The sequence below is a fragment of the Vibrio sp. 10N.261.51.F12 genome, from assembly GCF_041471725.1.
GTDB lineage: Bacteria > Pseudomonadota > Gammaproteobacteria > Enterobacterales > Vibrionaceae > Vibrio.
Map to the genome: position 1 here is coordinate 1 of NZ_JBFROV010000039.1, position 57,671 is coordinate 57,671.

General features: G+C 42.5%; 38 protein-coding genes and 4 pseudogenes (1 of these 42 running past the window's edge). 24 read left to right on the top strand and 18 right to left on the bottom strand.

The features are described 5' to 3' along the window. Window positions 1-430: 430 nt before the first annotated feature. Window positions 431-3,028, top strand: coding sequence for a hypothetical protein (locus AB4405_RS20755; protein WP_372062660.1), 2,598 nt, complete (start codon window positions 431-433; stop codon window positions 3,026-3,028). A gap of 473 nt (window positions 3,029-3,501) precedes the next feature. On the opposite strand, the gene AB4405_RS20760 is transcribed toward AB4405_RS20755, so the two are convergent. From AB4405_RS20760 to AB4405_RS20770, 3 genes are all read right to left on the bottom strand, one after another. Then, window positions 3,502-4,434, bottom strand: a complete 933-nt coding sequence (locus tag AB4405_RS20760) for a LysR family transcriptional regulator (protein WP_372062661.1) — start codon at window positions 4,432-4,434, stop codon at window positions 3,502-3,504. A 28-nt stretch (window positions 4,435-4,462) separates the two neighbouring features. Then, on the bottom strand, window positions 4,463-4,945 hold the full coding sequence (locus tag AB4405_RS20765) for a GNAT family N-acetyltransferase (RefSeq protein WP_102469086.1): 483 nt from the start codon (window positions 4,943-4,945) through the stop codon (window positions 4,463-4,465). A 242-nt stretch (window positions 4,946-5,187) separates the two neighbouring features. Beyond that, window positions 5,188-6,099, bottom strand: a complete 912-nt coding sequence (locus tag AB4405_RS20770) for a LysR substrate-binding domain-containing protein (protein WP_372062662.1) — start codon at window positions 6,097-6,099, stop codon at window positions 5,188-5,190. 157 nt (window positions 6,100-6,256) lie between these two features. Between AB4405_RS20770 and AB4405_RS20775 the strand changes: the two genes are divergently transcribed. The 6 genes and pseudogenes from AB4405_RS20775 (at window position 6,257) to AB4405_RS20800 (ending at window position 13,789) form a co-directional block, all read left to right on the top strand. Beyond that, on the top strand, window positions 6,257-6,652 hold the full coding sequence (locus AB4405_RS20775) for a RidA family protein (protein ID WP_102469084.1): 396 nt from the start codon (window positions 6,257-6,259) through the stop codon (window positions 6,650-6,652). Window positions 6,653-6,806: 154 nt separating this feature from the next. Continuing rightward, window positions 6,807-8,267 carry an aldehyde dehydrogenase family protein gene (locus AB4405_RS20780; RefSeq protein ID WP_372062663.1) on the top strand — a complete coding sequence of 487 codons (1,461 nt, stop codon included), beginning with the start codon at window positions 6,807-6,809 and terminating at the stop codon, window positions 8,265-8,267. Between the two features lie 161 nt (window positions 8,268-8,428). Beyond that, window positions 8,429-9,418, top strand: coding sequence for a membrane dipeptidase (locus tag AB4405_RS20785; protein ID WP_372062664.1), 990 nt, complete (start codon window positions 8,429-8,431; stop codon window positions 9,416-9,418). Window positions 9,419-9,667: 249 nt separating this feature from the next. Next, window positions 9,668-11,167, top strand: a pseudogene (locus AB4405_RS20790) (BCCT family transporter); the annotation flags it as partial. A 142-nt stretch (window positions 11,168-11,309) separates the two neighbouring features. Next, complete coding sequence (locus tag AB4405_RS20795) at window positions 11,310-13,061, top strand: hypothetical protein (RefSeq protein ID WP_372062665.1); 1,752 nt, start codon at window positions 11,310-11,312, stop codon at window positions 13,059-13,061. Then, window positions 13,058-13,789, top strand: coding sequence for a DUF3726 domain-containing protein (locus tag AB4405_RS20800; RefSeq protein WP_372062666.1), 732 nt, complete (start codon window positions 13,058-13,060; stop codon window positions 13,787-13,789). The genes AB4405_RS20795 and AB4405_RS20800 overlap by 4 nt, the downstream gene beginning before the upstream one ends. Window positions 13,790-13,933: 144 nt before the next feature. Here AB4405_RS20800 and AB4405_RS20805 read toward each other — a convergent pair whose 3' ends face one another. Continuing rightward, a complete protein-coding gene (locus AB4405_RS20805) occupies window positions 13,934-14,692 on the bottom strand; it encodes an alpha/beta hydrolase (protein WP_372062667.1) in 759 nt (252 codons plus the stop codon). A gap of 434 nt (window positions 14,693-15,126) precedes the next feature. Then, on the bottom strand, window positions 15,127-15,282 hold the full coding sequence (locus AB4405_RS20810; protein WP_372062668.1) for a CCGSCS motif protein: 156 nt from the start codon (window positions 15,280-15,282) through the stop codon (window positions 15,127-15,129). Between the two features lie 557 nt (window positions 15,283-15,839). Between AB4405_RS20810 and AB4405_RS20815 the strand changes: the two genes are divergently transcribed. The 3 genes from AB4405_RS20815 (at window position 15,840) to AB4405_RS20825 (ending at window position 18,712) form a co-directional block, all read left to right on the top strand. Then, window positions 15,840-16,604 carry a hypothetical protein gene (locus AB4405_RS20815; RefSeq protein WP_372062669.1) on the top strand — a complete coding sequence of 255 codons (765 nt, stop codon included), beginning with the start codon at window positions 15,840-15,842 and terminating at the stop codon, window positions 16,602-16,604. Between the two features lie 97 nt (window positions 16,605-16,701). Next, window positions 16,702-17,106: a hypothetical protein gene (locus tag AB4405_RS20820; protein ID WP_102469076.1), complete on the top strand. Its 405-nt coding sequence runs from the start codon at window positions 16,702-16,704 to the stop codon at window positions 17,104-17,106. Window positions 17,107-17,206: 100 nt separating this feature from the next. After that, entirely contained in the window at window positions 17,207-18,712 is a 1,506-nt protein-coding gene (locus AB4405_RS20825; RefSeq protein ID WP_372062670.1) for a CoA transferase, read from the top strand. Window positions 18,713-19,002: 290 nt separating this feature from the next. Here AB4405_RS20825 and AB4405_RS20830 read toward each other — a convergent pair whose 3' ends face one another. The 4 genes from AB4405_RS20830 to AB4405_RS20845 form a co-directional block, all read right to left on the bottom strand. Next, complete coding sequence (locus AB4405_RS20830; RefSeq protein WP_372062671.1) at window positions 19,003-19,470, bottom strand: YhcH/YjgK/YiaL family protein; 468 nt, start codon at window positions 19,468-19,470, stop codon at window positions 19,003-19,005. A 71-nt stretch (window positions 19,471-19,541) separates the two neighbouring features. Continuing rightward, window positions 19,542-19,943, bottom strand: a complete 402-nt coding sequence (locus AB4405_RS20835; RefSeq protein WP_372062672.1) for a hypothetical protein — start codon at window positions 19,941-19,943, stop codon at window positions 19,542-19,544. A 24-nt stretch (window positions 19,944-19,967) separates the two neighbouring features. Then, entirely contained in the window at window positions 19,968-21,233 is a 1,266-nt protein-coding gene (locus tag AB4405_RS20840) for an oligosaccharide MFS transporter (RefSeq protein ID WP_372062673.1), read from the bottom strand. A 551-nt stretch (window positions 21,234-21,784) separates the two neighbouring features. Then, complete coding sequence (locus AB4405_RS20845; RefSeq protein WP_372062674.1) at window positions 21,785-22,792, bottom strand: Ldh family oxidoreductase; 1,008 nt, start codon at window positions 22,790-22,792, stop codon at window positions 21,785-21,787. A 457-nt stretch (window positions 22,793-23,249) separates the two neighbouring features. On the opposite strand from AB4405_RS20845, the gene AB4405_RS20850 reads away from it, so the two are divergent. The 5 genes from AB4405_RS20850 (at window position 23,250) to AB4405_RS20870 (ending at window position 31,191) form a co-directional block, all read left to right on the top strand. Then, a complete protein-coding gene (locus AB4405_RS20850; protein ID WP_372062675.1) occupies window positions 23,250-24,332 on the top strand; it encodes a glycoside hydrolase family 117 protein in 1,083 nt (360 codons plus the stop codon). Between the two features lie 133 nt (window positions 24,333-24,465). Further along, window positions 24,466-26,892: a glycoside hydrolase family 2 TIM barrel-domain containing protein gene (locus AB4405_RS20855; protein ID WP_102469070.1), complete on the top strand. Its 2,427-nt coding sequence runs from the start codon at window positions 24,466-24,468 to the stop codon at window positions 26,890-26,892. Window positions 26,893-27,316: 424 nt separating this feature from the next. Then, window positions 27,317-27,607: a DUF2799 domain-containing protein gene (locus tag AB4405_RS20860; protein WP_102469069.1), complete on the top strand. Its 291-nt coding sequence runs from the start codon at window positions 27,317-27,319 to the stop codon at window positions 27,605-27,607. 353 nt (window positions 27,608-27,960) lie between these two features. Continuing rightward, the gene (locus tag AB4405_RS20865; protein ID WP_102469068.1) at window positions 27,961-30,330 is read left to right on the top strand and encodes a glycoside hydrolase family 2 protein; all 2,370 of its coding nucleotides are present in this window, start codon (window positions 27,961-27,963) and stop codon (window positions 30,328-30,330) included. 102 nt (window positions 30,331-30,432) lie between these two features. Then, window positions 30,433-31,191 (top strand): IclR family transcriptional regulator, encoded by a 759-nt coding sequence (locus AB4405_RS20870; RefSeq protein ID WP_372062676.1) that lies wholly within the window; start codon window positions 30,433-30,435, stop codon window positions 31,189-31,191. A 124-nt stretch (window positions 31,192-31,315) separates the two neighbouring features. Here AB4405_RS20870 and AB4405_RS20875 read toward each other — a convergent pair whose 3' ends face one another. From AB4405_RS20875 to AB4405_RS20885, 3 genes are read right to left on the bottom strand one after another with little or no spacing between them, the layout of a single operon-like run. After that, a complete protein-coding gene (locus AB4405_RS20875; protein ID WP_372062677.1) occupies window positions 31,316-32,323 on the bottom strand; it encodes an Ldh family oxidoreductase in 1,008 nt (335 codons plus the stop codon). An 11-nt stretch (window positions 32,324-32,334) separates the two neighbouring features. Then, window positions 32,335-33,351 (bottom strand): zinc-binding alcohol dehydrogenase family protein, encoded by a 1,017-nt coding sequence (locus AB4405_RS20880; RefSeq protein ID WP_372062678.1) that lies wholly within the window; start codon window positions 33,349-33,351, stop codon window positions 32,335-32,337. Between the two features lie 11 nt (window positions 33,352-33,362). Further along, complete coding sequence (locus AB4405_RS20885) at window positions 33,363-34,829, bottom strand: mannitol dehydrogenase family protein (RefSeq protein WP_372062679.1); 1,467 nt, start codon at window positions 34,827-34,829, stop codon at window positions 33,363-33,365. 368 nt (window positions 34,830-35,197) lie between these two features. Between AB4405_RS20885 and AB4405_RS20890 the strand changes: the two genes are divergently transcribed. The 4 genes from AB4405_RS20890 (at window position 35,198) to AB4405_RS20905 (ending at window position 40,803) form a co-directional block, all read left to right on the top strand. Continuing rightward, on the top strand, window positions 35,198-36,145 hold the full coding sequence (locus AB4405_RS20890; protein WP_372062680.1) for a sugar kinase: 948 nt from the start codon (window positions 35,198-35,200) through the stop codon (window positions 36,143-36,145). 16 nt (window positions 36,146-36,161) lie between these two features. Next, window positions 36,162-36,788 (top strand): bifunctional 4-hydroxy-2-oxoglutarate aldolase/2-dehydro-3-deoxy-phosphogluconate aldolase, encoded by a 627-nt coding sequence (locus AB4405_RS20895; protein WP_102469062.1) that lies wholly within the window; start codon window positions 36,162-36,164, stop codon window positions 36,786-36,788. Window positions 36,789-36,820: 32 nt separating this feature from the next. After that, a complete protein-coding gene (locus AB4405_RS20900; protein ID WP_372062681.1) occupies window positions 36,821-37,909 on the top strand; it encodes a 3,6-anhydro-alpha-L-galactonate cycloisomerase in 1,089 nt (362 codons plus the stop codon). A 701-nt stretch (window positions 37,910-38,610) separates the two neighbouring features. Continuing rightward, the gene (locus AB4405_RS20905; protein WP_198593158.1) at window positions 38,611-40,803 is read left to right on the top strand and encodes a glycoside hydrolase family 3 C-terminal domain-containing protein; all 2,193 of its coding nucleotides are present in this window, start codon (window positions 38,611-38,613) and stop codon (window positions 40,801-40,803) included. 432 nt (window positions 40,804-41,235) lie between these two features. Here the strand turns inward: AB4405_RS20905 and AB4405_RS20910 are convergent, their stop codons facing one another. From AB4405_RS20910 to AB4405_RS20920, 3 genes are all read right to left on the bottom strand, one after another. After that, the gene (locus tag AB4405_RS20910; protein ID WP_372062682.1) at window positions 41,236-41,562 is read right to left on the bottom strand and encodes a transposase; all 327 of its coding nucleotides are present in this window, start codon (window positions 41,560-41,562) and stop codon (window positions 41,236-41,238) included. A gap of 251 nt (window positions 41,563-41,813) precedes the next feature. Beyond that, window positions 41,814-42,074 carry a hypothetical protein gene (locus tag AB4405_RS20915; RefSeq protein ID WP_372062683.1) on the bottom strand — a complete coding sequence of 87 codons (261 nt, stop codon included), beginning with the start codon at window positions 42,072-42,074 and terminating at the stop codon, window positions 41,814-41,816. 29 nt (window positions 42,075-42,103) lie between these two features. Beyond that, window positions 42,104-42,604 (bottom strand): transposase, encoded by a 501-nt coding sequence (locus tag AB4405_RS20920; protein ID WP_372062684.1) that lies wholly within the window; start codon window positions 42,602-42,604, stop codon window positions 42,104-42,106. 298 nt (window positions 42,605-42,902) lie between these two features. Here AB4405_RS20920 and AB4405_RS20925 point away from each other — a divergent pair, with 298 nt between their 5' ends. Next, window positions 42,903-45,278 carry an alkaline phosphatase D family protein gene (locus AB4405_RS20925; RefSeq protein ID WP_372062685.1) on the top strand — a complete coding sequence of 792 codons (2,376 nt, stop codon included), beginning with the start codon at window positions 42,903-42,905 and terminating at the stop codon, window positions 45,276-45,278. A 900-nt stretch (window positions 45,279-46,178) separates the two neighbouring features. Further along, window positions 46,179-47,387, top strand: a pseudogene (locus AB4405_RS20930) (IS256 family transposase). 115 nt (window positions 47,388-47,502) lie between these two features. Here AB4405_RS20930 and AB4405_RS20935 read toward each other — a convergent pair. Then, window positions 47,503-49,437 carry a beta-agarase gene (locus AB4405_RS20935; protein WP_102469057.1) on the bottom strand — a complete coding sequence of 645 codons (1,935 nt, stop codon included), beginning with the start codon at window positions 49,435-49,437 and terminating at the stop codon, window positions 47,503-47,505. 495 nt (window positions 49,438-49,932) lie between these two features. Between AB4405_RS20935 and AB4405_RS20940 the strand changes: the two are divergent. Both AB4405_RS20940 and AB4405_RS20945 read left to right on the top strand, forming a co-directional pair. Further along, window positions 49,933-51,108, top strand: a pseudogene (locus AB4405_RS20940) (IS3 family transposase). Between the two features lie 330 nt (window positions 51,109-51,438). Further along, window positions 51,439-52,296 (top strand): annotated as a pseudogene (locus AB4405_RS20945) (hypothetical protein); the annotation flags it as partial. 470 nt (window positions 52,297-52,766) lie between these two features. Here AB4405_RS20945 and AB4405_RS20950 read toward each other — a convergent pair. Both AB4405_RS20950 and AB4405_RS20955 read right to left on the bottom strand, forming a co-directional pair. Further along, entirely contained in the window at window positions 52,767-54,872 is a 2,106-nt protein-coding gene (locus AB4405_RS20950; RefSeq protein ID WP_102469055.1) for an agarase, read from the bottom strand. A gap of 99 nt (window positions 54,873-54,971) precedes the next feature. After that, window positions 54,972-55,217, bottom strand: a complete 246-nt coding sequence (locus tag AB4405_RS20955; protein WP_133148222.1) for a hypothetical protein — start codon at window positions 55,215-55,217, stop codon at window positions 54,972-54,974. 728 nt (window positions 55,218-55,945) lie between these two features. Here AB4405_RS20955 and AB4405_RS20960 point away from each other — a divergent pair. Beyond that, a protein-coding gene (locus AB4405_RS20960) for an alkaline phosphatase D family protein (RefSeq protein WP_372062686.1) crosses the window boundary here: on the top strand, window positions 55,946-57,671 show its 5' portion. The gene runs 656 nt beyond the window's last position; 1,726 of the gene's 2,382 nt are visible here — the first part of the coding sequence; the start codon lies at window positions 55,946-55,948; the stop codon falls past the right edge of the window.

A 57,671-nucleotide genomic window follows, 5' to 3' on the forward strand; every position in this document is an offset into this window, starting at 1 on the left:
TGATTTAGGAAACAAAGCCCACTCGTCATGGCATATACTTACCTATCTATAAGAAGAATGGAGTTCTTTGATTTTCTCTAATAAAGAGCCAAGGCTATTTTTGATAATATAAGACATTGTGGTTTCTTCTATGTCTCACTTCTCGTAACAACCAACTAACTACCATATAAAAAACCCACATCTATTAATCATAATTAATTAGAAGACTCGGCAACAAAACAAAGGAAACCGTAATAAGCAATATATTATTTTAATTATTTTTCACTCACGAGATATACAACACAAAATCGCACAAAACCGTATAAAATCATGCATATGACATACATCAATCATAGATATTTAATATGTAGTTATTTATAGTTTTGCCGCAAGTCTGGCTTATATAAACACTTGCTTACAATTATAATTAATGAAAAACAGGATGTTAAACATGACCAATATCTGGTTGTCTAAAAAAACATTGCTGGCAACAGCAATTTCTACAGTGGTACTAAGTGGATGTGGTGGGGATTCTTCCGAGACTTCATCATTGCCTAACAGTGGTTCGTTTACCGTCACCGCAATTGACGGTTATTTACAAAATGCGATTGTCAGTGTGGACACTGATAATAATGGTATTTGTGATTTAGTACTGATAAATCAAACTGACTTAAACGGTCAATTAAACATAGACAGCAAATACCAAGAAAATCAAATTTGTGTCAGCGCTGTGATGAACCAGACTATTGATTCATCTCGTGGCCCTGTTGCTAAGGCATTTGATTTAAAGGCTCCGCAAGGTTCGACTGTAATTACGCCTTTAACTGACCTCGTGGTTCAAAAAGTACAAGCGGGTACACCCCTTGACGAGGCGAAACTGCAAGTTGTCGCAAGCCTCACGGATGCAGGCTTGGTTGTTTCAGCTGAAGATGTCTTCGGTGACTATGTGAAACAAAGTAACAAACACCTTGAAGTTATCGGCGAAACTCTCGTTGATCACGCGCAAGGTGATAATGGCTTAGATATAGCGAAAGAAGTCGCTGGTTCCATCAAAGATAAAACATCCGATGAGCTTACTGATTACCAACCGAATATCGATTCTGACGGTCAAGGTACCATTATTGTTACCCCGAACCATCGACCAAATAACCTTAAAGAACTATCGAATGTGGCAATTGAACTCGGTCAAATGACCAATTCAATTGATCTCACGACTTGGTTCAATGATAAAGATGGCGATCAAATTACCTATAGTATTCAATCCAATGATCAGGGTCCTGTATTAAGCATCATCGGAGATGGTAGTAGTATAATATCCACAGAAGCGACGGTTGCCGGTACCTTTACGTACTTTGTATTTGCAACCGATATTCATGGCGCTAAATCGCGCCCAGCTAAACTAATTTTAACCGTGACATCTCCTGATCTTCCACCAACAGTAAACGATGACGCTCAATTAGCATTGCAGAAGATATTCGATACTAATGAATTGATGCAGGGTATTGAGTTTGATACGAGCTTCACCGTTGACACCCTATTTAACGATGATGGCGAGAGTGACGTTACCCTGTCAGCAAGAACCAATGCACCAGGGCTTATTGTCACCGTTCATCCCGGAGAGCAACGAATTACGCTGGCTGGGACACCAAGTAAAGCAGGCGCATACACCGTATCAATATCTGCAAAAGATGCCATAAACGCCGATATAGCAGAAGCCGTGTTCAATATCATCGTCGCCGAATCTAATATTGAAGTCCCCCATATATTAGAAGGACAAGTACTATACAAAATTGAAACTGATGAGTTCTATAAAGAGGTTTACTGTCAATCCATTAAACTGGAAGACGGTAAAATATGGTTTATTGACGACAGTGAAGCCACTCAACCTATCGACCCATTAAGCGCCTGTGCCGAACCTAGCATTGAAATTGGTCAATACACGACCGATGGTGAGACAATTTCCGGCACTTATATTAACGATGACAGCGCCACCTCAACACTAAGCATTAAAGCCGATCTAGTCGATGAGCAATCGGACGATAGTTCGTTATCATCCCGTTATGTTGTCAGTGTCAGCGATACTTCTGCTACCACTACCGAGCGTTCAAATGATATCTGGTATACGTCTAAATCAGACGCAGAGAAATACTTGGACTCAAAAGGCAATAATCAAGATTTCGTTTATTACTACCCAATGAAGAATGGTGGGTACAACATTGGGAAGGTGGGGATAGAGCTACAATCTGATGATGCTGACTTATATTTCGAAAGTGGTACCGTTAATTGGACATGTAATGACGTATTAAGCACCTTTAAAACCTTTGCTTTATACAATGGTAATAAAGAGTTAGTTGCCAAATCAACGGAATGCTACGACATCAACTCAACACCATACCCAACAGAAAAAGCGGGCGATGTAGGTATTGATTTTGATTTTAACACCCCCCTCAACAAGGATGAACGTTACACTATTGCGGCGGTCCGTACAGACAGCACCTCAACGATTAGCTTCGGGGCTTCAATGCTATACACTGACAATTCCCTCAGTGCATGTTCGACAGGCGATAGCGGTTGGAATGACAATTTAGACCAGCCTGAATCCCTCCATACAGAAAACAGTTACATCAATGCTCTCGAAAGCTGTGGGCAGAGCGCTAATAGTTTAAGTATTGCGGATTTGTTCTCGGAGCAAAACCGCACCGTTAAGCTGCGTCGTATCGACCAAAACCCTAAAGAAACGGAATATATGCAGCTGTACCAAGAAGCCTATCAAGGTGACAATATGTACCTAGCGCTAGATGATGGCACCATTCGTACAAGTTGGTCACATAATGCCTCTTACGGTACGCTAGAATACTCGGTAGTCGAAGATACATTTGAGTTTGACGAAAGGTTAGCGATTACTGCCTATGACCCAGTTACAGGACTTGTTGCACTTAAAGGCTTCACTAAAATGACCGACTGGGACGACCTTGGTTTAGGTACGAAAGCTCAAGGTTACGGTAGTGTGTTCTCTGGTGTTTATGAAGTGACATTTAACAACCATTAAACCGGTTATTGGTTAATTGGTTAATTGGTTAATTACGGCAGAAAAGAATATTGTTCTTCTGTTCTGCCGTATTTCCCCGCCAAACATTATCGACGGTAGCTACAACAAAAAATACTCACACAGTCTCTCTTCAATCCCAAAGAAACCAACCACGATGACAAAAAGGATCGCCAGTACCGAGACTAGAGTGTAAAGAACCTTATCATTGGGAACGCTATTAAGGGCTCGATATGTCAACCACGTCATGTTAGTCACTTCATTTGAAATTCATCGTGACCAAATAATACCAGCGGTATATGACAATGTGGTTGATGGTTACTGCTGATGTTTATTTTTGGAAAGCAGCTATCATTACGTGACATTTCGTTCGGCCACCAACTGTGAGGTTGCTCTCATCAAAGTCAAGCAACCTAGATTTCATCCGTCCAATCCAAAGGAATCTAAGCCATGCTCAATCTATTCAGTCATCATTCTTAATCGAGCTTGATTAACTCTTTCCCGAGTTGTTGTGTTTGCTTTAAGTGCTGCTGCAATAACATAAAACATTGGTCTCTGAACCATCGATGCGCAGGGTCGCTTTGATATTTGCTGTGCCAGAGTAAATAGTAGTGATGTTTTGGTTGCGGTAGTGGCAACGTCTTAACAACGATGGAATGTGATTGAGCAAGCGAGCCCGCAATATGAAGTGGCGCAGTAACAAAAGCTTGTGATTGCACCACCAATTCACACGCTGATAAGAGCGATGGTGTTTTGGCGAGCACTCGTCGCTCTTGCTCATGCAGATCAAACTGCTCACTCACGTATTGCCTCATTTCTTTCATCCCATGAACCAATACATGCTTTGCCAAAAAGTAGATGTCTTGCGTGAGATCAGCATGAGCCAACGGATGGTCCTTCGACATGATGACCACATAATCATCCTCAATCAATTTCTTGCCATGCACGTTATCAGGAAATTGATCGAGCGTGGTCGCCAATATATCAACGTCACCTTCATGCAACATTGTCAGATTTTGAGTTTGCCATAACTCACTATGAAAACTCGCTTCAGGGGCACTATCCATAATCGTACTGCAGATAAGGGGGACAATCGATTCAGAGAAAAACCCCGTGTAAGCCAGCGAAAACCTTCGTGAGCAATCACTTGGGACAAACTCAGAAGGATGATAAAGATCATCAATACTTTTAAGCAGCATTGGCAGTTGCTCGAGTAATCGCTCACCTTTGGCACTAATAACAAACTGCTTACCTTCACGAATCAATATCGGGTCGTTAAAAGCCGTACGAATCTGAGATAACGTTCGGCTCATTGCCGATTGTGTCACGTTTAATCGGCTTGCCGCCAACGTGAGGCTTCGCGTTTCCAGTAAGACCAATAAAGGCCGCAACAACTTATAGTTATTCATTATCTCTCCCGCGTGGCAGACTCGCGCCTTACAATGACTTTAACATCCATACATCACAGCCATTGTGGAGCGTGCCTTCTAACGGTTGGGGTAAATGTTCAAAACCCAAATTCTCATACAGTCGAACGGCAGACGTCATGTTTGATAAGGTATCTAAATAGCAGCGCTTAAAGCCCGCCTGTTGTGCATACTCTAAACACGCATTCGCTAAACGTTTTCCTAATCCTAAACCGCGGGTTTCTTTTAACAAGAACAGCTTCTTTAACTCACACGTATTATCATCGACGCCAAATGGAGCAAGGCCACATCCCCCCACCACTTTTCCGTCCAACAATGCGACCAAATAAAGGCTGCGATTGTGCTGAGTGTAATGCTGACTCATACACTCAACCTCAGGATCAGAGGGACCAAACCCTTCCCCTACCGCGCCATATTCCAATCCAACCGATTTAATCACATCACATAACTTCGCATCATATTGCGCTTCGACTTTTACAATACTCATCTTCATCTTGCGTCTCCTTTAAGTGCCTCATCTATCTTACTTATGAAAAATAGCCTAGCGATGAAGGGCAACCTTAACCACAAGCGCGAACGGTCAACGACATCGACGACTCTTGGTTCTTCATTGTGTTTATTTACGTATTCTTCATCGCGTTGGAGACACTATAACGTCCTCAAGCGTTGATTAAAAATCACGTTAAGTGATAGCTTGCATGATTTTTTATCATTTTAGTTTAGATGTTGTCATGTTTAGCCACTGCCATGCTTTGAGTGCTCCTTTTCAGGTTGGTAGTTCAGATATTGTACGCACAAATCATAAAATGCTTGAGCTTGAGGAGAAATCGTCCGGTCAGCCAAACGAAAAATGCCAATTTGACGCTTAAGCGGCGGGTCAACCAATGGAATCCAGATCAATCGAGTTTCGTTGGTAGGAAAGGCCAATTTCGGTAACGTTGTGACCCCAATCCCCAACTCTAAGACAGAAAACAAAGAGGTGATATTTTCAACGGAATACAGCGCTTGTTCACTCAGCGCTCTTGCAGGCGTGGCATCTAACAACGTACACGTCCCATTGCGGATGAAAGGTTGTTCTAGCAATGTCTGCCATTCAATACCCTCTGGGTTAGCGGCGAGAGGATTGTCTTTTAGACAGACGACCCCTATTTGGTCTGAAATCAAAGGGGTAAAATCAATCGACTCTTGCTCTAGATTCGAAGCGTTGGCAAGGGCGAGATCGACTTCACCGGATAATAACCTCGCCTCCACGCCCGCCGCGTTATCATCAATTAAACTGACTTCGACGTGAGGATACTGCTCACAAAATGCCCCCAGCACGCTGGGGATTAACTTAGCAGCCACCGAAGGGACACTGGCAATTCTTACTCTTCCTTGCTGACCAGCGGCGGCGGCGCGGAGATCATTGTCCAACGCACTATAGACATTAAGAAATTTCCGTATCTTAGGTAAGCAGATTTCACCGAATGGCGTTAGGGTCGATTTATTACCGGATTCAAACAAAGGCTGCCCTAAAATTTTCTCCAATTCTTTAACCGATGTCGACAGCCCAGCTTGCGAACGATTCGCTCGATGAGAAGCGGCTCTAAACCCGCCTTCTTCGACCACCATCACAAAATGACTCAATTGTTGGAGCTTAATACGCATGGGATCAGTTCCTAGTCAGCCCTTTATTCACCTTGCTCAGCGCATGGTGATAAGTTTTTATTATCAAATGCACGATATTTACCGTTAGATTTATCATATATCAAAGGGCAGTATTTAACCATCTTGAAACATAGCCGTTACAAAGTAGGATTTATACGTGGACATTCAAACAAAGAAACAGCCTGTAAAAACTGCACTTTTTGCCTCAAAAGCCCCCCTAGAATGGGCAGTAGTCAACAACGGCACTCTCTATACTGCTCAGATCCCAATTGATGCAACAGGCGCGGTTGTCGAAGGTGGTATCGAAGCACAAACTCGCCAAACCTTTGCCAATCTCGCACATACTTTAGAGTGCGCAGGCGAATCCTTAGATTCTGTTTTGCAGGTACTTATTTATGTTACTGACCGCGACTACCTAAAAACGGTTAATGCTGTGTATGCAGAGCAATTTACCGCGCCATACCCGAACCGAGCCGCCATTGTTGTGGCTGGGCTAGCACGAGAAGAAATGCTGGTTGAGTTTGTGGTTTACGCCGCTGTCTCTGAAGGCTAGCACTCGAGCCCTTTATGGTTCGAATGCTTTTAAGACACTATTTATAAGGTAAGTCGCACTCCACTATTGATGTTTATGGCGGCTTTTCTTCATTACTTTCAACATTAACGACTGTTGCCAGACTCATAGGCAACCAACTCGTGATAAGGACTCCATGATGACTCAACATACGCTTCCTACAGAAAACGCACTCTACATTGCTGGAGAATGGCAGTCAGGGATCAGCACCGTCGCCAATATTAACCCATCGGATATTACTGAAAACTTGGGGCAGTTTGCTCAAGCCAGCGAAGCACAGGTTGAGCAAGCCATTTCTGCGGCAAAACAAGCGCAACCAGAATGGGAAAAAACACCTATTGAACGTAAGCAAGCCGTATTGCAAGCGATTGGCGACGAGTTAATTGCTCGTTGCGATGAGCTCGGTACGCTACTTTCAAAAGAAGAAGGTAAGCCCTTCATGGAAGGTCGTGGCGAGATCTATCGTGCGGGCCAATTCTTTCAATATTTTGCAGCCGAAGTGCTCAGACAAATTGGCGACAGCGCCGATTCAGTCCGCCCGGGCGTTTCTGTCGAAGTCACGCGTGAAGCCGTCGGCGTTATCGCAATTATTTCACCTTGGAACTTCCCTACTGCGACGGCGGCTTGGAAGATTGCACCAGCCCTTGCCTTTGGTAACAGTGTCATTTGGAAACCGGCGAACCTCACCCCTGCGAGCGCAGTAGCGTTGACAGAGATCATCCACGGCCAAGGCATCCCTGCGGGCACCTTTAACCTGGTATTGGGTAGTGGCTCTCAAGTCGGTAATACCCTCATAAACTCCCCCCGTATCAATGGCGTAAGCTTTACTGGCTCAGTAGATACCGGTCGTAAAGTAGCGGCAGCCACCGCGCCAAACTTTGTCCGTTGTCAGCTAGAGATGGGCAGTAAGAATGCGCTTGTCATTGCCGATGATGCTGATATTCAAATTGCAGTAGAAGCCACCATCGCAGGGTCATTCTCTGGTGCAGGTCAAAAATGTACGGCCTCATCGCGCTTAGTGGTCATGGATGGTATCCACGACGCCTATGTCGACGCGCTCATTAAACGAATGGGCGAACTCAAAGTCGGCCACGCCCTTGAAGAAGGCGTATTCATGGGACCCGTCGTAGCCGGCAACCAATTAGACGCTAACTTCTCTTGGATTGACAAAGCACGTGACTGCGGCGCTGAACTGGCCTTTGGCGGGGAGCGTTTAAATCTAGAACATGAAGGGCACTACATGTCTCCCACCTTGTTCTTAAACACTAAAAATAGCTGGGAAGTCAACCAAGAAGAAGTCTTCGCACCAATGGCAAGTGTGATAAGAGTAGCCGATCTCGATGAAGCCATTGCGACGACAAATGATACTCGCTTCGGCCTTACTGGCGGCATTATCACACAAAGCCTACGCAGCAGTGCATTGTTCAAGCAACAAGCTCAAACCGGTTGTGTCATGGTGAATTTGCCAACCGCAGGTACCGATTATCACGTCCCATTTGGTGGTCGAAAAGAATCCAGTTTTGGGCCGCGTGAACAAGGCCAATACGCCAAAGAGTTCTATACCGTCGTCAAAACCGCCTATCAACGCCCTTACTAGGGTTCTACGTACAGAGCCTTGTTAGACAAGGCTCTTACCTCTTGGTGCGCCGCATTAACACACCAATAAAAATGAGTGCTAAGAGACTATAAAAAAAACTGGCGCTAAGAAAAAACCACGACAGAAAGTCGACGATGAATCAGTAAGAGTGAGGAATGGCTATGTACCAACAACGGATTGTTATTGATGGATTGCAGTACTGCAATTGGGATCGTGAGTATTTTCAAACGCTGCAAAGCAGTGGTATCACAGCGGTTCACGCCACCATGGTCTATCACGAAAATGCCCGTGAAACATTGACTCGCTTTGCTGAATGGAATTTACGATTTGAGCAAAATGCGGATCTCATCATGCCCGTGCATTCGATGGCCGATATTGAGTTGGCAAAAGCACAAGGAAAAGTGGGCATCTTCTTCGGTGCACAAAATTGCTCCCCAATTGAAGATGAAATCGGCCTAATCGAAGTCATGCGTCAGCAAGGCTTACTTATTATGCAGCTGACTTACAACAACCAAAGCCTATTGGCGACGGGCTGCTATGAGAGTCACGACAGTGGTGTGACACGCTTTGGTAAACAAGCTATCGAAGAAATGAATCGTGTCGGCATGATCGTTGATATGTCGCATAGCGCCGAGCGTTCAACACTAGAAGCCATTGACCTCTCTTCTCGACCAATTTGTATTAGCCATGCTAACCCAACTTTTGCCTTCGATGCGCTTCGCAACAAATCCAACGATGTTATCAAAGCACTCACCGCGCGTGGCGGTTTGATTGGGTTCAGTTTATACCCTTTCCACCTGCCTAATGGCTGCCAATGTTCACTGGATGATTTCTGCCACATGGTGGCCTCTACGGCCGACATGGTTGGTGTCGAACACTTAGGTATTGGCAGTGACCTATGCTTAAACCAGCCACAAGAAGTCTTAGAGTGGATGCGAAACGGTCGTTGGTCCAAAGCCATGGACTATGGCGAAGGGTCGGCGAGTAACTCAGGATGGCCTGACGCCCTGCCTTGGTTCTGTGGTAGCGCAGGTATGGAGAACATTTACAACGGATTAATACGCCATGGATTCAATGAGTCTGAGGCAGGAAAAATACTGGGTGAGAATTGGTTCAACTTCTTACAACAAGGATTAGAGCCTATTTCGTAAAGCCGTAGCCCAAACATGGAACAGCCCGCTCAATACAAAAACAACAGAGCTGGTGTTAAATACAACTCTTGTCGTGAGCCATCTCGGTCATTGCAAAGAAACCTCTGGAGTCAGAGTATGTCAAATCTAACCAACAACGTGAAAGCTTCAACGATCAAAGCTTCAAAGTTGCAGCCCGCAGAAATGTCTTCTGCCAGTGCATCAGGCGGTCCCTCAACGACCGATAGCAGCACAGGAAGCACATACGAAAACCTCGGGTTAAGCAATCCAGCGTTTTGGTACAGCGGTGGATTCATCGGGCTATTTGTCGCACTGGCCTTGTACGATGCAGAGCTATTGTCGACAATGGTTAACACCGGATTCGCATGGGCCGTTAATGTCTTTGGCCCATACTGGCAAATCTTGCTACTTCTGACTTTTCTTATTGGTCTTGCGCTTGCCGCAGGGCGAACAGGCAAAGTCATTCTTGGCGGCGTCACCACACCAGAGATGGATACCTTTCGCTGGGTCGCCATCATATTTTGTACCTTACTCGCCGGTGGTGGCGTATTTTGGGCCGCGGCAGAGCCTATCGCCCACTATGTCAGCCCTCCTCCTTTGTATGGCGCGCAAGAAAGTACTTACCAAGGTGCGGTGAATGCACTATCGCAGTCCTTTATGCACTGGGGATTCTTAGCTTGGGCAATCGTGGGGAGCTTAACCTCAATTGTTGTGATGCATCTTCATTACGATAAAGGTTTGCCTCTTAAACCTCGTATTCTGCTGTATCCAGTTTTAGGTGAGCGCGCGCTAAAGGGCCACACTGGTGCGCTGATTGATGCCTGCTGCATCATCGCAGTCGCGGCAGGAACGATTGGTCCCATCGGTTTCTTAGGCTTGCAGATCAGTTACGCACTCAATGCTCTGTTTGATATTCCCGATGGCTTCACTACCCAGCTTATTATTGTCAGTTTTGCCATTGTTTTATATACCTTGTCCGCGTTAAGTGGTCTGAATCGCGGCATGCAAATGCTCAGTCGCTATAACGTGATTCTAGCCGTTGCCCTGATGATCTACATTCTGATTTTCGGACCTACGGATTTCATCATTAACGGTTACATTCAAGGTGTGGGCAGCATGCTCGACAACTTCTTACCAATGGCGACCTATCGTGGTGATGAAGGGTGGCTAAGTTGGTGGACCGTGTTCTTCTGGGGTTGGTTCCTAGGGTATGGCCCTATGATGGCGATCTTCATTGCACGTATCTCTCGAGGTCGAAGCATTCGCCAACTAGTCTCTATCATCAGTATCGTCGCACCGCTTGTCACCTGTTTTTGGTTCACCATCGTGGGTGGCTCTGGTTTGGCATTTGAGATTGCCGATCCTGGTAGTGTCAGTAAGGCCTTTGAAGGATTCAACTTACCCGGCGCACTCCTTGCCATGACGCAACAGCTGCCGTTTCCAATGCTGACATCTATCTTATTTTTGATTCTCACTACGATCTTTATTGTGACGACTGGTGACTCGATGACCTACACCATCAGCGTGGTGATCAGTGGTGAAACCGAACCTAATGCCGTCATACGAACGTTTTGGGGTGTGATGATGGGGGTAACAGCATTAATTCTGATTTCCCTTGGTTCCGGCGGCATCTCCGCGTTGCAATCATTCATTGTTATCACAGCAGTCCCCGTTTCATTAATTCTGTTGCCGTCCCTATGGAATGCGCCACAGATTGCGATGAAGCTCGCCAAAGAACAAGGCTTATAACACCGGCATGAAAAGAGCCATACCGTCAAACAAATGAGCATACATTTGAGACGCGAAACATGCGCTTGAAACACGCACTTGAAACATAGGTAGGGCGAGGTCACTCGCCCTAACACGAACATCAACCAATACTATAATTAAAATGGTGGTGAGCAAAATGGATGCACATCCTTCAACTTACACGACTACCCTACACACCGCTCGCTCGGCTAACATCGTCATGGCGCCAGAAAGATTGGGTGCAATGCACCAAAATCGAATCAGCTTCGTTCGCACTATGATTCGAAAAATGGCTCAGCAACAATGGAAAGTATCCAAACACGATTGGCAACTTTCGCCTCAAGGCTTTGGTCACGTCATCTATAAACTGACAACGCCTAATCATTGCTATCACTTGGTCGTTTTTTGCGATGAGATTGCCGATGAAGATCGCAACGATCGCGTCATTGCCGAACGCTGGGATGTGACTTTTGCACTTATTTCAGGTGACGTTGACGTTCACTTACTTGAGCAGCTTCGCGCAAATGTCCCTTTACAAGAAGCCGGTCGAAACCCCAACAACGTTCTGGTATTGGCTCGTGCTAACAAAAGTGTTCGCGTGTTCGATCACATCGTGAGTCATTTGGCTCAAGGGAATCAGCCTTGCCCGCAAGAATTGGCGGAAGTGGGTTATATTCTTAGGACTACCGCAGTATATGGCAACGGTAAATTTGGTATTGCCGATTTTAAATTGCTTGAAAAAAACGCGGATTTTAGTCAATCGTTCAGTGCTCAAATGTGTGCGGTGTACCTGCTTCGTGAATTTAGTTTGGACTGGGTTAATTACCTCGCTAACCAACTGGGTGGACCCCGATCTGCTACCTTGCATCGAGAGCTGCAACGCTACCTAGGCGTCGGTAATGCAACAGGTCTCGGGATGGCCCCCTACTTGATAAACCACCCAACCATTGTTGACCGTTGGATGACCACTCGTGAACAGGCCTTGGCTGAGGTTTTACAAAGCCCAACCAGTAAAGAAAAGCTGGCTAGGTTACAACCGCTAATAGCCAAAGCAACATTGCACCTACAGCAAGTAGTGACCATCAATGACACACAGCGCCAATACAATAGTGAAGCTATTGAACACCTCAAACAATTTGATTGTCACCTCAATGCGTGGGTTGACCATCAAACGACATGGGCACAGCTGCTCAAACAGGCACCGCAAATAGCACTAGAGGCGGAAGAAGTGGTTTTGTCATGTTTGATGGAGATATACCCTGATCTTGTCGATGTCTATCAAGATAAAATGAATAGCGACGAAACCTTGTTTCTACCAAGTGGGAAAAAAGTGCAGGACCTATTAGCGACGCTCAATACCTCCTATCAATGGGCCATTAACGTTGATTTCAGTCAGCCAGAAAATCAATACTGGTTTTGGTATCGTTCACAAGACAAAGAAGAGCCAAGGTTAGGCATTCGTGGCGTAGAAAATGGAGAAGAGAAGGAGCTCCCTCTCGATATTGCCCGTCAGGTTAATCGCCTTTATCACGCCTTATGTGACCATCAACCAGACCTGTCCTTAGCGGAGTTTCTGGTGCTTCACCCCCAACACAGAGCCATTGCACGACGCGTTTGGACACTGGGTCATAAACAGATGGGTGATATTCAAATGAATGTCTTACATCGAGATGCACTTCCCATGCACTTGCTGCGCTGCAAGCTTGCCGTGTTTGGCGCGACTAAGTTTGATCCTCGCTCAGACCGTTGGGTGCGCGTCACCTTTTTTCAAGGCGCCCCACTGCTCGACGAAATTCACAATCAAACATATCAAGATGACTGGATATTTCCGTTACTGCCAAGCCATGAGCAACTGCAAGACAACGGATCGATACAAGGAGGAAATGCGCTATGATCGTCTCTCACAATGAACTTGTAGCCGCCGTCAACAAGGCGTTTCTCGGTATGCGCCGCTCATGTGGAGAGGCTGACGTCATCGCTAACATGGTCGCAGATTTACAGATGGTGGGATTACATGGTGTCCGCCACTTCAATAATGCGAGCGCCTATATTGATCATGACCAAGATTGCCCCGCGGATATCACGCAGATCGCACAAGGGCTCATCACCGCAGACTTGCACCGCTGCAGCGTAGCCTGCCACCTTCCCGTCATCATAGACTACGCGATTGAGAAAATGATTGGCTCGAAAACCATGAAAATAGAGCTAACGCACTGCCACAACCGCTGGCTGGCCTACAGCGAACTAGTCAAACTAGCCGCAAAAGGGATCGCGTGTTCGGCCAAATGGACCAATGGCAGCAGTCCTAAACATACCATGTACATCCTCAATCGAGGGTGTGTTGCCCCAGAATTGTTTTTATCCGATGTATTAGCCACCGATCTGCTCGATTGTCACAGCATGACCATCGAATTATCAGTGCAAGATTTTGATGTGCAGGCGTTATCAGACGGCTACAGCATTCATATCGACGCCAGCGAACTGTCTCAAGCGCAACACAATGCCTGGCACAACGGCATAACGGTAGACGATCAGGAGTGGCTGCAGTTAAAACAAACGGCCACGGCTATATTGGTGGAAAACAGTGAGCAATCGATAAAGGGCGCGGGTGAAGTCGCGTGATCTTAATAGTTCACAAGGTTACGCATTTCGAACTTTCTAAACAGAAGCCTTAACCTTATGGCTTAGCTTTAGGCATTCCCCAGTTATATTACTCGTCAAAAACACGTAATTAACTGGGGACATAGCTATATAGACAAAGATTACCTAGTCACTTTCAAAGCCAAACGCATCTAACTCACTTTTTGTTAAGTAATGCATCCCATTTGGCGGTGCTGCCTCTAGTGTAAAAAAGTAAAACCCTGCAGGGTCAGGTAATCCCATCTCTTTGTAATAAGTAATATATGGCGTATGTTCTCGGTCCGTTTTAGATAGCTCACCACCTGACACACCCTCACCATCGGCCCATGAATGCACACCAATTTTAGCACCAACCTCGATGCGTCGCTTAACCCCAGATAAGAATAAATCCGTCCCACCCGATGCGATGTGACCATTGGAGCCAATGGACGTATTTAAACCGAGCTTGCGTATCAAATACGCGAGCTTTAAATTGGTTTCATCATCAATGGAACCTGGTAAATCGACGAAATCTAGAGTGTTAATCTGTTGGTTATATTTAATAAACTGCTCAAAAGCACCTAACGAACCATCACAAATTACGCCATTAAGCTGTGCGACATCACCACGAGCAGAAAAGGTTAACGGTCGGTCGCCCTCTAAGGACTCCGAACAGACTGAGACCACATTGTTATGACGATTCGTTTGATAGGATTGGAACACTTTATTGCAATCACTGTCAGTCATCATTAGTGAGCACTGGACCAAAGCATCATTGTCATCATCACTAATGAATAATGTCTTGTCCTTGTAGACATATTCCACCCCTTCATATTCAAAATGCTTATCAGCGGCACACGCGGTAACAACACTCGAAAGTACTGCAACCAGTAGTATTTTTTTCATTTGAAACCCTTTCTTCCTTTCATCTGCCATGACAAAAAACCCATACACACGATTTTATGACTGTCCCTAGTAAAGCGTTGTATTCATCGCTTCAAGAACCGTTTATATCGAGAAATACATTATCAAGGTAATAGAGCTACATCTGTAAGGGTTTGTCTTTATTATTTATTCTTAAGTACGGATAAGATCATTAGCCAGAATGGCACAGCCCATTATTATGATTCACGCTATATAGGTTATAGGCAATTCAAAGCACTCATTTAGGTATTAAAATTTGTCACAGGATGGCAACCGAAAAACGAGGTGACGACAGGCGTAATAAATATAGGTATTGCTAGGGGATTGTTGGCGCTAACGACCGGTGGTTATTTGCTTGATTCCTTGATTAATGACCAGCCCTAGAAGCTTACCAAGGCTGGTATTCATCGATATTTTTACGAACATGAACCACAACAACCAGTAGGTGTATCATGCTTAATTTTTTTCTCTATACTGTTGTTTTCTTTTGATTCTTTACTCGATGTAACTTGCTTAGATTCAGTCGATTTCGTTTCTTTATTTTGAAAAATTTTTTTAATTGATAGCGTCATGTTTCATTCCAAATTGGTATTGATAATGGGCTCACAATACCAGAGTAAAACAGTCAAGTATTGATCTTGCACATGTTTTCCGTGCTATTTCTTTTCTCTTATGAGCTCCCTACTCACGAACTGTCTACAGATTCCAACGTTTACTTATGTAAGCGTTTGAATCTGATGATGGTTTCAATAAGTCGCTCCTCTTTCATTTCTCTGACCTCCTCCTATTTGCGTTTCCCAATGCTTGTCAGCCGGCAAGCCTTGAATAGAAATCAGCGATGAGTATGCGTCGCTCATCCCCTATTCACTGGGCGTTATTTCTAAGCATTATTGATTAATGGTGGTGCAACGTAATAACGAGGCGAAAAGAATATCGCTTTATATCCTCTCACATACGAACACCCTCATTTTCAGTTTCTTTTTAACGCCATCACTCACCACACGTTTACTCTTGCACACATGCAATTATGAAGTGGAATTCAAGATATTTATCGAAAACAAGGTCATGAATATACTCTCCCTCATCAACACGGCACTGCGCCCGATTTTAATTTAAAAGAGAGAAACACATGAAACTCAATACCACAGCAACCGCCATTCTTATTGCATCACTAGCGTCAACCAGCGCCCTAGCCGCTGACAATACTGACACTTCTTCTGTTTCTGCAGGCATCGGTTTTGATAACTACGGCGCAAGCGTAAAGGTGCAGTTCGATGATCAATCAGAAGCAAGTCAAACTAAGGGCATTGTTGAAATAAAAGGTATTGCAGGAGACAGCCTAGGCTGGGCAGGCTCAAGTGACCGTGATAATTCCATTGATAGCGTACGAGCTCGTTACTTCAATACCGACAACGCTTCACATTTTGGTAGCTACTTTGACACTGAATACGATGTCACGTCTGAAAAGCTAGACTTGTCGGCTAACGTAACATGGCAATACCAATACAAGCGCTTCGAAATTCTACCTTATGCCGGTGTGGGACTCACTGTCCTTAATGGCGAGCTGCCTTTAGAAGAATATGGTTATCCTGTTGACGACCATGTTACTGGATACACACTGCCAGGCACATATGGTCAGGTTGGCGCATACGCAAAAGTCGCTCTATTAGATAATTTAGATTTTATGTACAACCCTGAATGGCGCAGCACGCTTAGTGGCGCGGCCGGATACACAAATCATTACTACAAAGGCAAGGATTCACAATTCACTAACGAATTGCGACTTACCTATCAGATCATCACGAATCTAGACGTTCAATACCATGAGAAATGGGATTCAGAGCAAAACTACTCGGATGCTACTCGCGGGTTTGAATTCAATTACAAATTCTAACCACCACATTCATACCATTAATTTAATTAGCATTAACTCCATTTAATAATCAAATGAAATTAAACAGTTACTTATTAATTTAGATCGAGGAAATATCATGAACACACAAATGACAAAAATAGAAGCACCAACATGGTTACCAAAATTGTTTCAGGCAATTGATGCATTAGATTTTTCTGAAAACTCAGGCTTCGAAGTATTACGCGATGATATTGTGATGCAATTTGGACAAGAAAAAATCGTTGGTCTTGACAATGTGAAAGCGTATTTCAAGAAGATCGATGAACCCTTCATCACTGAGCATTTTATTCACGATGTTTACCAAGTTGGTAACGCCATCATCATGAACGGTGGTGCCAAAATCACAGAAAAACAAAACCTCGATAATGTCATCGCATTTGATTCGTTATTGAACATTCTATGGCTTGATGAGAATAACCACGTTGAACGCTACGTTGTCGATTATCCGCCAGAGCTTGAACAGCATAAACCTCAAAACTAAACGCTTAAGTCAAGCAAAACGCCTCAACAAAAAATTAAACGGACGGTGCTGCCTTTATAACGAGCAGCACTCCATTAAGTCAGAATTAAAGAGAAGTATTATGAATACGAATCAACACAAAGTTTATCAACATATTGCCGATACACTTAACCTATCAACACCTGCATCCGACATAAATATAGTCCAAACGCCTACTTACCTAAAAGAAGACCTTGCCACGGCGGATTACATCACCGGTGTTATTGCCGCGTTTGGCGCAAGCTTGGAAGAGATCGGCGAACTACGAGGTTTACCAAAACAGAGCGTAACGGTTGACCGACGCCATGCCACCATGAGCTTAAATGACCCTGCCTATCATTACCTCAACGGTACGATAATTCTAGGCGGCGAAATAGAAGTACCAGTGAACAGCATTCAACAATCAAAAGACGGCCAATGGTTGTGTATGAATGGCGCTTATCCGCATTTACGCGATGGTATTTTAAACTACTTCGATTCAGCCAATAACTACCAAAGCTTAAGTGACCAAGTTGCTAAGGTTGACCTGGCGACTATTGAAGCCGATTTTGAAGAACAAGGCCTATGTATGGCTCCACTTTACACACCGGAACAATGGCGAGCACACCCACAAGGGCAAGCGATGGCTAAACACCCTTTAGTATTGATTGATCATCAGGGCGATGCAAAATCTAAAAAACTGACTCAAGCAAAACATCGTCCACTTGAAGGGCTTAAAATCATTGATGTCACTCATGTGGTGGCTGGTCCGTGGTCAACTCGCCAGCTCGCCGAGTACGGTGCAGACGTTATCTCGATTCGTAACCCTGAGTTTCCGTTCTTGTACCCAGTAATCTTTGAACAAAGCTACGGCAAAAAACAAATACAGCTCAACTTGAAACAGCAACAACACAAAGAAAAGTTCACTGAATTATTGAAAGATGCCGACGCATTAGTTTGGGGCTATGGCCCTAACTCGCTAGAAAGATTAGGGTTTGATAAAGAAACTCTGATGGAAATTAACCCAAACCTCGTCGTCACTCAGATCTCTGCTTATGGCCCAACAGGCCCTTGGAGCAACCGTAAAGGTTGGGAACAATTAGCTCAAACGTGTACCGGTATGACGCACATCGCATCGCAAGGTCGTGACCAGTACCATCTTGTTGGAGCACTCACCTTAGATTTCAGCACTGGATTCTTAGCGGCAATCGGTACAATTTCAGCCCTTATTCAACGTGAGAAAAAAGGTGGATTCTGGAGTGTCGAAACCATGCTGGCCCGTTCAGCAATGGAACTTTTAAGCTTAGAGGTTGAAAAAGAGGAAGTGGTGCCAATTTCAATGGCTGACATGCACGAGTACCTCATCGACCAAACCAGCGAATCAGGCTCGGTGTTCACTCGAATTACGCCTTATGTACAATTGTCTGAGACACCAGCTTATTGCCAAACCGGTCCATCAGTCATGGGCGCTCATGACCCAATCATGACGACATGGAGCGAAGAGCCTGCAGGAAACGGTGTAATCACTCACCGTCCATCAGAAGTGGTTAACCGAGGCTTGTTTGGTTTCATCCCTGGCTATGGTCACGAAGACATCATGCTACGCTAAGCAAACCGTCTTCAACGCTCAGTAAACCATCTTTACCGCTCAACAAATTACGTTCAGCATTTAGACAGGTGAGTTTCGTTCCTCACAATACAAAACGAAACCATCATGAGTAACCCAAAAGGCGAGATAAAAATAGAAGCTTATTTTTATCTCGCCTCGATACTATTCGACTATTCGGTTATGTATACCGGAAATCGTTAGGCATAAACTCACTGAAATACTCATAAGGCCTGAAATTAACTTCATCTAGTAAACTCTTACTATTCTACACCCTTGACTTAACCGCATCGTCACCAACCTAAAAGATCAATTGGAATTTTCACAATCGCTTTCTTTACTTGCATCGGCTGCTCAGTTGCACATAATGGACGATGGACTTGGTTAGGGTAAAACAAAGCAAAATCCCCATTTTGTAACGATACAAATTGCTCTTGTTCGACCGTATCAAAAAACATCACATCACTTTCCAACTCCATAATACCTTTATATTTAGTCTCTAAATGATTGCTAAACCCAATTATTTCATTGCCTTCCAAAACAATCTGTATATCAGCGTAGCATTTATGAATCTCTGCTTTGCGCGCACTTTTTTCCTGTGTTTCAGCTTCTGCCAAGACAACAAACACGCCTTCTGTTCCTAATTCATACCTGCCTAAAGGATTGTGCTTAGAGACTTCTATCGCGCTTGTTATCAAAGTTTTAATCTCAGGTTTGACATACGGAAGTAGGTCAAGATTGTTTACATTACCAAATAACATATTTTATCTCGAATAAAAATAGGGATTCGAAAGAACCCCTCTATTTGACTGACTCTTATAATTTAATGACTCTAAAAGTTTTGATGGAAAGCAACATTATTCTTCAAGTTAATAATTTGCTTCAACACTACATCTTCTGGTGCATCACGTTTATATTTTGTTGAATCTTTTGTATCCATGAACAGGCTAAACACCTCATAACCATGATTTTTAGCTGCTTGGTAAAAATACTCCAAATCACTATTTTTGGAAAAAGAGTTAGTAACGGCAATATTATCGACATTATCTCTCATCAGCTGTAACACTGATTCTTTACAATATTCATCAGCATGAATTTTTAACTTTTCATCATATTTATTTTTGCCATAGCTCGCATAGTAATCCCAGCACGAAACGACGTTATTACTAATCGTATTGGCAAATTCCGTTTTACCAGTACCGAATGGGCCACGAACAATATATAAAAATTTCATTGATTATTACTCCGGAAAATTATCTTACGCTACTACAGGCTCTTTTTCTTGTTCTGCTACTTTTTTTGGTGAACTAAGAGTAAACATCGCTAATACCGTCGCTGCGGCTGCAAATACTCCAAAATAGATATAACTCATTGGGAAACCATGTGTATCATACATTGTGCCCATGACTGGTGCCGCAATCGCTGTCATTAAGTTATTAATCACTTGAAATCCGAACATGTAAGTGAAAGAGTTGACTTTTTTATCAAACTGTTCAGCAATATAAGCAAAAACAGACACAATAAGTAATGGGTTAACGACGCCAAATAATAGTTTAGCTACCACAGCAAGGTATAGATTCTTTTCGCCAAGACCAGCAAAACCTATCATCAACAAGAACGATGTGATACCAACAGCAGTGAGAAGTAAGCTTCCTTTCGCTCCAATCTTCTTAATAATGAATGGCACGCTAGCACTGACAGCGAACAAGAAAATAGCGGTAATCCCGTCCATATTTGAACTGAACGTAATACCTTCTTCTTGCGTTGGAAAGAAGCTAATAAAATAGCGAGTAAACTGTGTCATCGACGTCCAGAAAACAACCGAAATGGTGCCAGCGTAAGTCATAAACGCCCACATCTTCTTATTTTTCAGTAGTTTAATAACATCTTCTTTTCTGATTTTTTCAGCAGACAATACTTCATTATCCACTTCATCCAAGTGACTGACTCTCAATGAGAAGGCAAAGAACAACATAAGCAATGCGGCAATACTACACGCAACAAAGATAAGATCTGGATTAATGTTATAAAGATAACCAGCAAGAATAGCGGATGCACCCCAAGCTGCAATACCAAAACCATTCACTAAGCCAAAGTCATTATTATGGCAACGGGCAAATCGGTCTGAATAAGAAGCAATGACACCACTACCTGCTTGGAATAACATGCCTAAATAGATTGAACCGACAATGATTCCTGGTACAAACGTGGCTTCATCACTTAATAGTGGCCCGTAAACATAGATATAGAATGGACCAATCAATACACTTAGAAGAGCAATAAAATAAAGTAAGTGTTTCTTAAGACCTAATTTATCCATGATGTAACCCATGGCAGGCTTAAATAAAACCGCAATACCGGTTTGCAACCCAAACAGCACACCAATTTGCGAGCCATCAATGCCAACGCTATCGTTCAGCCACACTGCAAATAGTGAGCCTGAGCTCAGAGACCAAAAAAAGTTATAAAAAAAGTACATAAGGCAGACTTTGCCCATAGCCACTCTATTCGAATCGGTTTTCATATTTACTCCGTTATATACCTAAACAGTCATTACTTTGACATGCCTAAAAATTTCTAATAGTGATATTACAGCGTGATAGATGAGCAGACAGTGACAGGTGTAACACTTTGCATCATTGGATGATATTTAAACCCATCTGGTTAACCAAAGAAGTGGTGTAAGAATGGATCTTACGAAAAAAGACGTGAAATAAAATACGAAGGCTATTTTAACGTAGTGTACGCCAATATGATAAGGCAGAGTAAACAAGTGCAAATATGTAAACAGCCCTTTTTGATAGTATCTAGCTTCTGACATGCCGCATTCTCAACAGACATCGGATACTTTTCTGCCAGCTTCAACTTCCTTCAAGATCTTAACAATCTACGTTTCTGTATAGCGTCATTTGTTCATCAGCGTTCTCCATTTGGTTTAGTTTAAACGGAGGAACTCTAAATCGGAATACTTCTATTTTAGGGAATGGTTACAAAAAGAAATATAGCATTATTTTCAAACAAAAAAAGGCGAGCAGTGATCACCAAAGCTCGCCTTGTCGCAAATAATAACGAATTCTAGCTAATCAGAAACTCGTATACCCCCCCTGCGACAGGAACTCCTTTCTCTAAACAATCTGATTTGTAATCCATTTGAGGATCATTTGGCGCAAGCACTTTTTCCACATCTGGCGCAGGTGTTACTTCTCTTAGTTCACATACCATTGTCGCCATAGAGCGAGCAAACAACGGTGTACCCAACCTTTCAGGGTTTATTACAATTACCAGACTTGCTAACTCGCGCATTTTGTCGTAATCGCTGTACATTCCAATGATGTTGTTACCGTAATTGGCTCCCATCAAAATTCCAGTCAGCGCATCGATCGCCAATGCAATACCGGAACCCTTATGGCCACCAAAAGGCAGTAAATTCTCCACTTTATGTGGATCTCTCGTTTCGTTGCCATCGGCATCGATGGCAACGCCTAGCGGAATTTGATCGCCCGTTTCTTTTGCATGTAGCAACTTACCAAACGCTGTCGCACTGGTCGCCATATCGATAATCATTGGATGGCTTCCCTCGACAGGAAACCCAAACGCGATTGGGTTTGTTCCCAAGAACCGTCCGACTCCACCATGGGGAGCCATGCAAGCATCGGTTTGCGTCATACCTATGCCGATCATCCCAGATTCAGTTGCCATGTTCATAAAATAAGAAAGTGCACCACAGTGAGACGCTTTCTTAATACTGACAAATCCAAGTCCAGTATCACTTGCCATTTCAATAGCATGTTTCGTTGCCGCGACAAGAGCAGGATGCCCCAAACCATCATCAGCATCTAATATTCCAACAGAAGGTGATATGGGCTCGAAACGATGTTCAGTAGCAGCATTCAGGCCACCAGCCAAAACTCGCTGACAGTAATGTTCAACGCGCATAACACCGTGAGAATGAACGCCCGTTAGGTCAGCGTATATCAATACATCAGCCACACACTTCGCATCGAGTACTGAAAACCCTGCTTCTACAAGCTTTTGAGTCGCCATGTTTCTCAGCACTTCTTCCTTCACCCTAACTGTTGTCATATATGCCTCTTAAAACCTTGTATTAAATCGTGTTATTCACTAACAAGCCGTGTTTATCATCATATCAACGGTGCAAATGACACCATGGTTAACCAATGAGCTTTATTTATAATTGATAGTTTGATGAATTTCAGTGATCACAATCACATGGCTCACCAAATCACCCCAACTGGACAACCAATTGAACGATTTTTGTTCGTAACATGCTTGTTATTGTACTTATTTGCGCCCTTATTATTGTAATTGAAGCGGCTTCTAATCATTATGCATGCCGAAAAATTAGGCCAACAACGACCTACATACCAATAAATGCGTACTATAGTCGCGATTACTGTCCGTTAGTGAAAATTACGTGCGCCTTGTCACGCTGCTTGTCTCTCCTGCTTACTACATATTGCACCAAACCTAAAACTGGTTTACCTTTGCCGAAGATTCAATATTATTCTCAGAGGTAGATATGGACAAATCAGGGGAAAAACTCAGCCTCGCTAGTCGTCGTGCGATCGAGTTGGGTTATGATAAAAAAGGCTCGGAGTGGATGGTTGAGTTCGATGTCATCGATCTCAAAGGCGATTTCGAGTTCGAAGACGGTGTCATTAGAAGAGATCCAACAGCGGTCATTCAAGTCGACAATACCTACCATTGTTGGTACACGAAAGGGGAAGGTGAAACACTCGGATTTACCGGCGATATCAACGATAAAGTGTTCCCCTGGGATCTTACAGAGGTATGGCATGCTAGCTCCGAAGATGGCATCACCTGGAAGGAAGAAGGACCCGCGATTCAAGCCGGCTCACCCGGCGAATATGACGATCGTGCCGTCTTTACACCGGAAGTCCTTGCCCATGAAGGCCGGTACTACCTTGTTTACCAAACGGTTAAATCGCCTTATACCAACCGCCAATATGAAGAAATCGCAATGGCATGGGCAGACAGCCCATTTGGACCTTGGACCAAAGCCGAAGCACCTATTTTAAGCCCGTCGAAAGACGGCGAGTGGAGTGGTGAAGAAGACAATCGATTTATCGTGAAATCAAAAGGCAGTTTTGATAGCCATAAGGTCCACGACCCATGCTTAATGTTCTTCGACAATAAGTTCTACCTTTATTACAAGGGTGAAACAATGGGCGAAGAAATGAACATGGGGGGTCGTGAGATCAAGCATGGTGTGGCCATTGCTGACCATATCCTAGGTCCATACATCAAATCTGAGTACAATCCGATATCCAATAGTGGTCATGAAGTGGCGGTGTGGCACTACAACGGAGGCATCGCGTCATTGATCACGACTGACGGCCCTGAAAAGAATACGATTCAGTGGGCAAAAGATGGCATAAACTTCGAAATCATGTCCTACATAAAAGGAGCACCCGAAGCATTGGGTATCTTCCGTTCTGAAGAGTCAGACTCAACGCTCGAACCGGGTTTAGAGTGGGGGCTGTGTCATAAGTATGACCCATCTTGGAACTGGAACTTCATCTGTCGATACCGTATCAAGCGACAAGTACTGGACATCGGCACCTTCCAAAACAGCAACTAATTGGGGCGCTATTTTGAAATCACCACGTATCATCTCTGCTCGTTAGAGATGATACGTCATGAAATAGACTCACCGCAAAGTCTCATCACGTTATCCGATAGCGTGACAGGAATAACGATATGGGGCTTGTATAATGCCAAGGAATAACATTTTATTTAATCTTGATTGGCAATTCCTATTAAAGGACACACCCAATTTCTTTGCCGATGATTGGCAATCCATTAAACTGCCTCACGATTGGAGTATTGCTTTTCCCTTTTCATCCGAATTAGACGGCGCGACCGGTTACCTTCCCGGTGGCATCGGTTGGTACAAAAAACCGTTTGCAAACCCAATAAGTCGTCTGCACAAAAAAGCATTTCTTGTGTTTGATGGTATCTATAATCATTCCCAAATATGGTTAAATGGAACTCATCTCCATACTCAGCATTATGGCTACTCTCCATTTATCATCGATATCACACGACACCTCGAAGAAGAAAATGAATTACTGATTAAAGTCGACAGAACTCGATTCGTTGACAGTCGCTGGTACACAGGATCCGGTATTTACCGCGATGTGAACCTTGTCATGACCGATAAAACTCATATCGGTTTATGGCAGAACAGACTAAGTACACCCAAGATAACCCCCAGCTATGCCGAGATTCATCAAGATATTGAGATCGAGTTTTCTGAGCGACATCAAGATAAAACCATGCGGTTAGTTTCCAAAGTGGTTGAATCAAAAAAAGTAGGCGCCCTTTCTGTCTCGCAACATGAAACTAAGGTCGAGAAAATAAACGACAAATATCACTTAATTTTGCCCATTAAAAACCCAAAACTTTGGGATACAGACACTCCGTTTTTTTATACCGTTGTAACCGAACTCTATATTGACAATGTTTTAGTTGATATTACCGAAGAGCGCTGCGGCGTCAGAAGTATTCACTTTGACACCATGAACGGCTTTTTCCTTAATAATCGACCAATGAAAATCCAAGGTGTCTGTTTACACCACGACGGAGGGATTGTCGGAGCCGCAGTACCGAGAGAAGTCTGGCAAAGAAGATTAACCATTCTAAAATGTGGAGGCGTTAACGCCATTCGAATTGCTCATAATCCAGCCTCTAAAGTCCTTTTGGATCTTTGTGACGAGCTTGGGTTACTAGTCCAGGATGAATTTTTTGACGAATGGGATTACCCAAAAGACAAACGCCACAATATGGGAGAACAACACGCCGATTATTATTCTCGAGGTTCTTACGAGTACTTCCAAGAGGATGCAGAGAAAGACCTTACAAACACATTACTTTGCCATCATAATCACCCATCTATATTTATGTGGAGTATTGGCAACGAAATTGAGTGGACCTATCCAAGAAATGTCCAAGCAACCGGCTTTTTTGACGCAAAATGGGATGGCAATTACTTTTGGAGCCTTCCACCAAACTCGCCGTCAGAAATTGCACAACAACTCAAATCACTCCCAAAACAACGATATGACATTGGAAAAACCGCTCAAAAACTTACTCAATGGGTGAAAAAACTCGACCCACATCGTCCCGTGACGGCCAATTGTATCTTACCCTCAGTTAGTTACCTTTCTGGTTATTCCGACGCACTTGACGTCATTGGGTACAGCTATCGACGCGTCATTTATGACTATGGACACCAACTCTACCCTCACCTTCCCATTATCGGTAATGAAAGCTTACCGCAATGGCACGAATGGAAGGCAGTGATTGAGCGTCCATTTATCGCAGGGCTTTTTCTGTGGACTGGGATTAATTACCTAGGAGAATCACACAATCAATGGCCAACGAAGATCACCAACAGCGGATTGTTAGATACCGCAGGATTTAAAAAACCGAGTTATTTCTTGTTTCAATCTCTGTGGACAGAAACTCCGATCACAAAAATCTACACTCATCCAGCTAGCAGCAGCAATCTAAACATCAATAAAGCGAATTATTTAGCCTTTGAAAAAGACCCGCATGCGTGGGAACAACGACTATGGTCATGGCATGACGTAGAGCAACATTGGAATTATGAAAACGGCGATTGGATCATTGTTGAAGTCATTTCTAATTGTCCTAGCGTTGAATTATGGATCAACGAGATAACTTACGGTGTTCGGCATTTAACAAGTCAAAATGATCACATAATGCGTTGGGCTGTACCGTTCACTGCCGGCTCCATTCAAGCGCGAGGTCTAATAGATGACCGCTCTGAATGCATCGATGTCATTGCCACCACACAGCAAGCATATTTAATAAAAATCACTGAAGAAGCCGTTTCAGACAACGATGAAGTGAAGCAGTTTGTTATCTCAATACTCGACGAAAACAATAATCCTATCACACACCAAGACACAAGTTTTATCCTCGATGACATGTATAATCTCGATTGGATAGGCAGTGACAATGGTAATATCAATACCGCCAACTGCTTTACCCAGAAACAATGTCACACCTATCAAGGCAAAACCTTGCTAATGGTACGTATCAAAAACCAAAACGCAGGTTATTCTTTCTCTATTTTACATCCACACCTTGGACGCTTTACTTACCATTCTTAACACTACAACACACATCCTTCGAAAAATGGAAGGCGGAAAAGTTAAAAGTGCACACGCTAGAGTGAGCGATTTATTTACCAATTTTTCCGGACTTCATCAACACTATGAATTCATGGTTAATTACTTCCACATCCATGAATTCTTTTCCCCGACATGACGGTGTGATTAGTTGTAAATGGTTTTCCTTTTCAATTGATAGTTGAATGAATTGGACTAATTCGTCTGCACCATCACCATTATTGGCGCATCAGTATTAGATTAAAAGTTACCATTAATCAACAACTTGATTTATTTATTTATTAAGTAATACTTTTATTGCCCAAAGAAAAATCATCAAGATTCAGGGGCATTAATATTATAATGCTGAATCTTTCATGGTTTACACCTCCAACATTGGGTGGATGACTACCAGAGGATTAACACTATGAGATTAACATGGATACTGGCTGCTTTGATTCTAGGAGGATGCTCAGCATCTCCTGATATGGCAGCTAATGGCGATACATGGAAACAGTATGGATACGGACAATCAATTGATGGGCTCTATCCGATATCCAGTGAACAATTCAACGCACTCTCAGGCGTTAATAGAGAGGCATACAAAGAAGGGTATAATTTAGGGCGCGAAGAATACTGTGACATCCCCCCAGTTTTAAGGCAAAAGTATATCGATGACAATTACGGTCGAATCTGCTCGCAATATCAAAAGTTATAACTACAAGTAATGACTTATAAATCCGACAGCAGGATGCAGCACGCCATTTAAAACCTTCCTTGGCAAGCCGTATGCGCATCCTTAAGCAGTCAACTGTTCCGCTTTACTTCTCGCTTTTTATCTGTATTAGCTTGCTTTAATATTCTCCACGTTACCATCACACAGACCCTGTCGCGTAAAACCAGAGGCTCGCTCATCACCCCTACTCTACTCATTAAACAAGTCAATTCATGCCCAATTAGAGTTGTTAATCAATTTCCTAAATCTCACTCACATATTAACCAAAAAAAACTATACTCATCAACCTTTGAATTTATACTTGAATTTAATATTCATATACAAAGGACAATGCAATGACGAGACAGATTCAAGATCTAAGTGGATGTCGATGGCAAATGGAACGAATGCGGCCCGGACAAGGAAAAATAGAAGGGTTACATCTGTTGCCTGCCGAATACCAAGGCACGACGTTTAGCTGGAACTTTGCAGCCGTACCCGGCGATGTTTATACCGACCTTTATCGAGTAGGAGAGCTCGACGATCCTAATTTTGGTCGAAATATGCATCGAGCAAAATGGGTTCAAGAGTACGAATGGTGGTATCAAAGGCGTTTTGCAATAGACCCTGCGATGAAAGGCCAACAAATACGTCTTATTTTTGAAGGGGTCGATTACAGTTGTGAAGTTTGGCTTAATGGGCAATTCCTAGGCAGCCACGAAGGCATGTTCTCTTCTTTTTATTTTGATATTACCGATATTGTCAGTTACGAAGATTGGAAAGACGGCTCAAACAACCTGATGGTGAAATTAAATCCTCCGCCTAAAAACTATCGTAATTGCGGTGGCAAGAAAGTGAATTTTTCCGGAGATTACTTCTCTGGATTGGTTCCTTTTGGAATATGGCAGCCAGTCAAGATAGAAGCAAGCGATCCCACCCGTATAAAAGAAATATGCACGGATGTCACTTTGCAAGATGACAATACCGCAATTTTGCATTTAGAGGTGGTGGTGAATAACAGCAATCAGGAATCTAAGTCAATTTGCCTTGCCGCGATACTAAACGGCAAAAACTGCGAAACAACCACAACATCCCATCAATTATCAGTATTGGCACCTCCCGGTGAGACAACTATCCAAACAAAAATAGTTGTCAAAGATGCGCAGCTATGGTGGCCATGGGACATGGGAAAGCCCAATCTGTATAAACTGGATGTGTCGCTATTATCCGAAAAAACGTCCACATTAGACACCTACACGGAAACGATTGGCCTTAGAGAAGTATCTATGGAGATGAACCCTGGTTTCACGGAAGAAGAAGCTGAGTTCCCATGGACATTCAAAATTAACGGTAAACGCCACTTTCTACGTTCGGCTTGTTGGGGCGGACAGCCTTCATTTTTCTACGGGCGTAATAATGATGAAAAATACCAACATCGTTTAAACCTCGTCAAAGAAGCCAATATTAACAACTTACGAATCTTCGGTTGGCACCCGCCAGAGGTTCCTGAATTCTATAAACTTTGTGATGAATTAGGCATTACAGTATGGACCAACTTCACATTAGCGACTCAAGCTTATCCTAAAGACGAAGACTTTGTTCAAGGCGTCCTACACGAATGTCTCGAAACCGTGAAGCAACGTAGAAATCACCCGTCACAAATTTTTTGGATGGGTGGGGAGGAAGTTTTTTTCTCCGGTGCGCATGAAAAAAGTGGCAACAAAATGCTAATGGAGCGAATTGGCAAAATTGTCAATTCTGCCACTGCAGTACCTTATGGACTGGCGTCTCCATTAAGCTCGGAATCCGCGATTAATATGGGATTTAAACCTAAAGAATCGATTCACGCTAATGAACACTATTATCAAGGAGGAGCCGAATTCATGGAAGAGTATTACCCTTCGCTTGATTGTGCGATCATTCCTGAATTGACGGCCGCATCAGCCCCAAATGTGGAAAGCTTAAAGCGATTTATACCTGAAGATGAACTTTGGCCAATGGGACCAAGTTGGGCTTACCATTGGGCGGATATTGATATTCTAAAAAACCTAAACTTTGAAGTCTTTAACGACTACAGAATAGACTCGCTTGAACAATTTGTTGAAGCGACACAAATTGCTCAAGGAACCGTCATTCAATATGCATTAGAGACCTATCGCCGACGTAAACCAAAAATGAGCGGCGTTGCCATTTGCCACTTCATCACCCATGTTCCCGATATAAAATGGGGGGTGGTCGATTATTATGGTGAAAAAAAACGCTCATTTGGCTACTTAAAACGCGCCTATCAACCTTTATTACCAAGCCTTGCATTTCATAAAAGACGCTGGAAGTCTGGGGAGGAATTTAATGCAGAACTCTGGATTGTCAATGACTATCAACATGAGCATCGCGATTTAATTTTGGAATGGCAAGTCATGTATCAAGGGCAACCGACAGGTAGAAAAGACCAAGTGCAAATTTCGGTAAAACCCGATTCGTCAGAATCTATTAGCAAGGTAAGCTGGCTAATACCAGGTGATGCGGATGGCACATTTGACATCGAATGTATCATTCGAGAACAAAACGGTAATGTCGTCGCGACGAATTTATATACATTACTCATTGGAGACCAAGAAAAAGCAAAAGCACAAAGTCTAGCGTATTTGGCACAAGCAAAAAAAAGGTTGGAAAAACACGGACATGGCGTTTATCGATATTGGCCTGAAATGTGGAAAATAGACTAAACATCAACAACTAAAATACCAATGAGGAGCTTTCTATCTCCTCTTTTTTACGGAAATACAGTAAAGTACATCATGCAAAATTAACCAGATAAAGTGAAACCAATGACGAACAAATATGCGGTTCCAGCCTTAGATAAAGGATTGGATATCCTTGAATTTCTCGCCACGCAAGAAGCCCCTCTTTCTCAAGCTGAAATTGCCTTGGCGCTCGAACGAAGCAGCAATGAAATCTATCGCGTATTGATAGGACTCGAGTCCCGCGGTTACCTGTACCGCAACTCTGAGTCAGCTAAATACGTGATGTCACTCAAGCTCTATACTCTCTCAAGACGTATTTCACCATTAGATAGAATAAGAAGACATGCGCTCCCGCTGATGGAGGATTTAGCCTTCAACTGCGGTCAATCTTGTTACCTTTCCATGCTGTACCAAAGCCAATCCATGGTCATAGTTAATGCCAACAACCATGGCCCTATCACTCTCGCCGTCGCGGAAGGCGTACTGTCAGCGCCTTCTCGCTCTGCCGCAGGTCAAATACTACTCGCAAACAGTAAACCCACTGTCCAAGCGATGATTCTAGAACGAGATGACCATTTTAACGAGCTAAAAAATGAAGAAAAAAGTACCCTCTACTTAATTTTAGATCAAACTAAAAAGGATCAATACGCTGTCGCCGAATCATCATTTTTGCCTGGTATCACAGAAATTTCTACATTAATCGGCAAACCAGATGGGCAAATCGTCGCGTCACTCACAATACCGATGCTACCAACTCAGACAAAAACAGCACCTAGTGAACAATTAAAACAAGCAATGATACAAACGGCGAAACAAATTTCACTAGAAATAAATAATGGCTAGCCGCGGGAGTGGTCATTTTTATTGCTCGGTAAACATACAAGAAAAACCGCACTATGAGACTATCAAATCAAAGGGCGGTTTTGTTTGGTAAATTATTAAAGCGGCTTGAACTTTAAATACGCACTTAACTCGTTAAATACGCATAGACACCTTTCGCGACAGGAATACCTTCCACTTCACATTTTGCTTTATATGCCACTTGTGGATCGTTGGGAGCCAATACTTTCTCAGTGCCAGGCACTGGCGCAACTGAACGTAATTCTGACACCATCGCCGCCATCGTCACGGCAAATAAAGCATTGCCTAATTTTTCAGGGTTAATCACAATAACCAAACTCGCCAATTTACGCATCTTGTCGTAATCACCATACATACGAACAACGTGGTTGCTGAAGTTTGCACCCATCAATACACCAGTCAACGCGTCAATTGCTAACGCAATACCAGAGCCTTTGTGACCACCGAACGTCAATAAATTCTCAACCTTATGAGGATCGGTCGTGATGTTACCCTCAACATCGATTGCCAAGCCTTCATCAATTGACTGGTTGGTCTCTTTGGCATGCAGTAATTTACCAAATGCTGTTGCACTGGTCGCCATGTCTACGATCATCGGTGTACCACCTTCAACAGGAAAGCCGAACGCAATCGGGTTAGTCCCTAAAAAGCGTTCAGCACCACCATGAGGTGCAACACAGGTGTCCGTTTGCGTCATTGCGATCGCAATCATTCCTTGGCTCGTTGCTTGCTCCATAAAGTAAGAAAGTGCACCACAGTGTGACGTGTTTTTCACGCTTACAAAACCAAGGCCGGTTTCTTTCGCAAGTTCAATACCGTGATTCGTTGCGGCAATCAGCCCCGAATGACCCATTCCGTCATCTGAATCTAAAATTGCTACAGATGGTGATACCTGTTCGATGGTAAAGTTCGCGTTAGGATTTAGACCACCAGCCTCAAGTCGTTGACAATAATGCTCGACGCGCATCACACCATGCGAATGAACACCGGTAATATCAGCATGGACCAACACATCGGTTACTTCTTTTGCTGTTTTATCATCCAATCCTGCGCCTAGTAATTTATTAAGAGCAAGCGATTTGAGTTCTTCTGAATTTACATTAACCGTTGACATACCACTTCCTCTTAAAAATTGATCACGCCTTTGACTAACTCTTTATTTTCTACGACATCCTGTTTGTAACTATTGCCAAAAGTGTAGAAGTCATAATCTTGGTTTTTCATAATATCTTGAGAAATCGCACCCGAAGCCATTAATTCAATGACACGCTCAAAATCGATACGAGTTGCATTTCGGCTACTCAATAGTGTGGTTTCTTTTTTGTGGAATGTTGGATCATCTAAAACCAAGTCACCGATATAAAGGCCGATGAAAACAATTTTTCCGCCATGACGAATCAAATCAACACTTCGAGACATAGAACCTTTATTACCAGTCGCATCCATCAATACACACGCAAGTTCTCCGCCAAACGCTTTCTTTAGATTACTAACGTAATCATCAAGCAATGGGTTTAGAGCTTTAACACCGAGCTTTGTAGCAACTTGTTCACGTCGTCCCGCATCAACATCAACCACGACCACGTTAGCCCCTTCCGCTTTTGCAATCGCGGCTGCCGCCAAACCAATTGGACCTGCGCCAACGACGACAACATTATTGCGAGCGTTGATGTCTGCACGACGTACCGCATGGGCACTGATCGCAAAACACTCAACAAGGGCGCCTTCGGAGTTGCTGACATTCTCTGGTAACTCAACTAAGTTATCTTCATAAACTGCCAAGTATTCAGAAAAACCACCGTCGCGATGAACGCCGTAAAGTGACACGTTCTCACAGCAATTTGTTTTATTCTCATTACATGCAGAGCACCTTCCACAAGGTACACAAGGGATCACTGAATATCGCTTACCTGTCATAGCAGACTGACAGGCTTCGCCTGTTTTTTCAGCGGTTCCACAAATTTCATGCCCCAATACTCGTGGGTATGAGAAAAAAGGCTGTCTACCCGCATAAGCATGGATATCCGTTCCACAAATACCGACAGAATTAATTTTAAGCAGTACTTGGTTATCTAAAATTGATGGAATATCACGTTCAATATATTCAATGCTGTTTGGCTCATGGCAAATGAGTGTTTTCATAGTTGGTTTCCTTAATTCTTGGCAATAGAATCAATGACGGCACTGATTCCTTCAGATTCGATAGACGTAAACGCCGCAATCACTTGATTGTAAAATTCTGGGTTATCTAACTTATGTGTACCGAAGATTTTTTCAATTGAAAGCAATGCATTAGCCTTTTCTACAGAAGTGACATCGGCTAAAGCGATCTCTTTATAGATGGGCTCAAGTGGGTCAAAAATTGTGTCACCGTTGGCCACTTGGTTGAGGGTGTAATGCATCCACCCAGCGATAGCAACCGGTAAACAAACACTCTCGACACCGCGACGCTGCAATGTCATAAATGGGTCAATTGAGCGCTGAGGTAGCTTTTGAGAACCATCCATCGCGATTTGACCCGTTTTGTGTTTTATATTGGTATTACTAAAGCGATGAATCAGAAGGTTCGCGTAATTTTCAAGGTTGACTTCAAGTCCTTCCTGTAGCGATTTAGCTTGCTCTTGAGTCATCAAACGAAGCGTCGCTTTTTTCAACGCCACATCTTGCATACATTGATAAATATACTCATGTCCAACTAAGCTACCGTTATAGGCAAGGAATGAGTGGCTACCGTTTAGCATTCGAAGCTTCATCTCTTCATAAGGCAAAACATCACCAACAAACATGGCACCAGCAAGGTCCCAGTCAGGACGACCAGCGACAAAGTTATCTTCAACCACCCACTGTCTGAAATCTTCACACACAATGCCACATGGATCTCTATAACCGGTTTCCTGTTCAATGACATCAAATTGATCTTCAGTCATCGCTGGCACAATTCGGTCAACCATTGTGCTAGGGAAAGTCACATGCTCTTCGATCCAGTGAGCGAGCAAAGGATCCAGAGCTTTTGCAAACGACAGCACCGCATCTTTTGTCAGTAAGCCATTCTCTGGAATGTTGTCACACGACAGCACACTGAATGGTGTTAATCCGAGGTTACGACGCTGACGTAATGCTTCGGTAATACAACCAATTGCAGATATCGGTGAGCGTGGATTGGCTAAGTCATGCTGAATCAATTCGTTGCTCAAATCCAAACGACCAGATTGAGGGTCGGTACAGTACCCTTTTTCCGTGATCGTCAAAGACACGATTTTGACCTGTTCTTCAGTCATTTTCGCTATCGCACATTCAATACCATCAACCGGAGTGTGAATCGACTCCGAAATCGTTCTGATCAATCGAGTATGGGTATCGCTTGCAGACTTCTCAACAACCGTAAACTGTTCATTTTGCTGTTGTAGATTGCGAATAAGGTCTTCTGGACCAAATAGGTTAATTTCACAAATCCCCCACAACTTACCGGTTGCTTGGTTTGTAAGATCGTTATAAACCGCCTGGTGACCTCGGTGAAATGCACCAAAACCAAGGTGCACAATATCCGTTTGTAGAGCTGTTCTGTCATAATCTGTTTGAGACGAGTATTTAGCCTCAAAGTTTCTGTTTGCTGATGTCATATTCCAAGCCTGATTGATTGACCATTGTGTTAAAAATCGGCTAATCCATGCCGTGTTTAATCAATTATAGACACAAACAAACAACCAATACAAGTCATTGGATAACCAATTATATTATCAATAAGTGATACAGCTAACATTTTCAAGTAGATTAATAATATAAATAATCAAACAAAGCCCCGCCAATAAAGGATAGAAGTCTGATTTCACACAAATAACAAAAGTGTGAACTCAGACATTAAATCACCAGATCAATTGGTTGACCACGGAGACCTGCACGTTTAAAGTAGGATCAAGTTCAACCAATTTTAGTGGATATAGGTACTTACCTTTTATCTTCAACCTAAAATCAAATTACGAGTACTAAAATGAATGATATTAGTCCAAAATATCCTAAAATCTTAAGCTTTGGTGAACCAATGTTTGAGTTTAGCCAACTAACAAAAGCAAATAGTGGCGGTGGTGACTTTTTAAGTGGGTTTGGTGGCGATGCCTCTAACTTTGCTATCGCAGCAGCAAGACAAGGCGCCGATGTTGGTATGTTGACCCATGTCGGAGATGATGAATTCGGCAAACGTTTTTTAGATTTGTGGCAACAAGAACAAGTATGTGCGGCACAGGTCGTCTCCAACCAAGATGCCCATACTGGTGTTTACTTTATTACCCATGATCAAGATGGACATCATTTTTCTTTTATGAGAAAAAACTCTGCAGCATCACTTATTACCCCTGCTCGCTTGCCAGTTGACGCAATCCGCCATGCTAAGTTGTTACATACCACAGCCATCACACAAGCAATCAGTGCGACAAGTTGTGATGCTGTATTCAGTGCTATCGATATTGCGAATAGTAATAATACCTTAGTTTCTTTCGATACTAACTTACGCCTTAAGCTTTGGTCGCTTAAACGCGCGAAAGCCATTATTGAAGAAACCATTTCAAACGTCGACATCTGCTTTCCAAGTGTTGATGAGGCTCAACTGCTTACCGGACTTAAGCAACCTGATGACATTATCGATCACTACCTCAAGCTTGGTGCTAAAGTGGTGGTCCTTAAGCAAGGCGGCGACGGTGCCACCGTTGCAAATGAACATACTCGCCATCACATCAAGCCGCATCAAGTCACGCCGCTAGATGCCACTGCAGCAGGCGACTCTTTTGCAGGCTCCTTTTGTACCCATTATGTCAATGGGTTGAGTTTAGAAGACTGTTTAGCTCACGCGAATGCGACCGCCTCTATCACCATTACAGGTTACGGCGCCGTTTCTCCACTGCCAACACTTGCTCAAGTGAAATCTCGCATGGTCGGTAACTAAACGCTAAGGAATTATTATGTCTCTATTAAATAAACAGTTGGCTCAGTATAAAGTCATTCCCGTTATCGCCATTGATAGTGCAGAAGATATTTTGCCATTGGGTGAACAGCTTGTCACAAATGGGTTACCTGTTGCGGAAATCACCTTTCGTTCAGACGCTGCAGAAGAAGCGGTCAGACTGCTTCGCAAGGCTTATCCAGACATGTTGATTGGTGCCGGCACCATATTGAACGAAAATCAAGTGATTGCTGCTAAAGATGCAGGGGCCGATTTCATTGTTTCACCAGGGTTAAACCCCAATACGGTCAATGCGTGCTTAAGACATGACATTGATATCATTCCTGGTGTGAATAACCCATCTTTGGTCGAACAAGCAATTGAACTCGGCGTTACCACGTTAAAATTTTTTCCAGCAGAAGCATCTGGGGGGTTGAATATGCTGAAATCTTTGCTCGGCCCTTACCAACAAATTAAAATAATGCCGACCGGGGGCATTAATCCCGAGAATATTCACGAGTACCTCTCATTACCAGCCGTTCTCGCTTGCGGTGGTACGTGGATGGTTGATAAAAAACTGGTTAACGATGGCAATTGGACTGAGATTGGCCGATTGGTTCGCGAAGTTGTTAAGTCTGTCGCTTAAGTGAAAATAGAAGATAGAAGATAGAGAGCAATATGAATACAGCAATTAAAAATATTGAAACCAAATTGTTTAAGATCCCCTTAGCAGAGGTTCTCTCTGATGCTAAACATGGCGATCACGACCACTTTGAATTAATCACAACGACAATCACTCTTGAAGATGGCAGTCAAGGGACTGGCTACACGTACACTGGCGGCAAAGGCGGCTTTTCTATAAAGGCGATGTTGGAGTACGATATTCAACCCGCGATTATCGGTAGAGATGCTTCAAAAATTGATGAAATCTACGACTTTATGGAATGGCATATTCACTATGTAGGCCGAGGTGGTATATCCAGCTTTGCTATGTCCTGCGTAGATATTGCGCTTTGGGATTTAAAAGGTAAACGTGAAAACCAGCCTCTCTGGAAGATGGCCGGTGGAAAAAACCATACTTGCCAATCTTACTGTGGTGGCATCGATCTTCAGTTTCCACTAGAAAAATTACTGAATAACATTAAAGGCTATCTTGAAAATGGCTTTAATGCCGTCAAGATAAAGATCGGTCGCGCAAACATGCAAGAAGATATTGATCGAATCAAAGCTGTGCGTGAATTCATCGGCCCTGACGTCACGTTTATGATTGATGCAAATTACTCGTTGTCTGTTGAGCAAGCAATCACGTTATCTAAGGCAGTTGAACAATACAACATCACATGGTTTGAAGAGCCGACCATTCCAGATAACTATCTTGGTTATGCCGAAATTGCAGACAACACGTCTATTCCACTTGCTATGGGTGAAAACCTACATACTATCCATGAGTTCGGTTATGCGATGGATCAGGCGAAACTTGGTTTTGTGCAACCGGATGCGTCTAACTGTGGCGGTATCACAGGGTGGCTTCAAGCCGCTCATTTAGCCACAAAACATGGTGTCCCTGTGTGTACTCATGGCATGCAAGAGCTTCATGTTAGTTTAGTATCCGCCTTTGATACTGGATGGCTAGAAGTGCATAGCTTCCCTATTGATGAATACACTAAACGCCCACTCGTTGTTGACAACCACCGCGCTGTTGCTCCTGATACTCCCGGTATTGGCGTCGAATTCGATTGGGAAAAGTTCGCGCAATATCAAGTCTAATCGTTAGTGATTTTAATTTACTTTTTCCTGCTTAATGACCTTTTGTCTTTTTCATGCTAATCCCATGAAAAAGACAAAATCAATATTTTGATCAAAACGGCTTCTCTCTAACGGCGGCAGAGATACAAACACCCGATCTAATCGTTGCCTGTCACTTTATCTTTGTGTGACAAAAGTGAAATAAAAGCCAAACCACAATATGTGGTGCACACAACTAACAAACCAAAACCGTCTCTTCGTCATCTCCACCTCTAAAAAACATAAATGCTAATCAATAGGCCGAGGATACTTATCCGAACATTAATCACTCACTTTAAACGTTTTGGAAGCAGTTACTATTTTGGCCACCTTATTAATTTACCAATTCAAACATTTGGTGATGCGCATAATGAATCGCTCTAGGTGCTTAATCATAAAATAAAGCGTTATGTCAACTGACACGAATTCTGCAACATGCTAACTTTTTAAAGTAAACTCACAAAAAGCGTTCCAATAACAACTCTGAATTGGGAACAAGCAAAAAAGTGCAGTGTTGCTCTTATTCTACCAACTACATTTCCCCAGATAACGACCAAGCTCACAATAATTATTTACAGCAAAGCGATTGTAAAAATATCAATATACGTTGACATATAATTACTATAGTTTAACCAATAATGATACAGGGTTAACCAAAACAAGTTATTATTAGGAATGAATTAATGAATATCTTAAAAAAATCAATTGCTTTTATCAGCATGGGAACAGCTTGTGTTTCAGCTCAGGAAATTGACCTGTCTTTTCAGAATCATAGACTGCCAATTGACCAACGAACTGAAATTTTAGTATCACAAATGACACTAGAGGAGAAAGTCAGCCAGTTACTTAACGATGCTCCCGCTATTCAGCGGCTTGAGGTCCCGTCATACAATTGGTGGAATGAGGCGCTACACGGAGTAGCTCGAAATGGTAAAGCCACAATCTTTCCTCAAGCCATTGGTTTAGCAGCTACTTTTGATACCAATTTGGCAAAAGAAGTCGCTAGTGCCATATCTACCGAAGCCAGAGCCAAGTTCTCGATTTCTCAATCTATGGGTAACCATAGCCAATATGCGGGATTAACTTTCTGGACGCCCAATGTAAATATCTTCAGAGATCCACGTTGGGGCCGCGGGCAAGAGACTTATGGTGAAGACCCATTCTTAACTTCACAAATCGGCATCGCTTTTGTACAAGGCTTGCAAGGTGACAATCCCGATTACCTAAAGTCTGCTGCAACAGCAAAACATTACGCAGTACACTCGGGACCAGAAGCCTCTCGACATCATTTTAACGCAATACCAAGTCAACAAGACCTTTATGAAACCTACTTACCAGCTTTTGAAGCCCTAGTTAAAGATGCCAATGTTGAAACGGTGATGGCCGCTTACAACGCCGTTTTTGATGTGCCTGCCAACGCCAGTCACTTCCTGATCCAAGACATATTGAGAGGTCAATGGGGGTTTGACGGCCATGTTGTCTCAGATTGTGGGGCGATCCACGGCATATTCGAAAAACTCAAGTACAAAAAAAACGCTGCTGAAGCATCTGCAGTCGCCTTAAAAGCTGGGGTTGAACTAAACTGTGGTTACAGCTATCACCACCTCACAGAGGCGGTTGAACAAGGTTTGGTCACTGAAGAGCTTATAACCCAACGTGCAGAGCAACTATTTAAGACACGCTTTAAACTAGGCATGTTCGATGCTGATCAAAGCAATAACCCATACAACCAAATTCCTCCATCGGTGATCAACAGCAAAGAACACCGAGAACTGGCACGTAAAGTTGCACAAAAGTCCATCGTTCTATTGAAAAACGACAACAATATTCTGCCGCTATCAAAAGACATTAAAATACCGTATGTTACCGGTCCTTTTGCCAATTCAGCCGATATGCTTATGGGCAACTACTACGGTATTAGCCCTAATTTAGTCACGATATTAGGCGGGATCTCAGAAGCCGTTTCACTTGGCACCTCCCTCAACTATCGTAGTGGTGCATTGCCTTTTAATGATAACTTAAACCCGAAAAACTGGGCGCCAAATGTTGCAGCTAGTGCTGATGTCACCATCGCCGTAGTAGGCTTAAGTGCAGATTTTGAAGGAGAAGAGGTTGATGCTATCGCTTCTGCAAATATTGGCGATAAAAAAGACCTAAAACTTCCACAAAACCAGATTAATTATCTTCATCAAATCATAGAGAAAAAGAAAGGTCCGCTAATTTTAGTGGTCGCTAGTGGCAGCCCAGTTTCTCTTGAAGGTATCGAAGAGCACGCCGATGCTATTCTTCAAATTTGGTACCCTGGTGAACAAGGCGGCACCGCTGTAGCCGATGTGCTATTTGGTGATGTATCTCCATCGGGCCACCTACCAATCACTTTCCCGAAAAACGTAGCTCAGCTTCCAGATTACGAAGACTATGCGATGCAGGGGCGAACTTATAAATACATGACCAAAGAGCCAATGTTCCCATTTGGTTTTGGTTTAACGTACTCTGAAACCGACTTCAAACAATTAACCCTTAACGCTAACGAGCTAAGTCAAAACGATTCACTACAGGTGCAAATTGAAGTAGAAAATATTGGCAGCTACGATATTGAAGAAGTTGTTCAACTTTACATTAGCCCTGAAAAAGTAACAGATAATCTACCTCAAACTAGTTTAAAAGGTTTCCAGCGGATAGCTCTTAAACAAGGAGAGAAAAAAATGGTGACCTTTACTGTCGCCCCTGAACAACTAAAAGTGGTCAACTCGAACGGCGAGAGAATCTGGAGGACAGGGGGCTATCAAGTTTTGGTCGGTAACTCATCCCCTAGCCCCGTCAGTGAACGCCTTGGCGCAGCGACACCGAAAACGAAGACGATTAAACTAATCTAACCTTTTAGCTCCATTCCAAAAGCTAGCGTTGTCCAAAGGTTCTATAACCATAGAGCCTTTGGAGTTTCTTATTCTTTAATAATTAGCGGCTATTACGATACCTATCAACACCTTAAGCATATGAGGAAATAACACGTAATCAGCTTAATTAAAAATGGAGCGTCCTAAAACCGTTTTAATATAATTCATTGTATTAAAAATACAATGTTACGAATGCCTTTTACGGATGCGTTGTATCGGCATTTTTCAAGCTAGCAGTCACGACTTGACTAATTATCAAGCAGCTTCTTTTGCTAGGTTCAGGTGAACTTTTCTGATTGGTTCTCAGTTGCGTATTTTTCCTAACCATCGTGCTGGTTTTGCTTGGCGAGGTGCCATCAACACCTTTGCTCCTTTCCTTAAAATCTCAGCATCCTTTCCACTATGTCTCTCTCAAGGTGTCACGTAATTCAGGCGACTATGTTTATGCTCTGTGTTGCGCCAGATTACAAAGTTTTCTACGCAAGAACGGTTTTGTTCAATGCTTTCAAACCCCTTTGGTGGCCAAATCGGGGCATATTTCAGCGTTCGAAACAGTGACTCTACATACGGATTGTCGTCGCTCACTCGAGGACTACTGTAAAATGAAGTAATGCCAAGCTCCTCCATTTTTGCTTTGAACATCAACGATTTCTTTGGCGCACCATTATCTGAGTGCAGCACCAATGCTGATGAGCATTGTTCCCGTATCAGCGTGCGCTGAAGCAGTTGAGATGCCATCTCTCCACACTCTCGGTCATAGACGTCATACCCGACAACTTTTCGACTATATATGTCTTCAATTAGTTAAAGATCATAATGTTGCCCAAGAAGACCTGAAGGTAGATACGTAATATCCCAAGTAAATACCTGATTTGGACCTGTCACTGTGTAGCTTGTTGGTTTCGATGGTTTTTGGGCTACGTTGACGGCCCCTACGGTTAGGTTGTCCTGCCGCTTTTAACACAAAAACTGGCTTCAAACGCAATATACTAGCCTTTATCCAGCAGTATTGGCATTATTTGGATTGGCGGTAAACTGGCATACTCGGGCGCATTACTAATATCAATAATATCTTGCCATTCGTGCTCAGACAGCTTATTAACAGGCTTGGGTCTTATCGACGTAAGTCGCTCATCAGCTTGTACCTTACCGCGCTGATACCAGCGGCGGTAAGTCCGTAAATCTATCTCAGCTTCGTTGCACGCACGTTCTAAGCGACTGCCGCTATGACATGCTTCATGGATGAGCACAACGATATTTTGCCTCTCTTCGGTTGAGGTTAGTAGTCCTCAAACTCTTCCTCACAAAAGGTCCTCAGCTTTTTTCTTAGCACCAACAAGGCTGCCGATTCCGCTAATGCTTTCTCTTTAACGCGAAACTCGTTTTTTAATTCTTTGATTTCATGCTTATCGGCTTTAGCTTGTTTCTTTGTCTCGGCTTCACCCTCCTTCGATGGCATGAACCCCTGCATACTTTCGCTGCGCCACTGCTGGACTTCTTCTGGGTACAATCCGTTTTCACGACAGTACTGGCTGAACTCGTTTTCTGTCATAGAAAACGTCGCAGGAACAATAGCTAACTTAGTTTGCGCAGACCAATGCTCTGAAGGGGTATGACTGTTTGCTACAACAGCTCCTGATTCTCGAAGTTGTTTACGCCAATAATACAGTGTTGCATCACTGATGCCTTCTTCTGTTGCTACTTCGGTCAAAAAGCGAGAGTGCGGGGACAACAACTTTTTCAATACTGCTTCTTTTCTTTCTTGTGAGTAACGAGACATATTACCTCTGTAACCGCCCCGCTAATTGATTAATTTTTAACAGTGACAACTAGCCAGGCACAGGGGGATACAAAGCGCCTGAGAAATCATTACGCCGAACAACCTTCAGAAGCACGGGGATAATATAACCAACTAATTTACATATATATTTACACTTATATCCTCATTCATTCACAAAATCTTGCCTTTATACTGTAATTCAATCGCCTGCTCACAAAACTCATCGATATAGATATCAACCAAAGTAAATATTGGTTAGTCTGTATGCACAAATTGTTTACCTTAAGGGATATTTCTTATGAGCTTTGGTGTTTCAAGACGTAATATTTTAAAAGTAGCTGGCGCTAGTTTGGTAGTCGGAGGCCTTTCTGGAAATAGCAGCAGCAGCTTTGCATCCACTAGTGAAAAACAAACAAACACTTTAGTTGATCTCAAAGACAGTTGGCAAAATACTCACGATAGAATCTGGATTGGAGGTAGCTACTGGGCTAATCCAATGGAAGACTGGATGATAAAAGATGGTGGTGTAGAAGTATTAAGCCTTGGTGGAAACCGAAGCGTGCACTTACTTACTCATCAATTGACGACTCCAACCGCAGGTTTCGAGATGTCAGTCATTGTCAAACGAGTTGATATTCAGCCACAAGATGGCGGTGCAGGTTTTCGTATTGGTGCACGAAGTGAGCTAAATGATTACCGCAGTAACTGTTTTGTACAAAAAGGCTTTGATGCTCTTTACACTAAAGACCAACTCATTTTAGGTAATAACTCAGTAAAACTTAATGCGACCACCACAGATGAATCTATCGTTCTTCACTTAAAGGCAACCGCGGTTGCAGGTGCAGTAACAGTTACATTAACAGCAAAAACACTCAACAATGATAAAGTACTTGGCACTATAAACGCTATCGCATCTAATGATGAACTGCTTGGTAACGTAGCAGTGGTCAGTAATGCGAATATCGTATCAACGTATGGCAATATTATTCCTAAAGAGCATCAAGGCTGCCGCTACCGTTTCGAAAATTGGCAAATTAAAGGTACGGCATTTACGGTTGAAGAATCTCATCGCTTTGGGCCTATTTTATGGAGTATGTATACGCTAAACAACTCGCGCAGCGAACGTGGGCACATACTGAAAATGACCGCCCTTGTTGGTCCTATTGGCAATCATGACAACCAAATTGTTTCTTTACAACTTCTTCTCGATGGTGAATGGAAGACAGCTTCAGAAGCGACCATTAACACTGAAGGTTGGTTTGCCAATTTCGAAATTGATAATTGGAACCCGGCTCAAACAACTTCGTATCGTATTGTCTACCCAGAGAAACACAAAGATGGTAGTGAATCAATTGATGTTTGGCCAGGAGAGATCCAAGCAGAGCCTAAAGGACGCCCACTGCGAATGGCAGCGTTTACTTGTCAAAATGACTATGCCTACCCTTACGCACCGTTAACCAAAAACGTTGAGGCTCTAACGCCCGATCTATTGTTCTTTTCTGGTGACCAACTTTATGAAAGCCATGGGGGTTTTGGGGTCGTTCGTTCACCAGACGACAAAGCAATTCTTAACTATTTGAGAAAGTACTATCAATTCGGTTGGGTATTTAGAAAATCAATGAGCCTGGCACCTACGGTTTGTATTCCTGATGACCACGATATTCTCCAAGGCAACTTCTGGGGTGAAGGTGGTGTGGAAATGAAAAATCCGGAAAGGGACCCTAGTGCTTCGGTATTGACCGGATACATTCATTCACCGCGCTTTGTAAATATTGTGCACGATACTCATACATCTCATCACCCAACTCCTTACAATTCAACACCAATTGAGGCGAAAAATGGGATTTCGGCGTACTTTGGTGAGCTACTGTATAGTAATGTCAGCTTCGCGGTTCTTTCAGATCGCCAGTTCAAGAGTGGGCCAGATCGTGTAGACGCACTTGTAGGCATTACAGGAAGAGATGAAGAGCCATTGTATGTTAACTCTTCTCTGGATAAGGAAGGACTAGAGTTACTGGGTCCAACTCAAGAAACATTCCTATCCGAATGGAGTGAGCAATGGAATCAACACACACTCAAAGCACTACTAAGTCAAACTGTATTTGCTAGCCTTGCGACACATAACGGAGGCCCAGATAAGTATCTAAAATATGACTTTGATGGTAATGCTTGGCCGGCGTCTGCTCGTGACAGAGCCATAAATATAGTTAGAGACTCAATGGCACTTCATATTTGCGGTGACACCCATCTTGCCTCTATCTCTCAATATGGCGTAGAGAAACAACGTGATTCGAACTGGGCTTTCTGTGTACCTGCTATTGCAGCAGGTTGGCAACGTTATTGGCTTCCAGAATCAGTAGGCATCGCAACAGACAACCCACCAGCGCATGGTCTCCCACATACTGGCGAGTCAATCGACGCTTTTGGTACAAAAAACTACGTTTATGCTGTAGCAAACCCTGTTGTTGGTAAATCAACAAACCGATATGTTAAAGCACAAGAAAAAGGTAGTGGATTTGGTTTCATTGAATTTGATACAGATAAGCGCACATATCACTGTACCGCTTATCGCTTCTTAGCTGATGTTACCAACCCCGAACTTGACAATATTTACGAAGGGTGGCCCGTTACCATTGAACAAAAAGAGAACGGCGGAGACAATGTCATTAGTTAAACAGCTTGTCATTTACACTAAACTTTATTGTTAATGGTACTATGTCGACCGTTTAAGTAAATTTTGCGCCAACCTATAAAATCCCTAATCATTTCGTGATAAGGGATTTTTAAGTTGGCGCAAAAGCCTTTTTATCGTTTAGGTAACGTTGTTCCTTTAATTCGGTTATCAATACAAATCTCATGATCCAATCTCAGTTTCAGAAAAAACTATTCGCCCTGACTCTACTCAACATTTTCCGCCTATTCTTTTCACATAGGTCGCTAATTATCAGCAAACTGCGATTTGCACCAAATTTTGACGTTGAAGCAATCAAATTAGCAACAGATAAAGCCTATTCTGCCGCGGAAGTATAAGATCGATTAGGCTTAACTTTACGACCAGAGTCACGAAAAGCACTGGAATATAAGCGGCTTCTTGCACTTATCCGTTCATCTTATGATGTAAGCTTCAGTGTTTATAGCTATTACCTAATCGCCCTCAGCTTAAAAGAAATCGTAAACATTTCTGTAAAATCGTGTTTATTTGATCATGAAAGCCTGAGAAACCTGGATAATAAAGCTCGCAGCACAGTATTACGCCCTCTGGCAGGATAGTTGTCACTGTTAAACTTTAACCAGTTTTGGCGATAAAGAGTAATTGTGTCTCGTATCTCAGTAGAAAGAAAAGGAGCTATATTGAAGAAGTTGCAGCCTCCATATCCGATATCAGTTAAAGTGCAGTGATATGCCAAGCACAGATAGCAAAAACTATCATCGACCAAGATACCGACTATTTACTTGCGCTTAAAATTAATCTGGGGAAATAATGAAAAGCAGTAGAGCAGGCTTTAAAAAGAGCCTGTAATTTGAATTGTGTATCTACTTATAATTAAGCCAGTCATGACTAAGAATAAGCAATATGAATAAGAAAGCTTTAGAAGCCTTCGCTCGCGAAGCCGCTAATTCAATTAAGACTCCTTCGGATCTTGATGACTTCAGGAAGAGGTTAACCAAGGTGACGGTCGAGATAGCTTTAAATGTTGAACTTGATGATCACTTTTGGCTACGAAAAACACTCACCGACCAACGATAGTAACAGTCGAAATGGCTACTCTTCTAAACGCCTAATTACTGACGATGTTGAGATCCAGCTAGAAATCCCTCCTGACCGTGACGCGTCCTTTGAACCTAGGCTCGTTCGTAAGCATCAAACTCGGTTCCAATCGATAGACGACAAGATCTTAAGCTTGTATGCCAAAGGAATGTCTACCCGAGAAATCGTCGCAACCTTCAAAGCAATGTACGATGCTGATATCTGCGCAAGTCTAATATATGAAGTCACTGATGCTGTTTTAGAACAAGTTGTTGAGTGGCAAGTTCGCCCTCTTGATTCGGTTTATCCCATCGTTTACCTAAACTGCATTGTTGTGAAGGTGCACCAAAATAAGCAAGTCATCAACAAAGCTATTTACCTTGCTCTCGGCGTCAATATGGAAGGTCAGAAAGAACTTCTTGGGATGTGGATGTCCGAAATTGAAGGGGCAAAGTTCTGGCTCAGTGTACTTACAGAGCGTCAAAATCGTTGTGTTAAGATATCCTCATCGCTTGTGTTGATGACCTCAAGAGCTTTCCTGATGCCATCAATACCGTTTATCCAAAAACTCAAACCCAGCTCTGTATCATACTCATAGTACGAAACTCAATGAAATACGTTCCGTGGAAAGACTACAAGATCATTACCTTAGACTTAAAGGAAATCTATCAAGCTACAACTGAAGATGAAACTCTGTTGGCGCTAGAGCACTTTGGTGATAAGTGGGATGAAAAGTACCCTCAAATCAGTCGCTCATGGACGGCTCATTGGGATAATCTCAATACTCTGTTCAGCTACCCTCAAGATATCCGTAGAGCTATTTATACAACGAACGCGATTGAATCTCTGAACAGCGTGATCAGAAAAGCGACCAAGAAACGTAAACTGTTCCCGACAGATGAATCGGCTAGAAAGGTGGTGTACCTAGTGATAATGGATGCTTCCAAGAGGTGGACAATGCCAATCCATCACTGTAAGCAAGCTTTAAACCGTTTTATGATTATGTTCGAAGATCGACTAACTGAATACTTGTAACCGAGAGCAGTTACACTGAATTATTTACAGGGTCTGAAAGGCAGTAGAGCAGGCTTTAAAAAGCAACGAAGTTCAAAGCAAAGGTAACCCTTCGCTTTGAACTAAACCAATAATATTATCGCTTATCTAGCTTAAGAATATCAGAACTATACTCGAAAGTTTGTAGTGTCGTACTAGTTACAAAACCTCCTTGGTCTGGGAAGGTAATTGCAATCTTATTATTTTTTCTTAGGAGTGAATTGGGTACATCAATTTCTAACATATTAAAGAACTGAGGCCTATTTTTCTGATCATCACCAGAATACTTCACTGGTAGATCTAACTTAGTACCATTGAATGTAACGACTGGCTCTTTTGAGCTGCGGTGTTGACGTCCAAAGCTCATCCGAAGTACCGCTGCACCAAATTCGTTTGTTTCAACATCATTGATGTTGAAGTTAATCGATTCATTCGTCTTGATCGCTTGATGATAACTTGTTGCATAGTACTTGCGCTCTACCGATTTTTCTTCAATTTCAATTGGATTCTTAAATACATACTCAAAAATCATAGAGGCTTCTGGATGGATAGCTATTTTATCAGGCATTTCGTTGTATGATGTCTCTGTCAACGTGATATCACCATCAACATTATGTAGGTGCTTTATCTTAAGGCTTTCGAATTCCGCCCCTTGCACATTAACTAAGTTAACTGATACTTCTGCTGGCTTGTTCAACAGGTTACTCACCGCAACATATGCTTTTTTACCGTCTACGTAACTATCCACCAAAACATCTTTATCAATGGATTTCGTGTCGACACGCGTACCATTTACCTCCGACCACAATTCGTAGAACTTAATAATATCGGTGTAAACATAATGACTCCCAATCTCTCCCTTCTTCTCATCGTTATGACGCATCAAACGCCATGGGTAATTCCGCCCTTCCTCACCGTGCCATTCTGCCTTAGTCAAACTAAACGGAATCGCTTTAAGTATCTGATTGGGCTTAGCCATAAACTGAATCATCATAGGACTAAACGATTTCATCGTCTGCCAGTCATTTCTAGCTGACCAGGTCTCTTTCTCTGTTTTGTGGTCACGACCGCCATATTCGGAAATCATAAATGGCTTCACTTCACCCAACTTTAGATATTGATATTGCTCCATCATATCCATGGTGGCTTCAATTCGACCACCACGGAAGTTCACTTCACCTCCATCTCGACCTAAATAACCAAAGTCATAAAGATGAATTGACATAAAGTCCATATACTCGCCACTGGTGTCGATAAACAACTTCATACGTTCATCCCAACGCTTAAAATTTCGATCATCGAACCATGGGAATGCGGTGGTGTAACCGCCGATCATAACAGAATCATCATCGACGTATTTACGGAACGATTCTGCCACTTCATTGTGATAAATAAAGGTGTCTACTGGGTCGTTACCATGCACGGTTACTAGTTCATAGAGTGGTTCGTTCAGAATTTCAACATACTTAGGACGTTTGTGCCCCTTAGCCGGCAATTCACCTTCCTCACGATAAAAATCGTTAAGGAATCGTCCCATAAATTCTCCGACCGCATCAGTATTCTTAAACGTCCACCCTCCTTTCCCTTTGTGCTCACCTATCCAAAACTGGTGTGTTTGGCCACCAATCATCGCATCAAAACGGTCATCGTATTGGTGATGTCTTACCAGTTTTTCACCATAGTTTTTTATACGGTGGCTTTCACCAAGTTCCGCCATACTCTGCGGATCTGCGTAACCTGGTCTATTTGGATCTTGCTCTACCATGGTTGCGTGAAGCGGCATAGTACCGTTATCACGACCAAAATAAACATCCAAATTGTCAAGCAAATATCTAAGTTTTATATCCTCGCCTTCCCAATCAGGCTCGGTTATTTTTGAGTGCATTACGATATACTTACTACGATCAAATTCAGAAATACCGCCAACTTCATGCTTAACATTCAGATCAACATACACCTGGGAACTGGCAAAAGCGTAACCTGAGAGAAATATGGCATTCGCAATAAAAAGTGTTTTTGACGCAACCTTCATATAATCTGTCCTTAATTTTTTATTTTTACATTGTTTAAAATACAACAGCCTTCATTGGATACAGAGTTCCGTCACTTTAAATCAATAACTTATTAGTGATGATATATGAAGCTTTCCAACCACAAAAATCATCCCCCCCCCCAGGAAAGAATAAGAGCTCGGTTAGATAAGCTAAATTATGTTGATCCAACTAATATTTCAGTGTTTGGGTTCAAACACCTGAATCTGTTCCAGAACCACCAGACCAATCTATATACTCAACGCAAAAAAGGCAAACCAAAACTCATTTTTTGTTAACCAAAGCACTAATAAAGCCCTTTTGTGATCTTGTGATACTTTTACACAGACAATCACCGTGACTATTATTTTTTAGGGCAGGATCGAACTTTAGCTGTTGAAGATAAGAAACTTTATATTTTAATGTGTAGTGGCATAGTTAATTTGGCCACCTAGTTAGCGGTGATATCATCACCTCATAAGTTAACAGGTGAAATTATGACGAAACGTACAAGACGACTTTTTAGCGCCGAATTCAAACTAGAGGCTTCACAGTCAGTTCTCGACCAAAACCATTCCGTGGCTGAAGCGGCTCAAGCCATGAATGTGGGCAAATCCACTATGGATAAATGGGTTCGCAAGCTAAAAGAAGAGCGCCAAGGAAAAACACCTAAAGCAGCTCCAATAACGCCTGAACAAATTGAAATACGAGAGCTTAAAAAGAAGTTAGCTCGTTTTGAGGAGCATAATGAAATATAAAAAAAAGCAACCGCTCTCTTGATGTCGGACTCGTTGACAATTCTCGATAATTGAGAAACTCAAGCAGAGCATAGCATAACAACACTCTGTAAAGTGTTCGGTATTCATCGCAGCAGCTATAAATATTGGCGAGAAAGACCTTCGGTTATCAATACAGAAAAGGTCAAGATTCGCTGTCTGGTCAGCGAAAGCCAAGCTGCAAGTAAAGGCTCTGCGGGTGCTCGAACCATCGCAAGCATTGTGACAAACCAAGGTATAAATCTGAGTCGATATCGAGCGACGAAGGTAATGAAAGAGCTAGGCCTAATGAGTTGCCAGTTGCCTAAACATAAATACAGAAAAGCATCGCAGGAGCATATAGAGATACCAAATCACCTTAACCGCCAGTTCGCTGTTGCTAAACCAAATGAGGTTTGGGTTGGTGATGTTACTTATGTTTGGACAGGTAGCCTCTGGATGTATTTAGCTGTTGTTATAGATCTATTTGCTCGAAAAACGATTGGCTGGGCAATGTCACTATCACCAGATAGCCGGTTAACTGGTAAGGCTCTTTCGATGGCCTATGAGGCTCGAGGTAAACCGCAAGAAGTCATGTTCCATAGCGATCAAGGAACTCACTATACAAGCAAAAGATACCGCCAATTACTGTGGCGCTATCAAATTAAACAAAGCTTATCTCGTCGTGGAAACTGTTGGGATAATAGCCCAATGGAGCGATTTTTTAAAAGTTTAAAGACCGAGTAGATCCCGACGGTAGGTTATCGTAGCTTTATTGAGGCTCAGAAAAAAATTACACGAATCATAATTCAATATTACTGTCAGCTCAGGCCTCACCAATATAATGGCGGACTGACACCAAATGAGTCAGAACGATTGTTCTGGTTAAACTCTAAGATCATGGCCAATATTAGTTGACCACTACACCTGTACTATATTGATGTACTCGAACAATAGAACCACCTAAGAAGCCCTATCCATAATCTGATATCCTTAATAATCTATTGAAAAGTTTGACCAAAATATCTTTACTTAACCAAAGATTAAAACGCCTACAGACACTACTCTATTCGCCAAATTCTGGATACAAATCTCGCTATGGAATACTCGTTCTCATTCGGTACGAGCATTCCTTAAAAAGCCATTCCGCTCTCATACTTATCATTCATTTCAACAAGCACTCAAATAAAACAACGTAACCCAACAATTCAGCTACAATTTAAACGTTATTACAAAGGGAGTTATTTTATGTATCGTTTTATTTTGAAGATTGTTATTTTACTTATAACGTCATTAAGCGTTTCTAGTGTCGCTGCCGGAACAATTACAGCCAAAGAGATGTCCAACAAAGAGAAAGCAATCGCCGTTGTTTCTAGTATCGAAACTGGTGACCAGTCCGCTATTGCTTACATTAATCCCGCTTATTATATCCAGCACAATCTTGCCGTTGAAGATGGGTTAGAAGGTTTCGGCAAAGTGCTAAATTCTTTGCCGAAAGGTTCTGCCAAAGCAAAAGTCATACGAGCAGCAGAAGATGGCGATTATGTATTTCTCCACACTGATTATAACTTCTTTGGTCCCAAAGCAGGGTTTGATATTTTTCGCTTTGAGGATGGATTGATCGTTGAACATTGGGATAACTTACAAGAATTAACCGGAAAGAATCCAAGTGGACGCACTCAGCTAGACGGCTCGACAGAAATTATTGATGTCGACCAAACGCAAGAAAACAAAGCACTCGTCGCAGATTTTATTGACACTATCTTGATTCAAGGTGATATGAGCAAAATTGATATGTTTGTCAACAGCGCTCCGGAAGATTTCTTGCAACATAATTCGATGGTCGGAGACGGCCTTGAGGGGCTAAGTAACGCAATGAAAGCCTTAGCCGAAGCAGGCACCCCTATGGTGTATTCCACTAGTCATAAAATATTGGGTGAGGGTAGTTTTATTTTGGCGGTAAGCGAAGGTACTTTTATGGGAAAACATACGTCCTTTTACGACCTTTTTAGGGTTGAAAATGGTAAAATCGTGGAACATTGGGACACGTTAGAAACCATACTAAGTAAAGACCAACGGAAAAATGACAACGGTAAATTTGGCTTCACTTCTGATTACGTCGTCGAAGTGGCGACATTTGATTTAAGAGATGGTGTAAGTGCCGAACAATTTATGCCTCTTGATACAGCAGTTGAAGACAGTCATGTATCAAAACAACCTGGTTTTATTTCGCGAAAAGCCGGTATGTCTAACAAAGGTTATTGGCGAGTGATCGTTCACTGGGAGTCTTTAGAAGATGCTGAAGCATCGATGGCGAGCTTTATGAAAGCTCCTGCTGCCGCTAAATTTATGCAAGATGCCAATACATCGACGATGATTATGCGACGATATAGACATTAGAGAATACGATTAAGGGTTAACATTTCGTCGCTATTTAAAAAGCTTACAGCCGTTCACTATTGTTGGTTTTCTATCAGAATACTTTGAGACGATAAGTCAACGTAAGCACAACCTTAAAACGATTACTGTGCGATAATAATATACAGTCGCACAGTAATCAAAGGGAACGATATATTTTACTGTGTTCTCGTCCTTACTAGCTCTCGAGAACTATCAAATACCTGTAAAGTCATTGATGATACGTAACCTCCGTTATCATTAAACTTGACTTCTATCTTGTTGTTAACGTTAATATCAGCCAGTTCAACAGGAACTTCAATTAAACCAAAGAAACTATTGCGACCTTTGCCATCCAAATATTGGTCATCACCACGAAAATCCTCTGGTACTTCGATCACTTTGCCATTCAGAGTCAACGTTGGTTGTAGTGTTTTACCAAAGTCGCGACCGATCCCCATGCGAAGAACTGCTTCCCCGTTATTGCCAAGTTGAACATTATCAATGTCGAATGTAATTGGCTGATTAGCATTAATGCTTTGCTTATAAGTATCAGCATAGTACTTAGTTTCTTCATTAGTTTCGATAATAGCAACATCAGAAGCAAACGTAAGTTCTAACACCATTGTAGAATTAGCACTCAAATTAATAGTATCGGGGAGTGAATATGTTTCTTCGATAAGACCTCGCTCAACGCCGCCAAAACTACGCTGCAGGAAGTGCTTGATCTTCACGCTATCTATCACATTACCATCTAATCCAAGTGTATTTAGTGCGAGTTCATGGTTATTAAAATCTAAACTGTTCAAAATAATATAAGCCTTAGAGTCAGTAACATAAGCGTCAACCTGAATGTCTGCAGCTGAAGACCATGTATCAACTCTTGTACCTTGAACATCTTTCCACAATTCATAAAAATAAATCATGTCACTGTAAACCCACTTACCGGTAGGACTTGCAGGCTCATCTGCTTGTCGCATTAGACGAGATTCATATGGTATGTTGTCTCCCAGTCGCCCCCATTCACCTTTAACAACGATAAAAGGTAGTGCTTTCAAAATTTGGTCCGGACGTTCCATAAAACTCATCAACATAGCATTGAAAGAGACTACGTTTTCCCAGTCAGAAGAACGCTCCCACGGATTGTTTTTCGTCGTATGGACTTGAGCTCCATATTCAGAAATAATCATTGGTTTAGGCGCACCAAATTTTTGATATGTGTATTGCTCTAACATATCAAGTGTTGCTTCTAGATTTCCACCTCGGCGATATCGTTGCGAATTTTGAAAAGCTGGAAAATCGTATAGGTGCAAAGACAAGAAATCCATTTTCTGTCCCGCAATGTCGATGAAAGATTTATCTCGATCTTCCCAACGTTGAAAGTTATCTTCTTCAAAATTTGGAAATGCAGCCGTATAACCACCAATAAGTGCGTCTGGATTCGCTTTCAGAACCTCAACGGCAACCGCGTTGTGAAATTCGAATATTTTATGTGTTTTTGCTAACTTCTCAGCATCACTTAAATTAGTGTCATCAACTAAATCGTACAAAGGTTCATTCATTACCTCAACAAAACTAGGTTTAGGTTCACCTGCATCCGCACTTGTTGAAGATGCATCGAAGAAAGACTTTAAGTATTGGCCCATATAATGACCAGTAGCCGTACCTAAAGGTTCTTGAACAGTATCAGTCTGAGAAAATGACCATGGTGTGATATCACCTAATGAGTTGATCTTAGTTCCATCTGGCCAGTAAGGGTGTTGCTGCGCAGCGATAATCACATCGGTTGAGCGATGCCAATGTTGACGACCTTTTTCAAACTTTATATTTGCACCGGTAAGAAATTGGTTTTTAGTCACGCCACCTCGATTAGTCATTGAAGTCTCATCAACAAAACCAGACTTTACCGAATCTTCTTCAACATTGCGAAGCTCCCAAGAAATAGCACCTGTGTTTCGGCCAAGATAGACATCATAGCTATCTAAAAAGTCGGTAATTAAATCATCAGAATCGTTTGATGCACCATTATTGGCGTCATGCCATTCATTTTCAAGTAATGAAGCATGGATACCGATAAACTTACGACGGTCAAATGTTTCAATTCCACCTACTACATGCTTCATATCAAAGTTTATGTCGACTTGAGTTCCCGTAAAAATTGGCGGGTTCGGGGGGTCGATCTCTGGTGGTGGCGTAACTGGTGTATCACCACCATCACCACCACCACACCCTGCAAGCCCGAAAGCAGTAGCGATAAGAAGAAGCAGACTATTTTTTTTTATCATTGTATTACTCTCTCTAAAAATTGGGATAAACTAATCTAAAAATTCAATTGGCTACCCATTGCATCCTTTGCGCCTGTTGTATAGCACGTTAATAATGCTCTACATAGGGTCGTGACAACTATATTGACAACTTGGTCCAAATCCATGGTTGCTATCTTTATTTGGGTTTGGGGGAATGTCGTACGCATCTAACCTGTTGTTAAGACGCTCATCAACGACCTCAACATCCAAAATATTCTTTTCTGAAGTATTTCTTTGAGGTTCCGCTTTTCCACCAAAATTAACAAAAACAGCGATAACCAAAATAAAAAACGTAGTCTTTAATAAACCTATCTTTTTCTTCATCGCTACTTCCCCACATCCAAAAGGCATATTGTGTTTCTCTACTCATCGAAACCACTTTCTATTTGATAGCAATCTAAGGTTAACCAAAGTCATGCTTTGGACAATCAATAGCACAAATACTATAGACAAATACAAATATGGTCCAGAAAATCGCCGTACATGAGTACTGAACTGTGATGCAGTAATCAATATTATCATTATTTAAAATGGACTTAATGCCTCGACACTTCATAGAAAAAGATGACCTAAAGTTAAAGGCCGTTCGCTATGCTCCTATTTATTGACATTGACGCACAACTGCCAACTATGAGAGGTGTTTTCTATCCGTTAGTTTGGTAAATACTCCCAAAAAATAACAATTTAAGCTATGCCTCTATAATTGAGAGAGATGAATAGTGCTGTTTCTGTTGACACTGACAGATAAATAAAATTGAACATCGAAACATTTATATAAGGTACAAAACGCCTAAACAGAAAAACCACCTATGCCGTCAAGAACCAATATAGACGGATCTATTGGTTTTCCAATAACGTGTTACGTTAAAGGCAATCAAGGGATTCTCCCACAACCACCTAGATATCGTCATCGTTCACCGCACCAATTGGTTAACTTATTTGCCTTTTTATGCCTACAAAGGCAAACCAAATCACATTTTTAAATCATTCTTCTGTTTCTAAAATACAATTCTGTTATTTTTAAGGCAACTCATGAACAAGGAATCATTATCATGTCAAGTGAAATCACAAGACGACATACTCTCAAACTGCTAGGTTCTAGCTTAGTCGCTGGCAGTGTTGTAGGGTGTCAAAGTACTGCTATTCCCAAAGCGGCAGCAAATCCCGAAAAGACGCATACTGTAAAACCATTGAAAGATAACTGGGGTAACACCCATGACCGTATCTGGATAGGGAAAGAGTATTGGGCAAACCCAATGGAAGATTGGGAAATCAAAGACGGTGGCGTAGAAGTCAACAGCTTTGGTGGGAGCCGCAGTGTTCACTCTCTAACGCATCAATTGACAAACCCAGTAGAGGGCTTTGACGTAAGCGTTGTTGTACATCGAGTCGAAAAAACTAAGAAAGACGGCGGTGGTGGCATAAGGCTCGGTGCACGAAGCGATGTTAATGACTATCGTAGTAACTGTTTTATAGAGCGTGGTTATGATGCTGGTATCCTTGGGCAAGAGTTAGTGCTTGGAAGAGCTCGCACTCGTTTAAAAGAAAATGTCGATAATAAAGACGTTATATTAAAACTAAATGGCCAACAAGTCGCTGGCGCGATGACTCTTAAGTTAGAAGCGTTCTTAAAAGAGAGTGGCGAGTCCATTGGTAAACTAACTGATATTACTTCTAATGACAAAATTAAAGGTAATATCGGGGTCATCAGCAACTTTAATATCAAGTCAACGTGGGGGCCTGCACCTAATGCTGAAGGGCGTGGGGCGCGATACAGGTTTACCAACTTTGAGCTGAATGGTGGCGCTTTTTCTGCCAATGAAGACCAACGCTTTGGTCCAATTCTGTGGTCAATGTATACTCTGAACAACACACGAACAAGCGAAGGCTATGTATTAAAATTGAGCGTGCTCACTGGTCCTATGGGTGAGCAAGACAGTCAACAAGTCGAGCTGCAAGTCAAAGACGGCGATAAGTGGGTCTCTTATGGAAACGCTCCATTAGATCCACTTGGTTGGGTCGCAACCTTCAGAATTCCAAATTGGGATCAGGACAGTGAGCGTGAATTTAGAGCAGTATATTTTGAAAAGCATAAAGATGGCACTGAAACACCAGATATATGGACAGGTTTAATTCGCTCTGAACCAAAAGGAAAAAAATTAAACATGGCGGCGTTTACTTGTCAAAATGACTACGCCTTCCCCTATGCGCCTTTAGAGAAAAATGTCAGAACATTAAACCCGGATATTGCGTACTTCTCTGGTGACCAGCTGTATGAAAGCCATGGTGGATTTGGTATTGTTCGCGCACCAGAAAATAAAGCTATCTTAAATTACCTTCGTAAATATTACCAATTTGGTTGGGCATTTAGAGAGATAATGAAAGACCGACCAACCATTTGCATCCCTGATGACCATGATGTTTTACAAGGAAACTTGTGGGGTGAAGGTGGTGCTATGATGAAGAATCCAGAAAAAGATCCGAGTGCGTCAATTACCCCTGGATATATTCAAACACCAGCCTTTATAAATACTGTTCATAAAACCCATGCATCACATCATCCAGAAGCTTATAACGCATCGCCTGATGAGGCGGTCAATGAAGTTACAGCATACTTTGGAGATATGGTATACGCGAATGTTAGCTTTGCTATTTTATCAGATAGACAATTTAAGAGTGGCCCTGATCGTGTAGGTGCTATTCATGGTGCAACGGGTCATGATGAAGATCCACTCTTTATCAATAAAGACCTTGATAAAGAAGGCTTGCAACTTTTGG

Coding starts and splice junctions, on each gene's coding strand:
- AB4405_RS20755 (WP_372062660.1), top strand. CDS start 431: ATGACCAATATCTGGTTGTCTAAAAAAACATTGCTGGCAACAGCAATT.
- AB4405_RS20760 (WP_372062661.1), bottom strand. CDS start 4,434: ATGAATAACTATAAGTTGTTGCGGCCTTTATTGGTCTTACTGGAAACG.
- AB4405_RS20765 (WP_102469086.1), bottom strand. CDS start 4,945: ATGAAGATGAGTATTGTAAAAGTCGAAGCGCAATATGATGCGAAGTTA.
- AB4405_RS20770 (WP_372062662.1), bottom strand. CDS start 6,099: ATGCGTATTAAGCTCCAACAATTGAGTCATTTTGTGATGGTGGTCGAA.
- AB4405_RS20780 (WP_372062663.1), top strand. CDS start 6,807: ATGATGACTCAACATACGCTTCCTACAGAAAACGCACTCTACATTGCT.
- AB4405_RS20785 (WP_372062664.1), top strand. CDS start 8,429: ATGTACCAACAACGGATTGTTATTGATGGATTGCAGTACTGCAATTGG.
- AB4405_RS20795 (WP_372062665.1), top strand. CDS start 11,310: ATGGTGGTGAGCAAAATGGATGCACATCCTTCAACTTACACGACTACC.
- AB4405_RS20800 (WP_372062666.1), top strand. CDS start 13,058: ATGATCGTCTCTCACAATGAACTTGTAGCCGCCGTCAACAAGGCGTTT.
- AB4405_RS20805 (WP_372062667.1), bottom strand. CDS start 14,692: ATGAAAAAAATACTACTGGTTGCAGTACTTTCGAGTGTTGTTACCGCG.
- AB4405_RS20810 (WP_372062668.1), bottom strand. CDS start 15,282: ATGACGCTATCAATTAAAAAAATTTTTCAAAATAAAGAAACGAAATCG.
- AB4405_RS20815 (WP_372062669.1), top strand. CDS start 15,840: ATGAAACTCAATACCACAGCAACCGCCATTCTTATTGCATCACTAGCG.
- AB4405_RS20820 (WP_102469076.1), top strand. CDS start 16,702: ATGAACACACAAATGACAAAAATAGAAGCACCAACATGGTTACCAAAA.
- AB4405_RS20825 (WP_372062670.1), top strand. CDS start 17,207: ATGAATACGAATCAACACAAAGTTTATCAACATATTGCCGATACACTT.
- AB4405_RS20830 (WP_372062671.1), bottom strand. CDS start 19,470: ATGTTATTTGGTAATGTAAACAATCTTGACCTACTTCCGTATGTCAAA.
- AB4405_RS20835 (WP_372062672.1), bottom strand. CDS start 19,943: ATGAAATTTTTATATATTGTTCGTGGCCCATTCGGTACTGGTAAAACG.
- AB4405_RS20840 (WP_372062673.1), bottom strand. CDS start 21,233: ATGAAAACCGATTCGAATAGAGTGGCTATGGGCAAAGTCTGCCTTATG.
- AB4405_RS20845 (WP_372062674.1), bottom strand. CDS start 22,792: ATGACAACAGTTAGGGTGAAGGAAGAAGTGCTGAGAAACATGGCGACT.
- AB4405_RS20850 (WP_372062675.1), top strand. CDS start 23,250: ATGGACAAATCAGGGGAAAAACTCAGCCTCGCTAGTCGTCGTGCGATC.
- AB4405_RS20855 (WP_102469070.1), top strand. CDS start 24,466: ATGCCAAGGAATAACATTTTATTTAATCTTGATTGGCAATTCCTATTA.
- AB4405_RS20860 (WP_102469069.1), top strand. CDS start 27,317: ATGAGATTAACATGGATACTGGCTGCTTTGATTCTAGGAGGATGCTCA.
- AB4405_RS20865 (WP_102469068.1), top strand. CDS start 27,961: ATGACGAGACAGATTCAAGATCTAAGTGGATGTCGATGGCAAATGGAA.
- AB4405_RS20870 (WP_372062676.1), top strand. CDS start 30,433: ATGACGAACAAATATGCGGTTCCAGCCTTAGATAAAGGATTGGATATC.
- AB4405_RS20875 (WP_372062677.1), bottom strand. CDS start 32,323: ATGTCAACGGTTAATGTAAATTCAGAAGAACTCAAATCGCTTGCTCTT.
- AB4405_RS20880 (WP_372062678.1), bottom strand. CDS start 33,351: ATGAAAACACTCATTTGCCATGAGCCAAACAGCATTGAATATATTGAA.
- AB4405_RS20885 (WP_372062679.1), bottom strand. CDS start 34,829: ATGACATCAGCAAACAGAAACTTTGAGGCTAAATACTCGTCTCAAACA.
- AB4405_RS20890 (WP_372062680.1), top strand. CDS start 35,198: ATGAATGATATTAGTCCAAAATATCCTAAAATCTTAAGCTTTGGTGAA.
- AB4405_RS20895 (WP_102469062.1), top strand. CDS start 36,162: ATGTCTCTATTAAATAAACAGTTGGCTCAGTATAAAGTCATTCCCGTT.
- AB4405_RS20900 (WP_372062681.1), top strand. CDS start 36,821: ATGAATACAGCAATTAAAAATATTGAAACCAAATTGTTTAAGATCCCC.
- AB4405_RS20905 (WP_198593158.1), top strand. CDS start 38,611: ATGAATATCTTAAAAAAATCAATTGCTTTTATCAGCATGGGAACAGCT.
- AB4405_RS20910 (WP_372062682.1), bottom strand. CDS start 41,562: ATGGCATCTCAACTGCTTCAGCGCACGCTGATACGGGAACAATGCTCA.
- AB4405_RS20920 (WP_372062684.1), bottom strand. CDS start 42,604: ATGTCTCGTTACTCACAAGAAAGAAAAGAAGCAGTATTGAAAAAGTTG.
- AB4405_RS20925 (WP_372062685.1), top strand. CDS start 42,903: ATGAGCTTTGGTGTTTCAAGACGTAATATTTTAAAAGTAGCTGGCGCT.
- AB4405_RS20935 (WP_102469057.1), bottom strand. CDS start 49,437: ATGAAGGTTGCGTCAAAAACACTTTTTATTGCGAATGCCATATTTCTC.
- AB4405_RS20950 (WP_102469055.1), bottom strand. CDS start 54,872: ATGATAAAAAAAAATAGTCTGCTTCTTCTTATCGCTACTGCTTTCGGG.
- AB4405_RS20955 (WP_133148222.1), bottom strand. CDS start 55,217: ATGAAGAAAAAGATAGGTTTATTAAAGACTACGTTTTTTATTTTGGTT.